Consider the following 52158-nt stretch of genomic DNA (forward strand, 5'->3'; position numbering starts at 1 on the left):
AGGGCCGCATTGTAGGCGGGCCAGTTCGTCGTGCGGTAGCGGGCAGAGGAAGGCTTCGGCATGGACCGAATCTAACGCTCAGGATTCACGACGTGAATCCGCATCACCGATAAGTGCAACAACGTCGAGTAGATCAGCTGCAAGCCGTCGCGGTAGCCTTCGCCCAATTCAAGATCAGCGTAACCACTGTTCCGGCGCAATCAAATTGTTTCACCGAATGCGCCCACTGTTGCCGCCATTCGTTGACCTCGCCCCGCGAGGCCGGTTCCTCAAACATCGCCACCGGGCCCTCTTTGAGCTCGACCGCGAAGCGCAGCGCCCATTTCCAGTAATCGTCTTGGGTGCGGGTGCTTTTCACCTTGAACTCGGCGGAAGTCAGATAGGCGTCCACCATTACGGGCACGAGGGGCCTTGTTGCGGCCACCACCCTCGACGGCATCGACGTGCCAAGGAGGTATCGCAACAATCCATATCGGGAGGCGGTCATGTCGGAGATTACCACGGTCGGACTGAATCTGGCGAAGAATGTGTTCCGGGTCCATGGTGCTGACGGCTCATCATGCCTGTGTTGTCATCCAGCCGATTGAGCGGGCCACCGGAGCGCCGATACGGGGTCTGGACAGCGCGCGTTTTCTGTCGGCGGCCCAAGGCGGTGCCATCAGATCCGTCCCGGTCCAGGCCGACCAGCTTCAGCAGGCTGGCCATCCTACCGGTCGTCTGCTTCGCGGCGGCCAGAACAAAACCTTGATCGTCAGGCAGAACCGGATTGCGGCATCCGGGAACACCGCAGGCAGACCGGGCGCGCCATCAGGCAGCGCGGGCCAGATCACCCCCTGTCCAGCCAGAGCGGCAGCGACCCACGCTCGCGAGGCGAGGCAGAGCAGCTGGACCGGTTCGTCGTGTGAGAACCGGGGGGATGGTTTACTTATGAAGACAGTATAACCTAATGTATTTTATAAGAAAAATATCCATTTTAGAGGGCTGCAAAAACGCCGTGCTTGCGTGATCGAATTCAAGGGCACCACATGCCGGCGGAACCCGGTGCCCATGAATCCAGCGGAAGCAAATGTCCCCGCGCCTTCATTGATCCGGCAATTGGCCCTGGGGCGCGACAGTCAATGCAAAGACCCAAGGGGATCGGGCGGAGAGCCGCACAGGCTCAGTCCCATCCGGGCAAGGCCGTCCCAGCCCTACGGCCTTGCGCGGGGCGGCGGCGGGCCGCTACACCTAAGGGACCATGAATCCGCCCTATGCCCATCCCGATCCGGACCGCGATTATGCCAACGGCGCGTTTATTCCGGGCGCCACCGATTATCCTGCGCGCTGGCAGGCGAAATCGGCGGCCTTCCGGGCAGGCCTTGGCCCGCGTGCACGGCTGGATCTGCCCTATGGTCCCGAAGCCCGGCAGAAGCTTGACCTGTTCCTGCCGGACACCCCGGCGCGCGGCACGGTGGTCTTTGTACATGGCGGCTATTGGCTGGCTTTCGGGCGGGAAGACTGGTCGCATCTGGCGGCGGGACCGCTGGCGCGGGGCTGGGCGGTGGCGCTGCCCTCCTACACGCTGGCCCCTGAGGCGCGGATCGGCGCCATGACGCGCGAGATTGCGGCGGCGCTGCGCTTCGTGGCTGCGGAAATTCCCGGCCCGCTGATCGTGACCGGCCATTCCGCGGGCGGGCATCTGGCCGCGCGCATGGGCTGTGCCGATCTGCATCTGCCGGTGGCGCGGGTGGTGCCGATCTCGCCCCTGGCCGAGCTGGAGCCTTTGCGGGCGACCGCGATGAACCGCGACCTGCGACTGGATGCCGAAGAGGTGGCGGCGGAAAGCCCGGCGCGGCTGGCCCTGCGGCGCGGCACCTCGGCCCATGTCTGGGTCGGCTCGCAGGAGCGCCCGGCCTTTCTGTGGCAGGCGCGCACCCTGTCCGAGGAATGGGGCTGTCCGTGGACACCCGCCCCCGGTCAGCACCATTTCAACGTGATCGACGGGCTGGAAGACCCGGCCTCGCCCCTGACGGAAACGCTGCTCTCGCTCTGATCAGTCGCGGGCGACATGCACCGCGGTGCCCGCCTCCTGACAGGAACGCATCAGGGCGGGCGCCAGTGCACGGTCGGTGAAGACCGCGTCCAGATCGGCCAGCGCGCACAGCCGCGCCGGGGCGGACCGCTGGAATTTGGAATGGTCTGTCACCAGAAAACTGGTCCGCGCCCGGCTGAGAATGGCCTTGGACACCCGCACCTCGGCCAGATCATAGTCCAGCACATCGCCATCGGTATCGACCGCGGAGCAGCCGATTACCGCGAAATCCACCTTGAACTGCGCGAAGAACTGCGTCGTCAGCTCTCCCACCAGACCGCCATCGGACCGACGAAGCGAACCGCCCGCCACCACAACCTCGCAGGAGGGGTTGGCCACAAGGATACTCGCCACATTCATATTGTTCGTCACCACCGTCAGGCTTTGGTGCTGCAAAAGCGCGCGAGCCACCGCTTCGGTCGTGGTGCCAAGGTTCAGGATCAGGCTGGAATTGTCCGGGATCGCCGCCGCGCAGGCCCGCGCGATTGCGGCCTTGGCCCCGTCATGCATCTTGCGGCGGCTGTCATAGGCGATGTTCGCTACGCCGGTGCGCGCCACCGCCCCGCCATGCACACGGTCCAGATGCCCCGCCTCGGCCAGTTCGGCCAGATCGCGGCGGATGGTCTGCAGCGTGACATCGAACCGTTGCGCCAGATCCTCGACCACGACGCGCCCCTCGGCCCGCGCGATGTCAAGGATTTCCGCCTGCCGGAAGCTCAGCGCCATCCATCCCCCCTGCCCTGGACCTTCGGCCCTGTGGCCCTGTGATTTTCCGTCATCATGCATGTTGCGCCCGCGCTGTCACGGGGTCGGCGCGGCGACAAATCCCGCGATTTTACGCGTATTTTCTCTGCTGGCGCGAAGACGCGCGCGATAATCCCATGATTTCGTTTGATCTACTATATTCTGCATGCGAAAATATTCGATTACATTAAAAACGAACAAAAACGAAAATTGATGATTGACGAATACAGGGGATTCGCCGCAGGTTCTGGCACATAGGAGCAACACTGCCGTGACCGTTCATCCCTCTCTCTCCGATACCTTGCCGCAGAACAGCGTGTCCGATCTCTTCGTGATCGGCGGCGGGATCAACGGCTGCGGCATCGCGCGGGATGCCGCCGGGCGCGGGCTTTCGGTCACGCTGGCCGAACAGGGCGATCTGGCGCAGGCCACCTCTTCCGCCTCGACCAAGCTGTTTCATGGCGGGTTGCGCTATCTGGAATATTTCGAATTCCGTCTGGTGCGCGAGGCATTGGAAGAGCGCGAGACGCTGCTGACCGCCATGCCGCATATCAGCTGGCCCATGCGGTTCGTGCTGCCCCTGTCACCCGAGATGCGGTTCGAGAATGACACGCCCACGGCGCGGCTTCTGGGCATGGTGATGCCTTGGCTGCGCGGACGGCGGCCCGATTGGCTGATCCGGCTGGGGCTGGCGATGTATGACCGGCTGGGCGGGCGCAAGATCCTGCCTGCGACGCGGACACTGGACCTGAGCGCCGATCCTGCGGGCAAACCGCTGCAGCCGCGGTTCCACAAGGCCTATGAATATTCCGATTGCTGGGTGCAGGATTCGCGTCTTGTCGTGCTGAATGCGCGTGATGCGCAGGCCCGCGGCGCCCGCATCCTGACCCGCACCCGTGTGGTCAGCGCGCTGCGCAGTGGCGATCTGTGGGAGGTGCGCACCGAAGGCCCGGACGGCCCGGTGATCCACCGCGCCCGCGCATTGGTGAATGCCGGCGGCCCCTGGGTCGAGGATGTGATCCGCAATGTCGCCCGCATCAATTCGACCGAAGGCGTGCGGCTGGTCCGCGGCAGCCATATCGTCACCCGGCGGCTGTTCGACCATGACCGCTGCTATTTCTTTCAGGGGTCGGACGGGCGGATCATCTTTGCCATCCCCTATGAGCAGGATTTCACCCTGATCGGCACCACCGACAAGGACCACAAGGGCGCCCCGGCCGACCCGCGCTGCACCGATGAGGAACGCGATTACCTCTGCGCCTTTGCCAGCCAGTATTTCCGCAAGCCGGTGACCGCGGCGGATGTGGTCTGGACCTATTCCGGCGTCCGTCCGCTGTATAACGACGGCGCGAAGTCGGCCACGGCGGCGACGCGGGATTATGTGCTCAGCCTTGATACCGCGGGGGCGCCCCTGCTGAACGTCTTCGGCGGCAAGATCACCACCTACCGCCGTCTGGCGGAATCGGCGCTGGCGAAGCTCGCCCCGCATTTCCCTCAGGCCCGCGGCGCATGGACCGCCCGCGTCACCCTGCCCGGCGGTGATTTCCCGGTGGACGGGGTGGCCGCACTGATCGCGGCGCTGCGGACGCAATATCCGTTCCTGACGGAATACTGGGCCACCCGCCTTGTCCGGTCCTACGGGACCGAGACGCGCGCCATTCTGGGCGACGCGAAGACCGCCGCCGATCTGGGCCGCGATTTCGGCGCCACGCTCAGCGAGGCGGAACTGCGCTGGCTGATGACACGCGAATATGCCCGCTCCGCCGAAGATGTGATCTGGCGGCGCAGCAAGCTGGGCCTGCGGCTCTCGGAGGAGGAGACCGCAGCCATCCGCGCCTACATGGCCGGTGCCCTGACCGGAACGGAGACGACACCCGCCTGACAGGGGCGGGACGAGGGAGGAAAGATGACGCTGGACCTGAAGGCTGTGGGCAAGTCCGTTTCGGGACGTGCCCATATCCACCCCACCGACCTGCGGCTGGAAAAGGGCACGATGAACGTGCTGCTTGGCCCCACTTTGTCCGGCAAGACCACGCTGATGCGGCTGATGGCCGGGCTGGACCAGCCCACCACCGGGCGCGTGTTCTGGAACGGCAAAGATGTCACGGGCATGCGCGTGCAGGACCGCGGCGTCGCCATGGTCTACCAGCAGTTCATCAATTACCCCGGGCTGACAGTCTATGAGAATATCGCCTCGCCCCTGCGGCTGCTGCGCCGCCCCGCGGCCGAGATCGACCGCGCCGTCCGCGCCACGGCCGAGATGCTGCGCCTGACGCCGATGCTGCCGCGCAAACCGCTGGAACTGTCGGGCGGCCAGCAGCAGCGCTGCGCTTTGGCCCGCGCGCTGGTCAAGGGTGCGGGGCTGGTCCTTCTGGACGAACCGCTGGCCAACCTTGACTACAAGCTGCGCGAGGAGCTGCGGATCGAAATCCCCCGCATCTTTGAGGAATCCGGCGCGATCTTCGTCTATGCCACGACAGAGCCGGAAGAGGCGCTGCTTCTGGGCGGCAATACCGCCACTCTGTGGGAGGGCCGCGTCACCCAGTTCGGCCCGACGCCGCGGGTCTATCGCCTGCCCGCCGATGCCACCACCGCCCGCGTCTTCAGCGATCCGCCGATGAATTTCGTCCCGATGTTCAAGGACGGGCACCGGGTGAATTTCGGCGGCACCGCCAATGCCCCCGCCGAAGGCCCGCTCTCCGCTTTGCCCGATGGCCGCTATACCGCGGGGTTCCGGGCAAACCATGTCGCGCTGAACCGCCATTCCGGTTCGGCGGTGGAATTCGCCTGCAGCGTGGCCGTGACCGAGATCACCGGGTCAGAGACCTTTGTCCATGTGCTGCATGGCACCGACCGCTGGATCGGGCTGGTGGGGGGCGTGCATGACCTGACGCCCGGCAGCGCGGTTTCGGTCTGGCTGGACCCGGCGCATGTCTATGTCTTCGGGCCGGAGGGGCAGCTGGTCGCCCCCGCCCCCTATGCGATGGCGGCCTGAACCATGGCCCAGATCACCCTTGAAAACCTTGCCCACAGCTACCTGCCCAACCCCACGCGCGACAGCGACTATGCGCTGAAGGAAATGACCCATGTCTGGCAGGACGGCGGTGCCTATGCCCTTCTCGGCGCCTCGGGCTGCGGCAAGACCACGCTTTTGAACATCATTTCCGGTCTGGTGCGCCCGAGCCATGGCCGCGTCCTCTTCGGCAACCGCGACGTGACCGGGGCCGAGACGGCCGAGCGCAACATCGCGCAGGTGTTCCAGTTTCCGGTCGTCTACGACACGATGACCGTGCGCGACAATCTGGCCTTCCCGCTGAAGAACCGCGGGATGGAGCCGGCCTATATTGCCGAGCGGGTGGACCGCATCGCCCGGATGATCGGGATGGAGGCCATGCTGTCGCGCCGTGCCCGCGGGCTGACCGCGGATGCCAAGCAGAAGATCAGCCTTGGCCGCGGCATGGTGCGCGAGGACGTGAACGCCATCCTGTTTGACGAGCCGCTGACCGTCATCGACCCGCATATGAAATGGGAACTGCGGACCCAGCTGAAACAGCTGCACCGCCAGTTCGGCCATACGATGATCTACGTAACCCATGACCAGACCGAGGCGCTGACCTTCGCCGACAAGGTGGTGGTGATGCACGAAGGCCGGGTGGTGCAGATGGGCACCCCGGAAGAGCTGTTCGAGGCGCCCGCCCATACTTTCGTGGGCTATTTCATCGGCTCACCCGGGATGAACCTGCTGCCCGCGCAGGTCTCGGGCCGCATGGCACGTGTGGGCGGCGCCACGGTCGATCTGGGCGCCGAATATCCGGTGATGAAAGGAGAGGCGAAGATCGGCATCCGCCCGGAATATCTGCAGATTTCCGACCAGGGCCTGCCGGTGCGGGTGGACCGGGTCGAAGATGTCGGTCGCCACCGCATCCTGCGCGGAAGGTTCGAGGGGCACCCCGTCAACGCCATCCTGCACGAAGGCGAAAGCCTGCCCGCCAGCCCGCGGCTGAGCTTCGCGCCGGGCCGGATCAATGTCTATGACGCCGACTGGCGCGTCGCACCCACGGGGGCCTGAGCCATGGAGAAGACACAGAACAACAAGGCGTGGTTCCTTGTCCTGCCCGTGCTGGTACTGGTGGCGATCTCGGCCATCATCCCCCTGATGACGGTGGTGAACTATTCGGTCAACGACACATTCGGCAACAACCAGTTCTTCTGGGCCGGGCTCGACTGGTTCGACGAGATGGTCCATTCCGACCGGCTGCATGCCGCCCTTGGCCGGCAGGTGGTGTTCTCGGCCATCATTCTGGCGATCGAGGTGCCTTTGGGCATCTATATCGCGCTGAACATGCCGAAAAAGGGCTTCTGGGCGTCGTTCTGCCTTGTGCTGATGGCGCTGCCGCTCTTGATCCCGTTCAACGTGGTCGGCACGATCTGGCAGATCTTCGGGCGGGTGGACATCGGCCTTCTGGGCCGGACTTTGGCCGCGCTTGGCATCGACTACAACTATACCAACGACGCGGTGGATGCCTGGATCACCGTCATCGTGATGGATGTCTGGCACTGGACCTCGCTCGTGGCGCTTCTGTGCTATGCCGGGCTGCAATCCATCCCGCAGGCCTATTATCAGGCCGCCAAGATCGATCAGGCCAGCCGCTGGGCCGTCTTCCGCTATATCGAGCTGCCGAAGATGAAGGGTGTGCTGCTGATCGCCATCCTGCTGCGGTTCATGGACAGTTTCATGATCTATACCGAGCCGTTCGTGGTCACCGGCGGCGGCCCGGGCAATGCCACCACCTTCCTGTCGATCGACCTTGTGAAGATGGCGGTGGGCCAGTTCGACCTTGGCCCGGCCGCCGCCTTCTCGATCATGTATTTCCTTGTGATCCTGCTGGTGTCCTGGGTGTTCTACACCGTGATGACCAACCTTGACCGGGCCGATCAGCCGCAAGAGGGGGGGCACTGAGATGCGCATCCGTTCCTCTGCCGTGGTGATGACGGTCTACCTCCTGTTCCTCCTGTTGCCGATCTACTGGCTGGTGAACATGAGCCTGAAGACCAATACCGAGATCACCTCGACCTTCACGCTCTTCCCCGCGAACCTGACCTTCCGCAACTACGCCGTGATCCTGACCGATCCCAGCTGGTATATGGGTTACGTGAACTCCATCATCTATGTCGTTATGAACACGGTGATTTCGATCACGGTGGCCTTGCCTGCGGCCTATGCTTTCTCGCGCTACAATTTCATGGGCGACAAGCATCTGTTCTTCTGGCTCTTGACCAACCGCATGTCGCCGCCCGCGGTCTTTGCGCTGCCGTTCTTCCAGCTGTATTCCAGCCTGGGCCTTTTCGACACGCACATCGCGGTGGCGCTGGCGCATTGCCTGTTCAACGTGCCTCTGGCGGTGTGGATCCTTGAAGGCTTCATGCGGGGCGTGCCGAAAGAGATCGACGAGACCGCCTATATCGACGGCTACAGCTTCCCGCGGTTCTTCGTGAAGATCTTCATGCCGCTGATCGCCAGCGGGATCGGGGTCGCTGCCTTCTTCTGCTTCATGTTCTCGTGGGTGGAGCTGCTGCTGTCGCGCACGCTGACATCGGTCAACGCCAAACCCATCGCCGCCACCATGACCCGCACCGTCAGCGCATCGGGCATGGATTGGGGCGTTCTGGCGGCGGCAGGGGTGCTGACCATCGTGCCCGGCGCCTTGGTCATCTGGTTCGTGCGCAACTACATCGCCAAGGGCTTTGCCCTGGGGAGGGTGTGATGGGCGCCTGCATCACACCGGATCGTGCGCGGAACAGGAAGGGCACTGCCTTTCTCCGCGCGGAAGGGCGTCGCTGCGGCAGAGATCGTTTCGACCCCGAGCAACACCGTCCGGCCCCCGCCCGGGCGGGGGTTAGCCCCCGCCATGGGGCGGGCGGGGGCTGGACGGAGGCTTTGGGCCTCCGTCCGGGACAAGGCCCGGCCGCTGCGCCGTGGCAGGGCCGATGGGGCCCGCCAGAAATGCTTCGCACAGGAGCCGCCGCATGACCGCTTCCCGCTGGACCACGATCTACGCCGCCTTCGCCCTGCTCATGCTCGGCATTCTTGCCGCGCTCTGGTGGGCGGTCCCGGCGAAGGATGGGGTGAAGGACATCTTCGCCCCGATGATCCCCGGCGGCTGGATGGCCTGGACCTTTCCGGTGGCCGTCTTCTTCTGGGTGATCGCCGCGCTTCTGATCACCATGACGCTGCTTGCGATCCGCTGGCCCGAGACGCCCCGCGTGGGCATCCTGCGGATCGAGACGACCCGAGGCGACCGGCTGTTCATCAGCCTGCTCGGCTCGGCCTTCATCTGCCTGATCTGGCTGTTCTTCGCCGGTCCGCCCGTGTGGTGGGCGCTGGCGCTCTGCCTGATCTGGGCGGCGGCGGTCTTCGCCCTCGCCTGATCCGGCCCCTGCCGGTCCCGCGGGGGGAAGAAGGACCCGCGGACCCGGCCAATACGCTGAAACGTCTCAACATTCTGGGAGGAAAGCATGAGACTGAGATACACCGGAACCGCCATGGCGCTTGCGCTCATGGCCCTTGGCGCGCCCGCATGGGCCGACATGGACGCGGCCAAGGCCTTTCTCGACAGCGAAATCGGCGATCTGTCGTCCCTGCCCCGGGCCGAACAGGAAGCCGAGATGCAATGGTTCATCGACGCGGCCAAGCCCTATGCGGGCATGGACATCAAAGTCGTGTCGGAAACCATCACGACCCATGAATACGAATCCAAGGTGCTGGCCCCGGCCTTCACCGCCATCACCGGCATCAAGATCACCCATGACCTGATCGGTGAAGGCGATGTGGTCGAAAAGCTGCAGACACAGATGCAGTCGGGCGAGAATATCTATGACGCCTACATCAACGACAGCGACCTGATCGGCACCCACTGGCGCTATAAACAGGCGCGCAGTCTGACCGACTGGATGGCGGGCGACGGGGCGGCGGTGACGAACCCGAACCTCGACCTTGAGGACTTCATCGGCATCAAGTTCACCACCGCGCCGGATGGGGAACTCTACCAGCTGCCCGACCAGCAGTTCGCCAACCTCTACTGGTTCCGCTACGACTGGTTCACGGACCCCAAGACGATGGAGGATTTCAAGGCCAAGTATGGCTATGACCTTGGCGTTCCGCTGAACTGGTCGGCCTATGAGGACATCGCCGAATTCTTCACCGGCCGCGACATGAGCTATGCGGGCGGCCCGTCCTCGGGCGTCTATGGCAACATGGACTACGGCAAGAAGGACCCCTCGCTCGGCTGGCGTTACACCGATGCGTGGATGTCGATGGCCGGCATGGGCGACAAGGGCGAACCGAACGGCCTTCCGGTCGACGAATGGGGCATCCGCGTCGATGAAAACTCGCGTCCTGTCGGCTCCTGCGTGGCGCGCGGTGGGGCGACGAACGATGCTGCCGCCGTCTATGCGGTGACCAAAGCCATCGAATGGCTGCAGAAGTTCACGCCCCCCGAAGCGCAGGGCATGACCTTCGGCGAGGCCGGTCCCGTCCCCGCCCAGGGCAATATCGCGCAGCAGATGTTCTGGTACACCGCCTTCACCGCCGACATGGTCAAGCCCGGCCTGCCGGTGATGAACGCCGACGGCACGCCGAAATGGCGCATGGCCCCCAGCCCCCATGGCGCCTATTGGACCGAAGGCACCAAGGTCGGCTATCAGGACGTGGGCTCGTGGACGCTGATGGAATCGACCCCGGTCGACCGCGCGCAGGCCGCATGGCTTTACGCGCAGTTCGTGGCGTCAAAGACGGTGGACGTGAAGAAATCCCATGTCGGCCTGACCTTCGTGCGCGAATCCACCATCCAGCACGACAGCTTTACCAAGCGCGCGCCGGAACTGGGCGGTCTGGTCGAGTTCTACCGCAGCCCCGCCCGCGTGGCATGGTCGCCCACCGGGACCAATATCCCGGACTATCCGAAGCTGGCGCAGCTGTGGTGGCAGAACATCGGCGACGCCATGTCCGGCGCCAAGACCCCGCAAGAGGCGCTGGATGCCCTGTGCGAGGAGCAGGAAAAGGTGCTGGAGCGGCTGGAGCGTGCAGGCGTTCAGGGCGACATCGGCCCCAAGATGAACGAGCCGCAGGACCCGCAGGTCTGGCTTGACGCCCCCGGCGCGCCGGTGGCCAAGCTGGAGAACGAAGACCCGGCCCCGGAAACCATCAGCTATGATGAACTGATCAAGTCCTGGCAATAAACCCTCCGGGCGGGCGGCCCCGCGCCGCCTGCCTCCTCCTGGCACCGGCCCCGTCACATGGGGCCGGTGCCCCCCTGACACAGCCCATGACCAAGGCACACGACCAAGGACCGGCCAATGACCCATATCCTTGCCATAGATCAGGGCACCACCTCCTCACGCGCGATCCTCTTCGATGCGGATCCGAACAGCGGGGCCTTGCGCCCCGTGGCCAGCGCGCAGGAGGAGTTTCCGCAGATCTACCCCGCCCCCGGCTGGGTGGAGCATGATCCGTCCGACCTGTGGTCCACCGTGGCCGCCACCGCCCGCGCCGCCATCGAAAAGGCCGGGACCGGCGCCGCGGATATTGCCGCCATCGGCATCACCAACCAGCGGGAAACCACGCTGCTGTGGGACCGCGCCACCGGCACGCCGCTGCACAATGCGATTGTCTGGCAGGACCGCCGCACCGCCGATCTGTGCACCCGGCTGCGCGATCAGGGGCATGAGCCGATGATCGCCGCCCGCACCGGCCTTCGGCTGGACCCCTATTTCTCGGGCACCAAACTGGCGTGGCTGCTGGACCATGTGCCCGACGCCCGCGCCCGCGCGGCGCGCGGAGAGCTGGCCTTCGGCACGGTGGACAGCTGGCTGATCTGGAACCTGACCGGCGGGCGCATCCATGCCACCGATGCCACCAATGCTGCGCGCACGCTTCTCTTCAACATCGCGGACCATTGCTGGGATGCCGAGATCTGCGCGCTTCTGAACATTCCCATGTCCCTCTTGCCCGAGGTGCGCGATTGCGCCGCGGATTTCGGCGAAACGCGGCCCGATCTTTTCGGCCGCGCGATCCCCATTCTGGGCGTGGCGGGCGACCAGCAGGCGGCGACCATCGGGCAGGGCTGCTTTCACCCCGGCATGATGAAATCGACCTACGGGACGGGGTGCTTTGCGCTGCTGAACACCGGGGCGGATAGGGTGCCCTCGAAAAACCGGCTGCTGACGACCATCGGCTACCGGCTGGACGGGCGCACCACCTATGCGCTGGAAGGGTCGATCTTCATTGCGGGCGCCGTGGTGCAATGGCTGCGCGACGGGCTGCGGATGATCCGCGCCGCGGGTGAGACGCAGCCTTTGGCCGAAACCGCCGATCCGGCGCAGGGCGTGGTGCTGGTGCCGGCCTTCACCGGCCTTGGTGCGCCCTATTGGCGACCTGACAGCCGGGGCGCGATCTTTGGCTTGACCCGCAACTCCGGCCCGGCCGAGATCGCGCGGGCGGCGCTGGAAAGCGTGGGTTACCAGACCCGCGACCTCTTGGAGGCGATGCGGGGCGACTGGGGCACCGCCGCCGACGGCACCCTGCGCGTGGACGGCGGGATGACGGCCAGCGACTGGACCATGCAATTCCTGTCCGACATTCTGGACATGCCGGTGGACCGCCCCGTGGTGACCGAGACGACCGCCCTTGGCGCGGCCTTCCTTGCCGCGCGGCAGGCCGGGCTGACGGATGAGGCGCGCTTTGCCGAAAGCTGGGCGCTGGACCGCCGCTTCACCCCCGCAATGGACGGTGTAGAGCGCGATGAGAAATACGCCCGCTGGACCCGCGCGGTGAACGCGACCATGGCGTTCTGATGCGGCCCTATGCCATCGAGGCGCCGCCTCGCATCCTCTTTGGCCGCGGGACGGCCGCGCAGGCGCCCGCGCTGATCCGCGCCTTCGGCCCGCGTGGGATCGTGGTGCATGGCCGCGATCCGGGCCGGGCGGCAGGACTGACCGCGGCGCTGTCCGGCTGCGATCTCCTGTCGGTGGCTGCCGTGCGGGAGCCGGTGCTGGACGACCTGACCGGCGCGCTTCGGGCCGCCCGCGCGCACCGCCCCGACTGGGTGGCGGCCCTTGGCGGCGGGGCCGCGCTGGATCTGGGCAAAGCCCTGGCCGCGCTGATCCCCGCGCCCGGGGACCCGCTGGACCATCTGGAAGGTGTGGGCCGCGGCCTGCCGTTGACCGCCCCGCCGCTGCCTTTCATCGCTCTGCCCACCACCGCGGGCACCGGGGCGGAGGTCACGAAGAACGCGGTGATCGGCCTGCCCGACCATGGCCGCAAGGTCAGCCTGCGCGATCCCGCCATGCTGGCACGGCTGGCCGTGGTGGACCCGGCCCTGACCGACGGTTGTCCTTGGCCGGTCACGCTCGCCTCCGGCCTTGATGCTTTAGTGCAGGTGGTGGAGCCTTACCTTTCCTGCCGCGCCACGTCCTATACCGACGCGCTGACCCTGCCCGCGCTGCCCCTTGCCCTGCCTGCGCTGATACGGCTGCGCCGGGGCGAAGACCGGCAGGCCCGCGACGCCATGGCCCATGTCAGCCTGACCGGCGGCCTTGCGCTGGCCAATGCGGGGCTTGGTGCGGTGCATGGTCTGGCGGGGGTGATCGGCGGGCGCAGCGGGGCCGCGCATGGCGCGATCTGCGGGGCGCTGCTGGGGCCAGTCCTGCGCGCGAACCATGCGGCGGTGCAGGGCACGGCTTTTGCCCCGCGAATGCGGCAGGTGCTGGAGGCACTGGCCCCGCCGCTCTCCTGCCCACCCGACGGCGTGCCGGAGGCGCTGGCGCATTGGGCCCGTCAGGCCGGACTGCCCGGTCTGGGCGCGGCCGGGCTGACCGCGGCAGACCTGCCCGGCATCGCCGCCGATTCCCTGCAGGCCAGTTCCATGAAGGCCAATCCGGTTCCCCTGCCGCCCGCAGCACTGATCGCGGTCCTTTCCGCGGCGCTTTGACCTGTGCACCGCCCGGCAAAGCCGCATTGTCACCCCCCTGTTACAAATCCGTAGGATCAGCGTCACGAAGCCCGCCTATTCCGGCGCCGTGACAGGCCGAGATGCGGCCAAGACCCGAAGGAGCGATCCATGAACACCCTGAAGCTTGCCGCCTCGGCCCTGGCGTTGGCCGCCGCCGCCACCGCCGCTGATGCCCGTGACCAGATCCAGATCACCGGCTCGTCCACCGTGCTGCCCTATGCCACCATCGTCGCCGAAGCCTTCGGCGAAAACTTCGACTTCCCGACCCCGGTCGTGGAAGGCGGCGGTTCGGGAGCGGGCCGCAAGAAGCTCTGCGAAGGCGTGGGCGAGAACACCGTGGACATCGCCAACTCCTCCTCGCGCATCTCGCAATCTGACATCGACCTCTGCGCCACCAACGGCGTGGCCGAGATCATGGAAATCCGCATCGGCTATGACGGGATCGTCTTCGCCTCGGACGTGAACGGCGCCGATTTCGCCTTTACCCCGGCCGACATCTACGGCGCGCTGGCCAAGGACGTGGCCAAGGACGGCGCCATCACCGCCAACACCGCCAAGGCATGGAACGAAGTCAACGCCGCCCTGCCCGCCCAGCCGATCCTGGCGATGATCCCGGGCACCAAGCACGGCACCCGCGAAGTCTTCGACACCAAGGTTCTGGTGGCGGGCTGCAAGGAAACCGGCGCCTATGACCTGTTCCTCGCCGCCGCGACCGGCGAAGAGGCCGACAAGAAGAAAGCCGCCGAAGCCTCCTGCATGGCGCTGCGCACCGACGGCCTGTCGATCGACATCGACGGCGACTATACCGAGACGCTGGCCCGTCTGGATGCCGACAAGAATGCCATCGGCGTGTTCGGCCTGTCGTTCTACCAGAACAACACCGACAAGCTGAAGGTCGCCACCATGGGCGGGGTTGTCCCGTCGGTGGAAAGCATCGCCGCCGGTGACTATCCGGTGTCGCGCCCGCTGTTCTTCTACGTGAAGAAGGCCCATATCGGCGTGATCCCCGGCCTGAAGGAATTCGTGGAGTTCTTCGTCTCGGACGAGATGGCCGGCCCCGATGGCCCGCTGGCCGCCTATGGTCTGGTGTCGGACCCGGAACTGGCCGCGACCCAGGCTGCCGTGGCCGCCGAAACCCCGATGGGCCCGCTGAACTGATCTGATCCGGTCCCACCCGGTTCCCTGAAGGGGCGCCCCGCTGCGGGCGCCCCTTTGCCATGGCGGGTGCGCCCGCGGAAGGCTTGCCCGCCCCGGCCGGAGCGTCTAATCAGGTTGAAAGCAAAGGTTTCGCATGCGCATTCTCATTACGAACGATGACGGCATAAACGCCCCCGGCCTGCAGGTGCTGGAGGAGATCGCCGCCGCCATCGCCGGCCCGGAGGGCGAGGTCTGGACCGTCGCCCCCGCCTTCGAACAATCCGGCGTCGGGCATTGCATCAGCTATACCCATCCGATGATGATCGCGAAGCTTGGCCCCCGGCGCTATGCCGCCGAGGGGAGCCCGGCCGATTGCGTGCTGGCCGCGATCTATGACGTGCTGCAGGGCGCCCGCCCCGATCTGGTGCTGTCCGGCGTGAACCGCGGCAACAATTCCGCCGAAAACGTCCTGTATTCCGGCACCATCGGCGGGGCGATGGAAGGCGCGCTTCAGGGCATTCCCTCTATCGCGCTGTCGCAGTTCATGGGACGCGAAACCGATGGGCTGGCCGATCCGTTCGAAAGTGCACGCAACCATGGCACCGCCGTGGTGCGGGCGCTGCTGGACCGCGGGATCTGGACGCAGGACGATTACCGGGTGTTCTACAATGTGAACTTCCCGCCGCTGCCGGCCGCGCGGACGCTGGCGCCGCGGGTGGCACCGCAGGGGTTCCGCCGCGACACCTCGTTCTCGGTCGATCCGCATATGTCGCCTTCGGGCCGGCGGTTCCTGTGGATCAAGGGCGGGCCGCAGCATACGCCCACCCTGCCCGGCACGGATGCTGCGGTGAACCTGCAGGGGCATATCTCCGTCACCCCGATGCGGGCCGACCTGACCGCGCATGATCTGCTGGCCGATCTGGCGGACCGGCTGGCATGACAGGACCTGCGGCCGAGGGAGAGGAAGACGATCCCGCGGCCGGATTGGCCGAACGGAAGATGCGCTTTCTCTTTGCCCTTCGCTCGCATGGCGTGACCGACGCCCGCGTCCTGACCGCGATGGAGCGGGTGGACCGCGGGCTGTTCGTGCGCGGCGTCTTTTCGGGCCGCGCCTATGAGGATATGCCGTTGCCCATCTCCTGCGGGCAGACGATCAGCCAGCCCTCGGTCGTGGGGCTGATGACGCAGGCCCTGCGCGTGGGGCACCGCGACACCGTGCTGGAGGTGGGCACCGGGTCCGGCTATCAGGCGGCGATCCTGTCGCAGCTGGCCCGCCGGGTCTATACCGTGGACCGCTGGCGCCGTCTGGTGCGCGAGGCGGGCGATATCTTCCGCAGCCTTGGTCTGGTGAATGTCACCGCCATGACCGCGGACGGCAGTTTCGGCCTGCCCGATCAGGCGCCCTTCGACCGCATCCTTGTGACCGCCGCCGCCGAAGACCCGCCCGGCCCCCTGATGGCGCAGCTGAAGCCCGGCGGCATCATGGTGCTTCCTGTGGGGCAATCGGACCATGTGCAGCAGCTGATCCGGGTCACCCGCACCGAAAACGGCTTTGATTACGAGGAACTTCGCCCGGTGCGCTTCGTGCCTCTGGTCGAGGGGCTCGGGAACGAGTAGGCTTTGCGGCAAAGGGCCGGGGGCAACCCGGACCGGCACGGCAAGAGGCGGTATCCGATGACGACAGTTCTTCCCTTCTCCTCCCGCACCCCATCGGCGCGGCTGCGGCTGGTCATGGCCGTGGCGGGCGTGGCGCTGGTTTCGGCCTGCACCGGCGGCACCGGCATGGGCAATATGGACTGGGATCTGCGCACCAACGGCGGCGGCACCGCGGATGAGGCGCGGCAGGCCACGGCCGCCCGTCCGGTGCCCGATGCGAATGGTGTTCTGTCCTATCCCGGATATCAGCTGGTTCAGGCCCGGCGCGGCGATACCGTCGCCTCGGTCGCGGGACGGCTGGGCGTGAACCCCTCGGAACTGGCCCGTGCCAATGCGCTGGAGGTGACCGATCCCCTGCGTGAGGGAGAGCTGCTGCTGCTGCCGTCCCGCGTGTCGGCCGCACCGCAGCCGGTGGCGGGTGCCACGGGCACCGGCCCGGTGGATATCACCGCGGTTGCGACCGGCGCACTGGACCGGGTCGAGGTTACCCCCCTGCCCGCGGCCCCCGGCGGCGGCAAGGAGCCCGCCCGCCATGTGGTCAAACGGGGCGAGACCGCCTTTACCATCGCGCGGGCCTACAATGTCTCGGCCAAGTCGCTGGCGGAATGGAACGGCCTCAGCGCCGATATGGCGATCCGCGAAGGCCAGACGCTGATCATCCCGGTGGCCACCGCCCCGGCGCCGAACCCCGAACCCGTGCCCGCCGCCCCGGGCAGCGGCAGCGCCACGCCCCCGCCGCCCTCGGCCGCCAAGCCGCTGCCGGATGAAAAGACCCAGCCTGCGGCGGAAAAGACCAAGGAAACCCCGCCCTCGCCCGATATGTCGAAAGAGCGGACCTCGGCCACCAAACTGGCGATGCCGGTCTCCGGCTCGATCATCCGCGGCTATGACAAGAAGAAAAATCAGGGCATCGACATCTCGGCCGCGGCCGGAACGGCGGTGAAGGCCGCAGATGCGGGCACCGTCGCCGCCATCACCAAGGACACCGATCAGGTGCAGATCGTGGTGATCCGCCATGCCAACAATCTGCTGACGGTCTATGCCGGGGTGGACGGGCTGAAGGTTAAAAAGGGCGACAGCGTCAGCCGCGGCCAGACCATCGGCGCGGTGCGCGGCGGGGCCAATCCCTTCCTGCATTTCGAAGTGCGCAAGGGCGTGGACAGCCTCGACCCGATGCCCTTCCTGCAATAGCCCGCCGGGCGCGCGACAGCGCCCCGGCCGTTTTGGCGGAGAGAAAGGCCCGGTTCCGGATCGGGATGCGCTTTTTGCCGCTGACAGGCCATCGGGCGGCGGATGCGCCGCCCTGGCCTTGTCCGCTCAGTCACCGCTTATCGCTCGGCAGACTGCGCGTGGCCTTTCCACTGCCGCATGCTCTCAGGAGCAGCGGGCAACGCTGCCGCCCTGGCCGTTCAGCTGCGCCAGAACCGACCGCGCGGCCCGCAGGCCCGGCGGTTCCCCGCCGCGGCCAAGCCTGTCCATCGTCAGGGCCATGGCCGCGGCCTGCCCGCCATCACGGCCACTCAGCAGGCCGGTCAAGGCAGGCACGAGGTTCGACGCCCGGCAATCCGGCCCGATGAATTCGGGCACCGTGCGGGTGTCAGAGACCAGATTGACCAGCGTCACCGTGTCGATCCGGATCATCCGCCGCATCAGCCACAGCGTCAGCGGCGCCATGTCATAGGCGATGACCATCGGGCAGTTCTGCGCCGCCAGCTCCAGGCTGACGGTGCCCGAGGCCGCCAGCGCGGCATCTGCCGCGGCAAAGGCGGCGCTGCGGGTCGCCACATCAGGCGCGACCAGCAGAACCGGCGGCACCGGCCAGCCCGCGGTCGCCGCCCTGACCGTTTCGGCCAGATGGGCGGGCGTGGGCAGCACGGTGCGCAGACCGGGCACCGCCGCGGTCAGCGCGGCGACCGTCTCGCCAAAGGGCGGCAGCAGGCGGCTGACCTCGCCCCGGCGCGAACCGGGCAGCACCGCCAGCAGGGGCGCATCCGGCGCGATGCCATGGGCCGCGCGGAAGGCCGCGGCCTCCTGCGGGGTGGCCACCGGCTCGGCCACCACCGGATGGCCGACGAAATCGCAGCTCATCCCGGCCTCGGTCATATAGGGCGGCTCAAACGGCAGAAGCGCCAGCACATGGTCGATGACCCGCGCCATCTTCGCCGCCCGCCCCGGCCGCCACGCCCAGACCGAGGGCGCAACATAGTGGATCGTCCGGAACCCGGGCCGCGCGGCCTTGACGATCTTCGCCACCCGCAGACAGAAATCCGGGCTGTCAATCGTCACCATCGCCTGCGCGCCGGAGGCGAGCGCGGCCTCGGCGGCCTCGCGGATGCGGCGTTTCAGGTGGAAATACTTGGGCAGCACCTCGGCCAGCCCAATGACCGACAGTTCCTCCATCGGGAACAGGCTGGCCATGCCTTCCGCCTGCATCAAGGGCCCGCCAATGCCTTCAAAGCGCACTTCGGGTGCCAGTTCCCGCAGGCCCGCCATCAGCGCGGCGCCCAGCCGGTCGCCCGAAGGCTCTCCGGCGATCAGGAACAGCTTCACGAAGCCCTCGCCCAGAGGAACAGCCCCGCCTCGACCGCGGCAGCCTGCATGCCCGGCAGATCAAGGCACAGAACTGCCCCCGCCTGCCAGACCACACCGCCCAAACCCGCCTTTGCGGCATTGTGCACCGTGGCCGGGCCAAGGGCGGGCAGGTCGATCCGGCGGTCCTGCAACGGCTTTGGCGCCTTGTAGAGCAGCCCGCGGCCCCGCGCGGCATCCGGGCGCAGGGTCATGGGCAGGGCCGAAGTATAGGCCAGCATCGCATCGGTCCCGGCCAAAGTCTCAGCGGCCAGACACAGGCCCTGCTGCACCACGCAGCCCTGCCCCACATCCACCCGGCCAAGCGCCTCGGTGATCAGGGCGGCGCGGGCGGCATCCTGCTGGTCGCGGTCGGTGATCTGCCCGGCCCAGATCCCCTCGGGCGGGACCAGTGCGGGCGCAATCTGATGCGCGCCGACAACCTCCAGCCCCTCTTCCTCAAACAGCGCGATCACTTCCCGCAGCGTGGCATCATCGCCCTGCGCCAGCGACGCCATCAGCCGCGGCACGATCCCGGCGGTCAGCGGATCGAACAGCGAGGGGTCCAGCCGCGGCCGCCGCACGGCGCCGGCAAAGCAGACCTGCGTCACGCCCTGATCCTGCAGCGCACGAAAGAACGGGAAAAGCCGTTCAATGCGGAAGGTCAGGTCCGGGGCCAGCCCCTCAGGCGTGAACCCGTCCAGCGCCGCCACGAAAGGCCGCTGCGGCAAAGCCGCCGCCAAGGCCGCGGGCAAGGCCCCGGCCCCGGCGATCAGCGCCACGCTCATTTCGCGCCCTTCGGCGTCAGATAACTGCGGTCGGTCTCACCCCGGATGAAATCGGCAATCTCGCGCACATGGGGGCTGTCGAAATCATCGGCCAGCCGCCCTGCACGCTCCTGAAACGACCCCTCGCCCTGCGCCAGCATCTGATAGGCGGCGCGCAGCTGGGTGATCTCATCCCGCGGCACGCCACGCCGCTTTAGCCCCACAAGGTTCAGCCCGTCCAGCTCGCCCCGCGGCGCCTGCACAAGGCCATAGGGGATCACATCCTGCGCCACCATGGTCACCGCGCCGATGATGGCGCCCTGCCCGATGCGCACCCATTGGTGCACGCCCGACAGCCCGCCGACGATCACGTCATCGCCGATGTGGCAATGGCCGGCGATCGCCACATTGTTCACAAGGATCACCCGGTTGCCGATGATCGAATCGTGGCCGACATGGGCGCCGGTCATGATCAGGCAATCGTCGCCCACCTGCGTCAGCCCGCCGCCGCCCTCGGTCCCCGTATTCAGCGTGGCGCCTTCGCGGATGCGGCAACGCGCGCCGACGACCAGCCGCGTCCGCTCGCCCTTGTATTTCAGATCCTGCGGCACCTCGCCCACGGTGGCGAAGGGCCAGATCACCGTCTCTTCACCGATCTCGGTCCAGCCGGTCACCACGGCATGCGACTTGATCGTCACACCGCGCTTCAGCGTGACCTCGTTGCCGATCACCGCATAGGGCCCGATATGGCAATCCGGGCCGATCTCGGCCCCGTCGTCGATGGCAGCGGTCGGATGGATGACGGCGGTGCCGTGAATGGCCATCGGATCAGGCCTTCGGCAGGTCGAACATGGCGGTGAAGGTGGCCTCACAGGCCAATTCACCCTCGACATAGGCCTTGCCCTCGAACTTCCAGACCCGGCCGCCGCCGCGCAGCGCCTTGACATGCAGTTCCAGCACGTCGCCCGGCACCACCTTGCGGCGGAACTTCACGCCGTCCACGCCCATGAAGAAAACCTTGGCGTTCTTGTCCACCAGATCCATCGACAGGCCGACCAGCACGCCCGAGGTCTGGGCCATCGCCTCGATGATCATGACACCCGGGAAAATCGGCATGCCGGGGAAATGGCCGGTGAACTGCGGCTCGTTATAGGTGATGCATTTCACCCCCACGCAGGACACATCGGGGATGATGTCGCGGACCTTGTCGATCAGCAGGAACGGGTAACGGTGCGGGATGATCCGCTGGATCAGGTCAAGATCGGCGGTGCTGGTCGCGGGTACGTCCACGGGGCGCGTCCTCCTTGGGAAGCGGGATCAAGAAAACAGGGCTGGCCCGTGCTATCAACAAGCCGCGCGCGGGGCAAGTTCCCGGGGCCTCGGCCCACAGCCTCAGGGTGTGGCGGGCGCCGGTTCAGGCGTCTCACCCGTCTGGTTGCCGCTTTCGGGCGCAGGCGGGGTCAGCCGGGCATCGACCATCTGTATGGCGCGGTCGGTCACATCCACACTGGAACGTGACAGAATGACCGACCCGTCCGACAGGATGGCCACGGCACCCAGTTCCTGCATCAGATCAGCCAGCACGGGAAGGGCGGCATCGAAGAACAGCCCGCGGTCTGTGTCGACCTGCCGCGCCAGTTCGCGGGCCTTCTCGTCCTGCTCGGTGCGGATACGTTCCACCCGGGCGTCGAAATCATCGGCCAGCTTCGAAAATTCGGCCGGTGCCATGGTCGCGCGCCGCGTGGTCAGTTCCTGTTCCTCGGTTTCAAGCCGGGCCTCGATCTCGCGGTTCTCATCCGTCAGGGCCTGCTTTGCGACCTCGATCCGCGCCATGGTGGCCTTGCCCCAGGCGGATTCCAGAAAAAGCCGTTCCTGGCTCAACGTCACCACCGGAGAGGCGGGAGGGCGTTCGGCCGGGGCCGCCAGTGGCGGACCGGGCGGCGGCACCTCCTGCGCACCTGCCCCGCTGCCCAAGACAAGGGCCAGCGCGCAGGGGACAAGGCCGAACCGCGCCGGCATGTCAGAACTTCGTCTGGATCGTCAGGTCGAAGGACTGTTCCTTGTCATAGTCCTCTTTCTTCAGCGCCTTCGAGAAGTCGAACCGCAAGGGTCCGATGGGCGTATCCCACAGGACCGAAAGCCCGATGGCCACCCGCGGATTGAAGCCGTCGTCCACAATGGCGCCGCCGGTGCCCGTGGTGTCTTCCAGCGACCAGACCGAACCCACATCAAGGAAGGCGCCGCCCAGAATGCCGTATTCTTCCGGCAGGCCCAGCGGGAATTCCGCCTCGAACCGGGCAACGGCAAAGGCATTGCCGCCAAGCGCATCCTGGTTGGTCGCCGCCAGATCGCGCGGGCCAAAGCCGTTGGGTTCGAAGCCCCGCATCTTGCCACGCCCGAAGAAGCGGTTGGTCACCCGGGTGCCCTCATCGCCAAGCGCGGTGATATAGCCGCCCTCACCGATGACCCGCAGCGTCACGTCGCCCTGGAACACCCGCCGCTCGTGCATGGCAAAGAGCGTGGTCGTCAGATACTGCGTGTCGCCGCCCAGACCGCCGATTTCCTGACCAAACCGCAGCAGCGTGCCGCTGTCGGGGTTGAGGCCCGTGATCCGGTTGTCGAATTCATAATCCAGCGTGATGGCGCTGGTGATCAGCGCGCCATTCTTGCCGCGCGCACCTTCGCGCTGGATGATCGCGGAGCTGTCGCTGCTGATGTCATAAAGCTTGTCCTGCGACAGCTTGTACCCAAGGCTGACACTGGACTGTTCGCCCACCGGGAAGCCCAGACCGAAGCTGAGCCCGATGTTGCGGGTGTCGTAATTGGTATAGTCGGATTCCGAGGTGCGGTAATAGGCACCGACCGAGAAGGACAGATCGCGCCCCAGAAGCGAAGGCTCGCGGAAGCTGATCGAGGTGTTCTGATTGTCGGATGTGGTCGAGATCGAAACCGACAAAGCCTGACCGCGGCCGAGGAAATTCGATTCGGAAAAGCTGATGTTGGCGCCGATGCCGCTGGTCACACTGTAGCTGAGGCCGAAGCCCAGCGAGCCGGTCGGCTGTTCTTCCACATCGACATTGACCACCACCTGATCGGGCGAGGAGCCGGGCTCTGCCGTCACCTGCGCATCCGAGAAGAAGCCAAGCGCGCGGATGCGTTCGGCCGACTGGCGGATTTCGCGGGCGTTGAAGGGGTCGCCTTCGACGGTGCGGAACTGGCGGCGCACCACCTGATCCAGCGTGGTGGCATTGCCCTCGATGTCGATGCGTTCGACAAAGACCTTCTCGCCGCGGGTGATGGCGAATTCGATATTCACGCGCTGATTGCGGTCATCGCGGGTGATCCGCGGCTCGACCCGGACGAAATTCGCGCCCTTCTTCAGGGCCAGATTTTCCATCCGCGCGATGTTGTTGTCGATCAGTGTCGGGCTCCAGGTCTGGCCCGCCTTGATCTTCTGCACGGTGGCGAATTCCTCGGCCGACAGGCCGTCCACCTCGGATACGGTGGTTACGTCACCGATGGTATAGGGCAGCCCCTCGCGCAGGGTGAAGGTCACGAAAGTGGCATCGCGCTCGCGGCTGAATTCGGCCGAGGCGTCCAGCACCTCGAAGTCGATATACCCGCGCGAGCGGTAGAAGTCGGTCAGCACCTGCTTGTCCAGCTCCAGCCGCTCCGGCACGAACGTGTCGCGCTGGATCAGGTTGCGCAGGAAACCGGCCTGCTTGGTCTCAAGGATCTGGCGCAGGCGGCGGTCGCTGAAGGCGCGGTTGCCCACGAAGGACAGCCGCTCGATCTCGACCACCTTGCCTTCGGTGATCTCGAACACAAGGTCCACCCGGTTGCCGTCGCGGCGGATGATCTTCGGCTCCACCGTGGCGGCCATCCGGCCGCGCACCCGGTACATCTCGGCAATCGCGGCGGCATCCGCCTCAGCCGTCGAAGGGGAATAGACCCGGCGCGACTTGGACTGGATGATCTTGGCCAGTTCCTCATCCTTGATGCGGGCATTGCCTTCGAAGTTGATCACGTTGACGAAGGGATATTCGACAACCTTGATCACAAGGGTCGATCCCTGCGGCACGATCTCCACCGCCTCGAACAGGCCGGAGGCGACGATGCGCTGATAGGCGTCGTTCAGCCCGCCCGCCGTCACCTCTGCCCCGCGCTTGATTCCGGCATAGGACAGGATGGTGGCGGCATCGACCCGCTCATTCCCCTGCACCTGAACGTTCGAAAAGGAAAAGACCTGCGCGATGGCGGGCGTGAGGAACGGCGCCGAAACGGTTGCCGCGCCAAGGAAAAGGGCAATGGCAAGGGTGCTGGTCGAGCGAAGGCTGCGCTTCATCCTGCGCCCGGACTTCGTGTCAAAGGTGCCTTGCATGCCCTGTCCCGCCGTTCAATTGTCTTTGGGATTGACTACCGGGAAAGCCAAGCCTTGTCAAAAGGCTGCGGTCACTGTGGATAACTTTGGCAGATATGGTATTCCGCCGCGCCAAGGGCTTGCCCACGGATCGGGCGGATACAGCCAAGCGGAAATCCGCCGTGCCCGGGGCGCGGCGGCGGATCCGTGGCAAAAGCCGGGGGTCTGCGTCAGTAGGGCTGCACCAGCGCGCTGCCAAGGAAGGCGCCGGCCAGAAGGCCCAGAACCACGGTGCCCACGGTGAAGATGCGGTCGGCATTCACCTTCCACAGAAGCGACAGGCCGTCGAGCCGGCGAAGGACAAGCTGCATGGGACACCTCTTCAGATGGGTCCGGTCTGTCAGCAGATTGCGGCAGGACTTGGGCGCAAAAATGGCCGGGATGCAAAGAGGGCGTCAGACGCAGGTCACGTCCTGCAGAAGCGCAAAGGCCATCAGCGACAACAGAAGCGTCAGTCCGACGGACATCAGCACCTGCAGCGCCCGGTCCGAGGGCGGCTTGCCCGTCGCCGCCTCATAGGCGTGGAACACCAGATGGCCGCCGTCCAGCACCGGGATCGGGAACAGGTTCAGCAGGCCGATGCCCAGGGACAACACCGCCAGCATCGAGACGAATGAAATCCAGCCATCCTTGGCCGCGTCGCCCATGGTCTCGGCAATGCCGATGACGCCCGACATCGAACAGGTGGACACATCGCCCCGCACCATGTGGTAGAGGCCCGAGAAGGTCATGGTCACCATATCCCACATCTGCGTGGCGGGCAGTGTAAGCGCCTCGGTCAGGGTGGCGGGGCGGGTGGCCATCTCGAAGGTCAGGCCAGAACCCACGCCGATCATCCACTTGTTTTCAAAGCCGTTGCCATCCACCACCGGCACGTCGCGCGGCCGCGGGGTCAGCGTCAGATCGAAGGTCTGCCCGTTTCGCCAGACGACCAGCGGCACCGGCGCCCCGTCCGAATTGAAGACCACATCCTGCAGATCGGCAAAAGTCACCACATCGCGGCCGCCCGCGTTCAGGATCACATCCCCCGCGCGCAGGCCCGCATCCACCGCAGCAGATTTGGGCTGCACCGAGGATATCAGCGCAGGTTGCGGATGCGGCGCCTCGACAGTGGTCTCCTGCCCGTCGCGCAGCACGGTGAAGGCCACCATGGGACTGCGCGGCAGCGCCACCAGCGCCTTGCCAAAGCTTTCACTGTCGGGCGTGGCTGTCCCGTTCAGAGCCAGGATCACGTCGCCCTCACGCAGGGTCTGCGTCTCGGGCAGCGGCGCCAGATGGCTGACGGTGGGTCGGTCGGTCACCACGCCGGTGACCAGCAGAAGCCCCAGCAGAACCGCGAAAGTCAGGATGAAATTCGCCACCGGCCCGGCCAGAACCGTGGCCGCCCGCGCCCAGAGCGGCGCCCCCGCCATGGTGTGGCGCTTTTCCGCGGCCGTCAGCCCGGCGGGCATCTCGGCCGCGCGCACCGATGAGGCATCGGCATCGCCCAGAAACTTCACATAACCGCCGAAGGGAATGGCCGCCACCTGCCAGCGGGTGCCGCGGCGATCGGTGCGGGCAAAAAGCACCGGGCCGAAACCCAGCGAGAAGACCTCGGCATGGATGCCCGACCAGCGGCCGACGATGTAATGGCCGTATTCATGGATCGCCACGATGACCGACAGGGCCAGAACGAAGAACACGACATACCAGACGCCGTTGGTCAGAAACCCAAGGAAATCCATCAGCCCGCTCTCTTCCTGCCCAATGTTTTTGCCGCCTCATCCGCGCGGATCCTTGCCAGATGGTCGGTGGCCAGAACCTCGTCAAGCGAGGTTGCGTCGTTTTGAAGGCCCGGCTCGGCCAAAAGCCGGTCCAGCGTGCGGTCCACCACCGCGGCCATGTCGGTAAACCCGATGCGGCGGTCCAGAAAATGATCAAGCGCCACTTCCTTGGCGGCATTGAAGACGGCACCCACCTTGCCGCCCGCCCGCATCGTCGCCTGCGCCAGCCGCAGCGCAGGGTATCGCATCAGATCCGGCGCCTGAAACGTCAGCTGGCCAAGCGCCACAAGGTCCAGCGGCGCCACCGGCAGGCGTTGCCGGTCGGGCCAGTTCAGCGCGTAACCGATGGCATGGCGCATGTCAGGGCTGCCCATATGGGCCATCACCGCACCGTCGCAGAAGGCCACCATGGAATGCACGATGGATTCGCGGTGGATAACCACCTCGATCTTTTCGGGCGATATTCCGAAGAACTCGCGCGTTTCAATGACTTCCATCGCCTTGTTGAACATGCTGGCCGAATCGACCGTGATCCGCTGCCCCATGGCCCAGTTCGGATGGCGGCAGGCATCGGCCACCGTCGCCTCGGCCAGACGCTCCAGCGGCCAGTCGCGCAGGGCACCTCCGCTGGCGGTCAGGATCATGCGGTCCACCGCCGCGATGGGATCGGGGCCAAGCGCCTGAAAGATCGCCGAATGTTCGCTGTCCACCGGCAGGATGCGCGCGCCATGCGCCGCGGCGGTCGCCAGCAGGAGCCGCCCTGCGGTCACGAGGGATTCCTTGTTGGCCAAGGCCAAAGTGCCGCCATGGCGCAGCGCGGCCAGGCCGGGGGCCAGACCGGCGGCGCCGACGATCGCACTCATCACCCAATCGGCGGGGCGGTCGGCGGCCTCGGTAATGGCCTCTGCCCCGGCCGCGGCCTCGGTCCCGCTGCCCGCCAGCAGGGCGCGCAACTCGTCCAGGCGGGCAGGATCGGCGGTCACCGCCACCTCGGCCCGCAGGTCACGGGCGATCTGTGCCAGACGCACCACATTCTGCCCGCCGGTCACCGCCACCGTGCGATAGGCCGCAGCGCCCCCTGCCCTGAGCACCAGATCGACCGTCTGTTCACCGACCGAGCCGGTGGCGCCGAAAATGGACAGGCTGCGCATAGGACCTAGCCCCTCACGAAGGGCAGGAAAGGAAAGAACGGCTGGATCAGCGTGGCGGCGATCACCGCAAAGGCCAAAGCGTCAAAGCGGTCCATCAGCCCGCCATGTCCTGGGATCAGGTTCGACGCATCCTTGACCCCGGCGCGGCGCTTGATGGCGCTTTCGGCGATGTCGCCCATCTGGCCGGCAAAGGCGATCAGCGGCAGGGCCAGCATCAGACCCGGCGCCCCGTGACCCGCGGCCCAGAACCCCGCCCCCACCAAGGCGGCAGCCAGCCAGCCCGCAACGGTGCCGCTCCATGTCTTTTTCGGGCTGACCTTCGGCCAGAATTTCGGACCGCCCAGAGAACGCCCGGCGAAATAGCCCGCCACATCCGAAGCAACCACCGTCAGCACGATGCACAGCACCGCCTCCAGCCCGACAGACTGGCGCAGGATCACCGTGCAAAGGCCTGTCAGCACGATAACCATCGCATAGGCGGCAAAGATCGCGGAATCGCGGCGCGCCGCCATGACGCCGATCAGCGACGGCAGGAGGAGCAGCGCCAGAGGCCAGGCCGCAGGCACCCAGAGGTTCAGCGCCAGCACACAGGCCGCCAGAACACCCAACAGGATCGAGGCATCATAGCCCTCGCCCGCCGTCATGCGTGACAGTTCCCAAGTCATCAGCCCGGTGACGGCGACGGCCAGCCCGGCCAGCGCCCAGCCCCCGAACCAGACCGCCGCCCCGCCCACGGCCACCATCACAACGGCCGAGGCGATGCGCGGGCCCAGATCGGCCCAGCGGTTCCCGGCGGGCTGCGGCGCCCCGGTCATGCCTTCACCCCGCCGAACCGGCGTTCGCGGTTGGAAAAGCGGCGCAGGATCCCCTCCAGCTCTGCCGGGCTGAAATCGGGCCACAGGGTTTCGGTGAATTCATATTCGGCATAGGCGGCCTGCCACGGCAGGAAGTTCGAGGTCCGCGTCTCGCCGCTGGTGCGGATCACCAGATCCGGATCGGGAATATCCTGAGTGTCCAGCCGCTGCGACAAGGCGGCCTCGGTCAGCGCAGCGGGATCGAACCGGCCCTCGGCCACCTCTATCGCCAAAGCGCGGGCCGCGCGCAGAATCTCGTCCCGACCGCCGTAGTTGATGGCGACGGTCAGGTTCAGCCGGGTCAGATGGGCGGTCTTCGCCTCGATCCCCGACATCAGCCGCTGCAGCCGCGGTGCAAGGCGCGAGCGGTCGCCGATAAAGCGCATCCGCACGCCCTGTGCCGCCATGCTATCGGCCTCGCGCTGGATGTAGCGGGCGAAAATCGACATCAGACCAAGGACTTCCTCGGTCGAACGTTTCCAGTTCTCGGTCGAGAAGGCGTAAAGCGTCATCCAGCGGATGCCCATGTCGGGCGCAAGATGGACGATTTCCTTCACCCGCTCGGCCCCTTTGCGGTGCCCCACCAGCCGCGGCCAGCCGCGTTTGGTCGCCCATCTGCCGTTGCCATCCATGATGATGGCAACGTGGCTTGCCGTGCGGGGTGCTGCCGAGGTTTCGGTCGCCATTCCGGCCGTCCCCCGCCTAGACCTGCATGATCTCGTGCTGTTTCGCTTCCAGAGTCTGATCGACGAGCTTGATGAACTTGTCGGTCAGTTCCTGCACCTCGTCCTCCCAGAACTTGGCATCGTCTTCGGACAGGTTCTTGGCCTTGGCCTTCTTGATCTGGTCCATGCCGTCGCGGCGCAGGTTGCGGATCGCCACCTTGCCATGTTCGGCATATTGCGCGGCGACCTTGGTCAGCTCCTTGCGGCGCTGTTCGTTCAGTTCGGGGATCGGCAGCATGATGATCGTGCCGTTGGTCTGCGGGTTGATGCCAAGGCCCGACTCGCGGATCGCCTTTTCCACCTTGCTGACCATGCCCTTGTCCCAGACGTTGATGGTGACCATCCGCGGTTCCGGCACGTTCACCGTGCCCAGCTGGTTGATCGGCGTGTTCTGGCCATAGGCTTCGACATGGATCGGCTCCAGCATCGCGCCCGAGGCACGGCCGGTGCGCAGCGAGGCGAATTCCGTGCGCAGCGCGGCAATGGCGCCTTCCATCCGGCGCGTCAGGTCATCGGTGTCGAGCATGAACTCTTCGGTCGACATCAGGTCATTCCCCGGGTTCGGCCCGCCGGGTCAGGCGGGGATTTCGGCCCGTATAAGCGCAAACGGGCAAAAGGTATAGTAGGGCGGGGGTTTCCCGCCCTCTGGTTCGCGCGCCAAAGGCGCGCAACGGCCTCAGGCGTGGACGGTAGTATAGGTGCCCTGCCCCGCCAGAATCGTGCGGAAACCGCCCGGTTCGTCCAGGCTGAAGACGATGATCGGCAGCTTGTTGTCGCGCGCCAGCGCGATCGCGGTGGCGTCCATCACGCCCAGATGCTTTTCCAGAGCTTCGTCATAGGAGACCCGCTCATACCGCTTGGCATCGGCATGCTTCTTCGGGTCCTTGTCATAGACGCCATCGACCTTGGTGCCCTTGAACACCGCCTCGCAGCCCATTTCGCTGGCCCGCAGGGTGGCCGCGGTGTCAGTGGTGAAATAGGGGTTGCCGGTGCCCGCGGCGAAGATGACCACACGCTTCTTCTCAAGGTGGCGGACGGCGCGGCGGCGGATATAGGGCTCACAGACCTGATCCATCGGGATGGCGCTGATCACCCTTGTGAAGACGCCCACCTGTTCCAGCGCCGATTGCATGGCAAGGGCGTTCATCACGGTGGCGAGCATGCCCATGTAATCGGCCGTGGTCCGCTCCATCCCCTGGGCGCTGCCGGCCAGGCCGCGGAAGATATTGCCGCCGCCGATGACCATGCAGACCTCGACGCCGGCCTCCTGCACCGCCTTCACCTCGGCGGCGATGCGGGCGACGGTGGGCGGATGCAGGCCATAGCCCTGATCGCCCATCAGCGCCTCGCCCGAGATTTTCAGCATGACCCGGGCGTATTTCATGGCCGGGTCGAGCCCGGGCTTCAAGCTGGTGCTGGACATGGGATTCCCCGTATTTCGACTGTCTCTTGGATCGGCGCGCAAAATGCGGGAAAACGGCGGCGGGTTCAACCGCAGAAGCGGGGGCGCTGCCCCCGTCCGCCCAGGGGGCGGACTCCCCCGGGATATTTGCGCCAGTATGAAAGGGCAAAGGTGCGGCCTCTGGACAGCATATCGCGCGAGGCGCCGGTTCTGATCGCAGGCCCCACGGCCAGCGGAAAATCGGCGCTGGCGATGGATCTGGCCGCGCGCGACGGGCGGCTGATCGTCAATGCCGATGCCTTGCAGGTCTATGCGAACTGGCGTGTCCTGACCGCGCGGCCCACGGCCGCAGAAGAGGCGGCGCTGCCCCATGCGCTTTATGGTCATGTGGCGCGGGATCAGGACTGGTCGGTCGGCCACTGGCTGCGGGCGGTGGCGGGGCTTCTGGACCGGCCTGTGGTGATCGTGGGCGGGACGGGCCTTTACTTCATGGCGCTGACCGAGGGGCTGGCCGAAATCCCCCCCGTGCCGCCGGAGGTGCGGGCCGAGGGCGATGCTTTGCGCGCGGCGGATTTCCCGGCAATGCTGGCGGCTTTGGATGCGGCCACTTTGGCCCGGATCGACCGGCAGAACCCGGCGCGGGTACAGCGCGCGTGGGAGGTGTTGCGCGCCACCGGGCGCGGGCTGGCGCAATGGCAGGCCGACACGCCCGCGCCGCTTTTGCCGCGCGCGGGGGCCGAGGCGCTGGTGCTGCGGCCTGAGGTGGGCTGGCTGGACGACAGGATTGCCCGGCGGTTTGCCCAGATGCTGGCGCAAGGCGCGCTGAAGGAGGCGCGGGCGGAACTGCCGCATTGGGACCCCGCGCGGCCCTCCTCCCGCGCGATCGGCGCGCCGGAGCTGATCGCCCATCTGCGGGGCCAGGTGACGCTGGAAGAGGCGGCCACGGCGGCCACCTTGGCCTCGCGCCAATATGCCAAGCGGCAGCGGACGTGGTTCCGCGCCCGGATGGGCAACTGGCGGGCGCTGGATCTGCCTTGAAATTGCCGCTGAATTTCGCCCGACCGTTGCCGTCCCGCCACGGCGGCGGGTGATCCACAGAGATATTCACAGCTTTCCGCCAAAGCTGTGGACAACTTTACCGCATTGCCATCATTTTGCTTTGGTTTTCGTGGCATGGCCGCATAACCTCAGGTTGAGACCGAACGGATCCCGCCCCCCCTATGCCCGCCCCCATATCCTCCCCCGGCCCAGACCTCTCGTCGCTGTCCCAGCTGCGCCTTGTCGCCATTCCGCGGCTTGCCGCCGGTGGCCGCTGGCGGGTGGAGGCGATGCGCTCTCTGTCGGAACCCTGCTTCCTGTGGTTCACCAAGGGACAGGGGCGGATCACCCTGCAGGGCACGACCCGGGGCTATACCGCGCATAACGGGATTTTCATTCCGGCCGGCGTGATGCACGGATTCGAGGCCGGACCGAATGTGTTCGGCACTGCGGTGTTCTTCGGGCGCGACTGCAATGTGACGCTGCCGGCCACGCCGTTGCATCTTCGCATACGCGAGGTGCATGCCCAGCAGGAGCTGAACGTTCTTCTGGACAGCATCCAGCGCGAGATGAATTCGGACATTCCCGCGCATGACCGCGCGACCCGGCATTATCTGGGCCTTCTGGGGGTCTGGCTGGAACGGCAGGGCCGCAAGGCGGAGCCCGAGACGCCGAAGCCCGACGCCACCCGGCGGCTGGTCGCGCGCTATACCGCGCTTCTGGAGCGGGATTTCAAATCGGGCATGGGGGTTGCGGATTTTGCCGCCGCCCTTGGCGTGACCCCCACCCACCTGACGCGCTGCTGCAAGGCGACCTGCGGGCGCCCGGCCAGTGCGCTGCTGCAGGACCGCCGCATCTTTGAGGCGCGGCGCCTGTTGTCGGAAACCAAGATTCCGGTGAACCACATCGCCACCAGCCTTGGCTTCAATTCCGCAGCCTATTTCACCCGTGCCTTCCAGCATCTGACCGGAAAATCACCGACGGCCTTCCGCCGTCAGGCCTGACAGCCGCGGAACGCGGTGTCGGAAACGGGCGCGGCTTTGCCGCCCCTCGCAGGGTTGACCCTGCGTCCTTGGCATGACAAACGTCTGTTTGCGACACAATGTGTCGTAAAATACTCATTTCGATGCGTGTGCCTTGAGCGGCCATGTCGCAAATGCGTCATGATCTGTCTGCCATGAACATTGACGCCCGGGATGAAAAGGTGCGGAATATCCCTACTATGGGAAACAAGCCGTCCGGACGAGATCCGGCGCCCTTGGGGGTGAACCGGCGGCCCGCATTCGCGTTGTGGCGGCCCATCCCGGGCCGTGAACCGAACCTCACAGGGAGACTGACGGATGACCAGCAAGACCGAGGCCAGCCACCTGCACCCGGCGGCCCAGATGTATGCTGAAGAATGCCGCGCGGGCGTGCTCAGCCGGCGCGAGTTTCTGGCGCGCAGCACCGCGCTTGGCGTGGCGGTGCCGCTGGCCTACGGGCTGATCGGAATGGATGCCCCGGCCCTGGCGCAGGAGACCCCCACCCCGGGCGGTACCCTGCGCATGTCGATGGAACTGAAGGCGCTGAAGGATCCGCGCACCGCCGACTGGAGCCAGATCGCCAACTTCACCCGCGGCTGGCTGGAATATCTGGTCGAATACAATAATGACGGCACGATCCGCGGCATGCTGCTGGAAAGCTGGGAGACCAATGACGACGCGACCGAATACACCATGAAGGTGCGTCCGGGCGTGAAATGGTCGAACGGCGACGACTTCACCGCCGAGGATGTGGCCCATAACTTCACCCGCTGGGCCGATGGCAATGTCGAGGGCAACTCGATGTCCGCCCGGATGAGCGGCATTCAGGATGCCGCCACCAAATCCGTGCGCCCCGATGCGATGGAAGTGGTCGATCCGCTGACGCTGAAGCTGAAGCTCAGCCAGCCCGATATCGCGCTGATCGCCTCCTGCGCTGACTATCCGGCTGCCGTCGTTCACAAAAGCTATGACAACGGCGACCCGCTTGCCTCGCCCGGGACCGGCCCGTTCAAGCCGGAAAGCTTTGAGACGGGCGTGAAGGCGGTTCTGGTTAAGGCCGATCAGCCCTGGTGGGGCACCGAGGTCTACGGCGGCCCCTATCTGGACCGCGTGGAGTATTACGACCTCGGCACCGATACCTCGGCCTGGGTTGCGGCGGCCGGTTCGGGCGAAATCGACGCGACCTATCAGACCGTGGGCGAATTCATCGACGTGCTGGACGGGATGGGCTGGACCAAGTCCGAGGCGACCACCGCGGCCACGCTCGCCGTGCGCTTCAACCAGCTGGCCGAGGAATACAAGGATGTGAACGTCCGCAAGGCGTTGCAGATGGCCGTGGACAATTCGGTCGTGCTGGAGCTGGGCTATTCCGGTCTGGGCAAGGTGGCGGAAAACCACCACGTCTGCCCGATCCACCCGGAATATGCCGAACTGCCGCCGCTGGTCGTCGACCCGGCCGCGGCCAAGCAGATGATCGCCGATGCCGGCCGCGCCGATTTCGAGTTCGAGCTGATCTCGCTGGACGATGACTGGCAAGCCGCCACCTGCGACGCCATCGCCGCCCAGATCCGTGATGCGGGCATCAAGATCAAGCGCACGGTTCTGCCGGGGTCGACCTTCTGGAACGACTGGACGAAATATCCGTTCAGCGCGACGGAGTGGAACATGCGTCCGCTTGGGGTGCAGGTTCTGGCCACCGCCTACAAATCAGGCGAGGCCTGGAACGAAAGCGCCTTCTCGAACGAGGAGTTCGACGCCAAGCTGGCCGAGGCGCTGGCCATCGCCGATGCGGACAAGCGGCGCGTGGTGATGAAGCGGCTGGAAGAGATCATGCAGGAACAGGGCGTCCTGATCCAGTCCTACTGGCGCTCGCTCTACCGCCACACCGACCCCAAGGTCCGCGGCTGCGAAATGCATGCGACCTTTGAGCATCACCAGTACAAATGGTGGATCGCCGCCTGATCCGGCCTGACGGGAGGGGGCACGTGCCCCCTCTCTTTCCTCCTCATTCCCGTCCGGCCCGTCCAGCCCGCCGGGACCCCAGCCAATCCGCCGCCTTCCCTGACCCGGAAGAGGAGAAGCCATGCTTGCCTTCGTGCTGCGTCGCCTTGGGGTGATGGTCCTGACCGCGCTTGCGCTGACCTTCATCGTGTTCTGGCTGACCAACCTGCCGCCCAATCTGGAAAAGCTGGCCAAATCCGAAGGCTCGGTCCGGATGGCCGACGATGCCGTGACCAGCTGGCTGGAACGCAACGGCCACACCGGCCCGATGATCTATCGCTACGGCCAGTGGCTGGGCGTGGTTCCGGGCTGGACCTTCACGGACGCCGCGAAGGGCACGGTCACCGGCCGCTGTTTCGCCGCCGGAGAGGACCCGGCCACCGCCGCCCGCTTCTGCGGCATCCTGCAGGGCAACTGGGGCTGGTCCACCGTCTTCAAACAGACCGTCGCCGATGTGCTGGGCCGCAGCCTGAGCCTGACCGGATGGCTGATGCTCTGGGTCATGATCGTGATGGTGCCGACCGCGCTGATCATCGGCGTGCTTGCGGGCATGAACGAGGGGTCGCGCACCGACCGGGTGCTGTCCACCTTTGCCATCGCCACCACCGCCACGCCGGAATATGTCTCGGGCGTGATCTTCATCGCGCTGTTCGCCAGCGCCACGGCGGGCATTTCGCCCTGGCTGGCCGAAATGGGCTGGATTTCCGGCAAGACACTGTTCCAGGGCACCGCCACCAGCGCGATGGACAAGATCACCTTCTGGAACTTTGCCCTGCCCGTCCTGACCATCGCGCTTTACGGCATCGGCTATATCGCCCGGATGACCCGCGCCTCGATGACCGAGGTGATGACCCAGCAATATATCCGCACCGCCCGGCTGAAGGGGGTGCGCTTCCGCGACGTGGTGTTCCGCCATGCCTTGCGCAATGCGCTGATCGCGCCCTTCACCGTGATCATGCTGCAGTTCCCCTGGCTGCTGAACGGCGTGGTCATCGTGGAGACGCTGTTCAACTACAAGGGCTTTGGCTGGACCCTGGTGCAGGCCGCGGGGAACAATGACATTCCCCTTCTCCTCGGCTGCTCGGTCGTGGCCGTCTTCGTCGTTCTCGTGACGCAGCTGATCTCGGACATCGGCTACGTCTTCCTCAACCCCCGCATCCGCCTGGCCTGAGGAGAGACGCGATGGAAGATCTGTCCTGGCCCGCCATCATCGGCCGCGTGATCTGGCAATTCTGGCCGGTCTGGGCGGCGCTGGCGGTCACCTTCATGCTGTCGATGCGCTACAAGCGGCGGCTGGGACTTTACGGCAAGCTGTTTGATTCCTCGGTGGGGATGATCGGCTTCGCCCTGGTGATGTTCTGGGCCTTCACCGCGCTTTTCGCCCATCTGATCATCACCCATGACCCGCTGACGCAGCTGTCGGGGCTGAAGAATGCGCTCCCTGGCGCCGCCCTGCCCGCCCCGGGCGAGAACAGCTATCCGTGGTATCTGTTCGGCGGCGACAGCCGGGCCCGCGACGTGTTCAGCCGCATGGTGATGGGCGCGCGCGACGTGCTGAAGATCGCGCCTGCCGCCACGCTCTTCGCCTTCATGGTGGGGATCACCCTTGGCCTGCCCGCGGGCTATTTCGCCGGACGCTTCGACACGCTGCTGTCCTTCCTGGCCAACCTCGTCCTCGCCTTCCCCGTCATCCTGCTGTTCTACCTGCTGGTGACGCCGGAAATCGTGGCGACCGGCATCCCGGTCTATTTCGCCGCCGTGCTGTTCCTGTTCCCGGTGGTGTTCCTTGCCGTGCTGTTCCAGTCGCGGTTCCGCACCGACCCGGCCAAGCGCAACCTCTATGTCGGGCTGGTGCTCGTCTTCGGGCTCTGGGCCTATTCCGGGCTGGCCTTCAACGCCGACCCGACCGGCCTCTGGGCGATGGACCCGAACCTTCTGAATGTCTTCGTCTCGGTGGTCTTCGTGAACTCGCCCGGCGTCTTCCGCATCGTCCGCGGCCTTGTCATGGACATCAAGGCGCGCGACTATGTAGCCGCCGGCCAGACCCGCGGCGAAAGCCCGTGGTATATCATGCTGTGGGAAATCCTGCCCAATGCCCGCGGCCCGCTGATCGTCGATTTCTGCCTGCGGATCGGCTACACCACCATCCTCCTCGGCACGCTCGGCTTCTTCGGCCTCGGCGTGTCGCCCGAAAGCCCCGACTGGGGATCGACCATCAACGACGGGCGCAAGCTTCTGGGCATCTATCCCCATGCCGCCGTCGTCCCCGCGCTTGCCCTCATGAGCCTCGTCCTCGGCCTGAACCTCCTCGCCGATGGCTTGCGCGAAGAAAGCCTGAAGGACTGATGAAGCTGCACCCTGCCGCATTCATCTGTTCATAAATATCCCGGGGTCCGGGGCAGCGCCCCGGTCCGCCCTCAGCCAAAGGAGACACCCATGGCCGATGCGACCACATCCTGGGACCCCAGCCAGCCGATCCTTGAAATCGAGAATCTCTCGATTTCCTTCTTCACCCGGCTGCGTGAAATCCCTGCGGTGATGGATTTCTCCTGCATCGTCCGCGCGGGCGAGGCGATGGGGCTGGTGGGCGAAAGCGGCTGCGGCAAATCCACCGTGGCGCTGGCCGTCATGCGCGACCTTGGCCGCAACGGGCGCATCACCGGCGGCTCGATCAAGTTCAAGGGCCGCGACCTGACCCATATGACCGCCGATCAGCTGCGCACGATCCGCGGGTCCGAGATCGCGATGATCTATCAGGAGCCGATGGCCAGCCTGAACCCGGCGATGAAGATCGGTGCACAACTGGCCGAAGTGCCGATGATCCATCAGGGCATGGCCAGGGCCGAAGCGTGGAACCTCGCCCGCCAGATCGTCGCCGATGTGCGCCTGCCCGATCCTGACCGGATGCTGAACTCCTATCCGCATCAGCTTTCGGGCGGCCAGCAGCAGCGCATCGTCATCGCCATGGCGCTGATGGCGCGGCCCGCGCTGCTGATCCTCGATGAACCCACCACCGCGCTGGATGTGACGGTAGAGGCCGGGATCGTCGATCTGGTCAAGGATCTCGGCCAGAAATACGGCACCTCGATGCTGTTCATCAGCCACAACCTCGGCCTCGTCCTGGAAGTCTGTGACCGCATCACCGTGATGTATTCGGGCGAGGCGGTAGAGACCGGCAATGTCGCCGAAGTCTTCACCGAAATGCGCCACCCCTATACGCAGGCCCTGTTCCGCGCAATCCCGCTGCCGGGTGCCGACAAGAACGCGCGCCCGCTGATCGCCATTCCCGGCAATTTCCCCCTGCCGCATGAACGCCCCCGGGGCTGCAATTTCGGCCCGCGCTGCGATTATTTTCAGGCCGGGCGCTGCGACGCGGCCGAGGTGCCGATGGAACCCGTGCCAGGCCTGACGCGGCATGAAACCCGCTGCCTCCGCTGGGATGAGATCGACTGGGCAGCCCCGCCCACCCATGCCAATACCCGCGAAAAGCGCCCCCCGGGCGAGGTCGTCCTGCGGATGGAAGACCTGCGCAAATACTATGAGATTTCCACCGGCGCCTTCGGGGGCGGCCTGACCAAGGTCGTCAAGGCCAATGAAACGCTCAGCTTTGAGGCCCGCGCGGGCGAGACGCTGGCCATCGTCGGCGAATCCGGCTGCGGCAAATCCACCTTCGCCAAGGTGCTGATGGGGCTGGAGACCGCCACCTCGGGCCATATCATGCTGTTCGACGAGAATGTGCAGTCGACGCCGATCCAGAAACGCGGCGCCGATACCATCTCCAAGGTGCAAATGGTGTTCCAGAACCCGTTCGACACCCTGAACCCCTCGATGACCGTCGGCCGCCAGATCATCCGCGCGCTGGAGGTGTTCGGCTGGGGCAAATCCGATGCCGAACGGTCGCAGCGCATGCTGGAGCTTCTCGACCTCGTGAAACTGCCGCGCGCCTTTGCCGAACGGATGCCGCGGCAGCTGTCGGGCGGTCAGAAGCAGCGCGTCGGCATCGCCCGCGCCTTTGCCGGCGGCGCCAAGGTGGTGGTGGCGGATGAGCCGGTCTCGGCCCTCGATGTCTCGGTACAGGCCGCCGTCACCGATCTCCTGATGGACATCCAGCGCGACAACGGCACCACGCTTCTCTTCATCAGCCACGACCTGTCGATCGTGCGCTACCTCTCGGACCGGGTCATGGTCATGTATCTGGGCCATGTGGTCGAGATGGGGACGACCGATCAGGTCTTCGCGCCACCCTACCACCCCTATACCGAGGCGTTGCTGTCCGCGGTGCCGATCGCCGACCCCAATGTCGAGAAAAAGCACATCGTGCTGGAGGGAGAGATCCCCTCCGCCATGAACCCGCCCCCTGGCTGCCCGTTCCAGACCCGCTGCCGGTGGAAATCACAGGTGCCCGGCGGATTGTGCGAACGCGAGGTGCCGCCGGTACAGGTGCTGGCAGGCGGACACAGCATCAAATGCCATCTCGCGCCGGAGATCCTTGCCGGCATGGAGCCCGTGATCACCATCGCGGCGGAATAAAGAAAGTCCCGGCATGCCGGGACTTGCCTCCGGCGGGGATATTTTTGCCAGTATGAAACCGCAAAGGTCTTTCATACTGGGCCAAATATCCCGGGGGGAGTCCGCAGGACGGGGGGCAGCGCCCCCCTGCGCGGCTGCGGCAGAGGCGCGTTCAGCCCAGAATAGCCTTCACATAGCCCTCGGTCTCGGCATAGGGCGGCACGCCATCGTATTTCTCGACCGCGCCCGGGCCTGCGTTATAGGCGGCCAGCGCCAGTTTCCATGTGCCGAATTTGTCATACATCATCTTGAGGTAGCGCGCGCCGCCTTCCAGATTCTGATGCGGATCGTCGATATCCACGCCCAGCTTCTTGGCGGTCGCAGGCATCAGCTGCGCAAGGCCGGTGGCACCTTTCGGGCTGACCGCGCCGGGATTCCAGCCGGATTCCTGCTGGACCAGCCGCAGGAACAGGTCTTCGGGAATACCGTGCTTGCGCGCCAGATCCTTGGCGACCTGCAGATATTCGCCCTTGTAGCTGCCCTTGTAGCGCGGCACGTCGGCCGAAGCCTCGGCCGTGTCGCCCTTCTTGTATTTCGGCGTCAGCTTGGTCGAGCCGCTGTATTGCTTTGACAGTTTGCCATCCAGAAGATCGCTCTGGGATTCGAAGATCGCCAGCCGCGATTTGGACGAACCGGACAGCTTCAGCCCCTCGGCCAGCGCGGGGGACGCCGTGGCGGCGGCCAATGTCATCACAAGCGAAAGCCCTGCGCGCCTCATGCGGAAATCCCGGCTGTTGCACAATCCGGGGGATCATACGGAACGGCGCCGCTTTTTCCAGCGCGGATTTTCCCCACCCGCGGGGCCCTCTGCCCGGAAAACCGGCGGAACGCCGCCGATGCCACCCCGGTTGCAGCCGCGCGGACCGCCGCGTATATCCCGGTCAGCGGCGGCCGCTGGAGGCCGCAAAAGACAGTGTTAACCTTGTCTGAGGCAAGGTCGGCACGGGAATCAGGAGGCGTGGCATGGCAGGTTCGGTCAACAAGGTGATTCTCATCGGGAACCTCGGCCGCGACCCGGAGGTGCGCAGCTTCCAGAACGGCGGCAAAGTGGTGAACCTGCGCATCGCCACCTCGGAAACCTGGCGCGACCGTGCAAGCGGCGAACGCAAGGAGCGGACCGAATGGCATTCGGTCGCGATCTTCAACGAACCGCTGGCCAAGATTGCTGAGCAATATCTGCGCAAAGGCAGCACGGTCTATATCGAAGGCCAGCTGGAAACCCGCAAATGGCAGGACCAGTCCGGGCAGGAGCGTTACACGACCGAGGTGGTGCTGCGCCCCTACTCCGGCAACCTGACCCTGCTGGGCGGCCGCGGCGAAGGCGGCGGCGGCGCTGCCTCGGGCGGTTACGATGACCGCGGCGGCTATGACGACCGCGGCAGTGCCGGGGGCTATGGCGGCGGTGGCGGTGGCGGCTCGTCCTCCTCTTCTTCGGGCAGCCGGGGCGGCCAAAGCAGCCCCCGCAACGATCTGGATGATGACATTCCGTTCTGAGCCGGGCTGAGGCCGCTGCGACAGGGAGATAATCTTGCCCCCGGAGCGCAGCGCCCCCGGACGTAACCTTGCGGTCGATCTGGTCAAGCTTGCCCTGGCGATGATGGTGGTCGGCATCCATGCCGATCCCTTCGATGGTCTGGGCCGCATGGTGCATCTCCTGACCGCCGAGGGCCTGTTCCGGCTGGGCGTGCCGGTCTTTCTGATCTTCAGCGGCTATTACCTGCATGATGCCGTTCTGGCCGGGCGCGGGCGCAGCTGGCTGTGGCGGGTGCTGCGGCTTTATGCCGTGTGGATGGCGCTGTATCTGCCCGTCTACTGGCCCTTATTGCCCGGCTTCACCCCGGGCGAGGCAATGCGCTTTTTCGTCTTCGGCTACTGGCACCTGTGGTATCTCGCGGGGCTTTTCATGGCCGGCGCCGTTCTGGTGCCGCTGACGGGGCAAAGCACGCGGCGGCTTCTGGTGCTGGCCGGGGCGAGTTTCGGGCTGGGGCTGCTCCTCTCCTGGGGGCTGATGCTGGGCCTTTTCACCGCACCCGGCGCCTTTCAGGACCCGTTACACCTGAACCGCAATCCGCTGGTCCTGTCGCTCCCCTGCCTGATCGCAGGTTTCGTGATCCGCCGCGAAGGGCTGGCCGAACGGTTGTCGCCGAAGACCGTCCGCATTGCTGCGGTGGCGGGGGTGCTGCTTTTGTGCGGGGAGACGCTGGCGCTTGGCCTTCTGCCGCGCGGCCTGCCGCATGATCTGATGGCCAGCCTTGCACTGGCCGCGCCCGCGCTGGCGCTGGCCGCGCTGCAATCCCCCCGGCGCCACGCCAGCCGTGCCCTGTCGGACCAGTCCGGCGGCATCTATTTCCTGCATGTGGCCTTTGTCGCACTGGCCTTCCGCTATACCGACCTGCCCTCGCCCGTGGTCTGGCTCTGGGCGGTGTGCGGCTCCGCCGCGCTGGCCTTCGTGCTCAGCCGCACGGGGCTTGCGCGCTATCTGTTCTGAGCCGTGGCGTGGGCCACTGGACCTTGGCCCCGGGTTTCCCTATATATTCGGTCAACAACCCTCCCCAGCCGCAGGACCCTTGCGATGGAAGCCACCTCTTCGACCACTGTCGAGGGCGCGCCGCTGATCCGCCCCTCCTCGACCGACCATCCGCTCTATGACAGCGTGGTGGATGCCTGCCGCACCGTGTTCGACCCGGAAATCCCGGTGAACATCTACGATCTGGGTCTGGTCTACACGATTGAGATCAACGCAGAAAACGCGGTCGACATCACCATGACCCTGACCGCCCCCGGCTGCCCCGTCGCGGGTGAGATGCCGGGCTGGGTCGCCGATGCGGTGGAGCCTTTGGCGGGCGTCAAGCAGGTCGATGTGCATATGACCTTCGACCCGCCCTGGGGCATGAACATGATGTCGGACGAGGCGCGGCTGGAACTGGGCTTCATGTAAGACGCTTCTGCGCGGCGCTTGATCCCGGCGCGCAGGATGCCTACCTTGGCGGGACGAAAGGAATTTCTCATGTTCGGCATTCCCGGCAAGGCCGCCGTCTCGATCTCTCCTGCCGCCGCACGGCAGATTTCCCGGCTCATGACCCGTGACGGCAGTCAGGGCCTGCGCATCGGCGTGAAAAAGGGCGGTTGCGCGGGCATGGAATACACCATGGATTATGTCCGCGAGGTGAACCCGCTGGACGAGATCGTCGAACAGGACGGCGCCCGCGTGCTGATCGCGCCCATGGCGCAGATGTTCCTGATCGGGACCGAAATCGACTATGAGACCAGCCTGCTGGAATCGAAATTCGTGTTCCGCAATCCGAACGTGGCCGAAGCCTGCGGCTGCGGCGAGTCGATCAAGTTCAAGGACCAGCCCGCCGGCTGACGCCACCGCGCTTCGGGCAAGTTCAAGGACCGGCCTGCTCCGGACGACCCCGGGGCACATCCGACAGCGCCCCGTCCCGCGACGGTTTCAGAACCCGCCCCTTTAAGACCACCCCTTCCGCTGGCATTTCTGTAGTACGACGACACGGGACAGGCGCCCCCCCCCTGTGCGTCACCCCGGCCATTGCGCGGCCGCCCGGAATTTGCCATCCCTGACTGGCCCCACCCGCCGGGGATCAGACAGGGAGAGACGCATGCGCAAACTGGCCGCCGGAAACTGGAAGATGAACGGCAGCGCCGCCGCGCTGGCCGAGGTCAAGGCCTTGGCCGAAGCCCATCCTGCCCCCGGATGCGAGGTGCTGCTCTGCCCGCCCGCCACGCTGATCGCGCAGATGGTCTGGCATGCCAAGGACACGCCGGTCATGGTGGGCGGTCAGGACTGCCACCCCAAGGCTTCGGGCGCGCATACCGGTGACGTCTCGGCCCTGATGCTGGTCGATGCGGGCGCGGGCCATGTCATCCTTGGCCATTCCGAGCGCCGCGCCGACCATGGCGAGACCGATGCGCTGGTGGCCGCCAAGGTGCAGGCCGCCTGGGCCGCCGGTCTGATCGCCGTGATTTGCGTGGGCGAGACGGAGGGAGAGCGGGACGCCGGGCGCGCGCTGGATGTGGTGGCGGCCCAGCTGGCCGGATCGGTGCCCGATGGCGCCACGGCGGCAAATACCGTGATCGCCTATGAACCCGTCTGGGCCATCGGCACCGGCCGCACCCCCACCCTGCCCGAGATTGCCGAGGTCCACGGCTTCCTGCGCCGCGCCCTGACCGCCCGTTTCGGGGCCGAGGCCGCGGGCATGCGCCTGCTTTACGGCGGATCGGTCAAGCCCTCGAACGCGGCCGAGATCTTCGCGGTCACCGATGTGGATGGCGCACTGGTCGGCGGGGCCAGCCTGAAGGCGGCCGATTTCGGCGCCATCGTCGCGGCACTTTCCGCCGCGGCCTGACCGGCAAAGGTCGCGGGCAGGCCAGCACAGGCACGGCGCATCGGGCATTCTGTCGCCATGACCGCGCACACCACCGACCTGCCGCCCGCGGCGCCCCGTCAGGGCGTCGCCACCGCCAATCTCCTGTGCATGATCTCCATGCTGATCTGGGCCGCGGGGCTTCCGGCGGCCGAGTTGATCATTCCGCTTCTCCGCTCCGAACAGCTGGCGGCGCTGCGGATGATCCTGGCCGCCGCCGCGCTTCTGCCGATGTGGCTGGCGCTGGACGGACCCGCCGCGCTGGCGCGGGCGCCCTGGGGCAAGGGCATCGCGGTCGGCAGCCTCTTGGGCTTCGGCGCATGGTTTCTGGTGATGGGACAGGCCCGCGGCGGCGCGGTGACGGCGGCGGTTATCTCGGCCACCATGCCGGTTGTCGGCATGGCGCTGGAGGTGGTACTGGACGGCCGCCGGGTGACGGCTGCGCTGATCCTTGGCCTTGTCCTTGCGCTGGCGGGCGGGGTGCTGGGGCTGGATTTCTCCGCTGGCGGGCTCAGCATGGGGTTCGGTGCACTGCTCTGCTTTGGCTCGGTTCTGACCTTCACCGTGGGCTCTCGCCTGACCGTCACCGCCTTCCCCGCTTTGTCCCCCATCGGGCGCACGGCGCTGACGATCTCGGGCGCAGCCATCGCGCTGACGCTGCTGTCGGCGCTGCCGGTCATCGGCGGACAGACGGCGCTGCCGGATTTCTCGGGCTGGGGATGGCGGGAGGTCGCGGCCCTGCTGGCTTTCTCGGTCGGCGCGCTGGCGGTCAGCCAGTATCTGTGGATCATCTCGGTGGAGCGTCTGGGCATCGGCGCCTCCTCGCTGCACATCAATCTGGCGCCGTTCTATGTGATGGTGATCTTCTTCCTGATGGGCGGCGCGTGGAACTGGCTGCCGGTGGCCGCCGCGGCGCTGGTGGGACTGGGCGTCCTGATCGCGCAGGGCTTGATCCCGCTGCCCTTCACCCGCAAAACCGTGCCATGAAAACCCTGCACCAGCCCCCGACCGACCCCGCCTTCGTCCAGAACCCCTATGCGTTTTATGAAACCGCCCGGCATGCGGGGCCGTTCTTTCTCTGGGCCGATTATGCACTGACCTGTACCGGCAATGCCGCGGCAGTGAATGCGATCCTGCGCGACCGCCGCTTCGGGCGCGAGGTGCCGCCGGAACTGGCGCCCGAGATCCCCGCCCATCAGGCACCGTTCTACGCGGTCGAGGCGCATTCCATGCTGGAACTGGAACCGCCCCGCCACACCCGCCTGCGCAATCTGGTGCTGCGCGCCTTCACCTCGCGCCGGATCGCGGCGCTTGGGCCGGAAATCGCCGCGCTCTGCGACGAATTGATCGCCGCCTTCCCGCCGGGCGACTTCGACCTGCTGACCCATTACGGCCAGCCGCTGCCCGTGCGCATCATCGCGCGCCTGCTGGGCGTGCCCGAAGAGATGGCGCCCGAGCTTCTGCGCTGGTCCAATGCCATGGTCGGCATGTATCAGGCCCGGCGCACCCGCGCGATGGAAGACGCCGCCAGCAGTGCCGCCGCCGAGTTCAGCGCCTTCCTGCGCGGCTATGTCGAAGAACGCCGTGCGCGCCCGGCCGATGACCTGATCACCCAGCTGATCGCCGCTGAGGCCGAGGGCGAGAAGCTGTCCACCGAAGAGCTGATCACCACCTGCATCCTCTTGCTGAACGCAGGCCATGAGGCAACCGTCCACACCATCGGCAACGGGGTGAAGACGCTGCTGGAAACCGGAACTCCCGCCGCCGCGCTGGCGCCGGATTTCGTGGCCGCGACGGTCGAAGAAATCCTGCGCTTCGATCCGGCGCTGCATCTCTTCACCCGCTGGGCCTATGAAGACATCGAGATCATGGGCCAGAGCTTCCGCCGCGGCGAACAGGTGGGCCTTCTCCTCGCCATGGCGAACCGCGACCCGCAGGTCTGGGACGAACCCGCCCGCTTTCACCCTGCCCGCCCGGTGAAACCCGCCGTCACCTTCGGCGCGGGCCTGCATTTCTGCGTGGGCGCCCCGCTCGCCCGGCTGGAACTGCAGATCGCTTTGCCAAAGCTTTTCGCGGCCCTGCCCGGCCTGCGGCTGACCGAACAGCCCGCCTATGCGGATGTGTTCCATTTCCACGGCTTGCAACGGCTGATGGTGGCGCCTGTTTGACAGCGCGGCGGGGGGCCAGCCCCCCGCACCCCCCGGGATATTTTTGAACAGATGAATAGAAGGCACGCCTCTCCACATTCGTCTGTTCAAAAATATCCCGGGGGTGAGGCCGCAGGCCGAGGGGGCAGCGCCCCCTGCTGCCGGTGCCGCAACTCACACCGGCAGGATGGTGGTCGACTTGATCTCTTCCATGCTCAGAAGGGCCGTCACGTTGTAAATCTTCACCTCGGAGATCAGCGCCTGATAGAATGTGTCATAGGCGCGGGCGTTGCGGACGCGGACCTTCAGGATATAGTCGATATCGCCCGCCAGACGGTGCGCCTCCAGCACTTCGGGCCGCTCTTTCAGCGCCTTCAGGAATTTGCGCTGCCAGTCGGCCTCATGCTCCGAAGTGCGGATCAGCACGAAGAAACAGGCCTCCAGCCCCAGGGCCTCGGGATCGAGGATGGCGGTCTGCCGGGTGATGACGCCCTGTTCCTTCATCCGGCGGATGCGGTTCCAGACCGGGGTCTTGGAACTGCCCACCTTGCGCGCGATCTCGTCCAGCGACTGCGCGGCATCCTTTTGCAGTTCGGACAGGATTTTCCTGTCCAGATCGTCCAGCGGGGCGGTCATTCCTGAAATCCCTGAGGTGGCGGAACCGGGTTCCTCTCAGCCGCAGTATCGGAACATATGTCCTTATCTGCAAGGGCGTATGGCGAGGATACGGGAAAAAGTTCTATATCAAGGGCAGTCCAAAGGGTCCTGCCATGTTCGATTCCAGCCTGATCCCCGCCGTGCCGCAGCCGGTCGTCTTTGTCGGCGCCGGCCCCGGCGCGGCCGAGCATCTGACGCTTGGCGCGCTGCGGGCGCTGCAGGCGGCGGAGGTGGTGATCCATGACCGGCTGGTGGGCGCGGAAGTGCTGGCGCTGATCCCGGAAAACACCCGCCGCATCGACATGGGCAAAGAGGGCTTTGGCCCCTCGGCCGCACAGACCGACATCAATGCCGTTCTGGTGGCGCAGGCGCTGACCGGGGCGCGCGTCGTGCGGCTGAAGGGCGGCGATTGCGGCATCTTCGGCCGTCTGGACGAAGAGGTGGAGGCGCTGGAGGCCGCGGGCCTGCCGTTCCGCATCCAGCCCGGCCTGACCTCGGCCAGCGTGGCCGCGGCGCAGATCGGCCAGAGCCTGACGAAGCGCGGCCGCAATGCCGCGCTGCGGATCGTGACCGGCCATGACATGCAGGGCTTTGCCGAGCAGGACTGGCGCGGTCTGGCCCGTGCGGGCGAGGTGGCGGCGATCTACATGGGCAAGAAATCCGCCCGGTTCATTCAGGGCCGGCTGATGATGCACGGCGCCGACGGGGCCACGCCCGTCACCGTGGTGGAAAACGTCAGCCGCGCCGATCAGCGCGTGATCGGCTGTCAGCTGTCCACCCTGCCCTCTGCCATTGCCGCCGTAGATGGCCCCGCCGTGATCCTTTATGGCCTTGCCCCGCGCGCGGCCGCCGTTGCAATTCCCGTTCTGGAGGCCCGCGCATGAGCCGCCGCTTCACGCCAAAAGTCGTCACCGCCAATCTGCTGCGGGAAGGCGATGTCGTCTATCTGACCGCGGATGACCGCTGGTCGCTGAACCACCATGAGGCCGAGCTGATCGAGGACGAGGCCCATGCCCAGCTGCGGCTGCTGCATGCCGCGTCGCAGAAACTTCTTGTGGTCGGCCCCTATCTGGCCGATGCCAAGCCCGGCCCCGACGGCCCCGAACCCACCCATTTCCGCGAGGAGTTCCGCACCCGCGGCCCCTCGAACTACTTCCACGGAAAACAGGCAGAGCGCAGCCATGTATGATTACAGCGAATTCGACGAATCCTTCGTGCGCGAGCGGGTGGCCCAGTTCTCGCAGCAGGTGGAGCGGCGTCTGGATGGCAGCCTGAGCGAGGATGAATTCCGTCCGCTGCGGCTGATGAACGGCCTGTATCTGCAGCTGCACGCCTATATGCTGCGGGTGGCCATTCCCTATGGCACGCTGTCGCCTGCCAAGATGCGGCAGCTGGCCTATATCGCCGAGACCTGGGACAAGGGCTACGGCCATTTCACCACCCGGCAGAACATCCAGTACAACTGGCCCAAGCTGACCGATGTGCCCGCGATGCTGGGCGCGCTGGCCGATGTGGGGATGCATGCCATCCAGACCTCGGGCAATTGTGTGCGCAACGTGACGGCGGATCATTTTGCGGGTGCCGCCGCGGATGAGATCGCCGATCCGCGCCCCTGGGCGGAACTGCTGCGCCAGTGGTCCACCGATCACCCGGAATTCCAGTTCCTGCCGCGCAAGTTCAAGATCGCCATCACCGGGGCCGAACAGGACCGCGCGGTCATCGCCGCGCATGACATCGGGTTGCAGGTGGTGAAGAATGCCGCGGGCGAGACAGGGTTCCGCGTCCTTGTCGGCGGCGGTCTGGGGCGCACGCCGCTTCTGGGGCTGACCGTGCGGGAGTTCCTGCCCGAACCGGACCTGCTGCCCTATGTCGAGGCGGTGCTGAGCGTCTACAACACGCTGGGCCGCCGCGATAACAAGTACAAGGCGCGGGTGAAGATCACCATCCGCGAGGTCGGCGAAGACGCCCTTCGCGGCATGATCGAGGCCCGGTTTGCCGAGCTGCGCCCGCTGTTCGGCGGCGCGGATCAGGCGTTGCTGGCAGAGATCAAAGAGGCTTTCGCCCCGCCCGCCTTCCGCAATGCGCCGGTGGATGGCTATGACGCCTTCTACAAGGCCGATCCCAGCTTCCGGGCCTGGGCCGACACCAACCTGACCGCGCACAAGAACGCGCAATATGCCATCGTGACCATCAGCCTGAAGGCCCATGGCGAAACCCCGGGCGATGCAACGGGCGCGCAGATGCGCGTCATGGCCGATCTGGCCGAGCGTTACGGCCATGGCGACCTGCGCGTCAGCCATGAGCAGAACATCATCCTGCCGCATGTCCACAAATCCGACCTGCCCGCGGTGCATGCCGCGCTGGTGCAGGCGGGCCTTGGCACCGCCAATGTCGGGCTGCTGTCCGACATCATCGCCTGCCCCGGCATGGATTACTGCGCTTTGGCGACCGCCCGGTCGATCCCGGTGGCGCAGGAACTGGCCATCCGGTTCAAGGAACTGGATCTGGAGCATGAGATCGGCCCGCTGAAGATCAAGATTTCCGGCTGCATCAACGCCTGCGGTCACCACCATGTCGGCCATATCGGCATTCTGGGCCTCGACCGTGCGGGGGTGGAGAACTACCAGCTGACGCTTGGCGGATCGGGCGCGGAGGATGCCGCCATCGGTGACAAGACCGGCCCCGGTTTCGCCTATGATCAGGTGGTGCCCGCGGTGGAGCGGATCCTGCGCGCCTATCTGGAACTGCGTGATGGCCCGGGCGAGACCTTCCTTGCCGCCTTCCGCCGCGTGGGGATGGAGCCGTTCAAGGCCGCGCTCTACGATGGAGAAGGCGCGAAGGATGCCGCGTGACCTGAACCGCAACCCGGTGGCAGAACGGGTGGCCGCGCTGAACGCGCGCTACCGGCACCATTCGGCCACCGCCGTGCTGGAACATGCGCTGAAGGACGACGATCTGGGTCAGGTGGCCCTTGTCTCCTCCTTCGGGGCGGAATCGGTCGTGCTTCTGCACCTCGTCTCGGTCATTGCGCCCGAGACGCCGGTGCTGTTCGTCGACACCCGCATGCTGTTTCAGGAAACGCTGGATTATCAGCGCGAGCTGGCCGAAAAGCTGGCGCTCTGCGACATCCGCACCATCCGGGCGCATCCGAAGAAGGTCGAATTCGAGGATCCCGACGGCACGCTGCACCAGTTCAGCACCGACAGCTGCTGCAACATCCGCAAGGTGGAACCGCTGGAGCGCGCGCTTGCGGGCTTTGACGGCTGGATCACCGGGCGGAAACGGTTCCAGAACGCCGACCGCGGTACGATCGACTTCTTCGAAAACGAAGGCGATTTCCGCATCAAGGTGAACCCGCTGGCCCATTGGGGCCGCGAGGATCTGGAAGAATACATCGTCAACAACCGCCTGCCCCGTCACCCTTTGGTGGCCAAGGGCTACCCGTCCATCGGCTGCGCCCCCTGCACCAGCCCGGTCAAGCCCGGCGAAGACCCGCGCGCGGGCCGCTGGCGCGGCAGCCAGAAGACGGAATGCGGCATCCACTTCGTGAACGGCAAACCCGTCCGCGGCAATCAGGAGAACGCGGCGTGAGCGTGAGGCGCGCAGTTCCCACTGACGGCCGTTACGACGTAGTGGAAATGAAGGACACGGCAGTCCTTTACCCTAAAGTCGTATCCGTGAAACTGGCACAGCGCTTCAAGCGTAGCCTGTTCTCCGAGACCTTTGCGAAGGCAATTGGCCGCAAAGCCGTGTTCAAAAAGCTCGAACTGTTCATGATCTCGAATCATGCAGCGCTCCTCTCAGGACTGCCGCCTGCCCAAATGGCTCAGGTTCGGGGCGTCTCAAGTGCGCAGGATGAGGCTGAACAGTTGGCGCGAACGATTGAGGAGGTTTCAGCAGCATGAGCGTGATCGTCACCGACAGCGGGTTTCAGCCCGCCAATGACCGGACCCTGCCCGGTCTGACAGAGATCGAAGGCGCGACCGAGGTCGACCTCGCCAACACCGACGACCCGGAAGCGCTGCGCCCGTATCTCGACCGGCTCACGCTGATCCGGGTGGCATTCCCGGCGTTTTCGGACGGGAGGGCCTTCACTGTGGCGCGGCGGCTGCGGATGGCCGGTTACACCGGACGCCTGCTTGCGCTTGGCCCCGTGATCGCCGATCAATATGCCATGATCCGCCGGGTCGGGTTTGACGGGGCGGAAATCCCCGATGATCTGGCCCAACGCCAGCCGGAAGAGCAATGGAAGTTCCGCGCCGCCTGGACGGCGCATGACTACCAAAGCCGCCTGCGCGCCTGATATATTCACCGATCGGCATAAGATGCCGCAGCGCGGCGGGCTTTTCACCGGCCCTGCCCTGCCCTAGAACAAGGCCTGCCCGATGACGACAGAGATTGCGCCGATGACCACCGAAAAGCCCGCCAAGCCCCACCTGCCCGATGCGCAGACCGTGACCAGCGTGCAGCATTGGACCGACCGGCTGTTCTCGTTCCGGGTGACGCGACCGGCGTCGCTGCGGTTCCGGTCCGGGGAATTCGTGATGATCGGCCTTCTGGGCGACAACGGAAAACCGCTCCTGCGCGCTTATTCCATCGCCTCGCCCGCCTGGGATGAAGAGCTGGAGTTCTACTCGATCAAGGTGCCGGACGGCCCGCTGACCTCGAAGCTCCAGCACATCAAGGTGGGGGATGAGATCATCCTGCGGCCCAAGCCCGTGGGCACGCTGGTGCATGACGCGCTGCTGCCGGGCAAAAGGCTGTGGCTTCTGTCCACCGGCACCGGCTTTGCCCCCTTCGCCAGCCTGCTGCGCGAACCCGAGACCTGGGAGAAATACGATCAGGTCATCATGATGCACACCTGCCGCGAGGTGGCCGAGCTGGCCTATGGCCGCGCGCTGGTGGAACATCTGGCCGAAGACCCGCTGATCGGCGAGATGATCGGCGACAAGCTCCTCTACTACCCCACCACGACACGCGAGGAATTCACCCGCATGGGCCGCGTGACCGACAACCTGTCCTCGGGGAAGGTGTTCGCGGATCTGGGCCTGCCGCAGATGAACCCGGAAGAAGACCGCGCCATGGTCTGTGGCTCGCTGGCCTTCAACGTCGATGTCAAAGCCATCCTCGAGGGCTTTGGCCTGCATGAAGGCGCGAACAGCGACCCCAAGCAGTTCGTCGTTGAAAAGGCCTTCGTCGGCGACGGCATCTGACCCGCCTTGCGGCGGCCCCGCGGCGGGCCGCCCCTTTCAGCCCCGGGGCGGGATCCCGGCCGCCCCGCCTGCATCACTACCTCTGCGTGGAGCCATGCCCGCTCTCGCCCGCCGCGTGAAAGCACGCGCCACAGGCTGCGGCATTACGAATGCCACGCATTGCACATATCCCATGTTGCTCGGCGCCTCGTGCCACACCTCACGCCACCGCAGCCTGCCGAATTGCGCATCGTAGAGCCGACCCGCGCGGCCCGGCTTTGTTGCGCTACTCCGATTAAGGCCGCATGTGCCCCTTTCCCGGCTATCTTCAGCGCATGCGGACAGTCTCGGGCGCCCCGAGTGAGGTGAAGCGGTTCATGAGTGCGATGCGGATTTGAACCTCTGCATCCTGCCTGTCGAAGTCTCTGGCTATGATGCGCTCGCCGAGGAGTTTGACGCATCTCATCTTGGCCTCCACGCGACTTCGTCGGTGATATCCGGACCATTTCTTCCAGTTGGCCCGTCCGAACCGCTTGCAGGCACGTAGCGCTTCGTTGCGGGCCTGCAGGCCGGGATCGTGGCCCTTCCAGGCCCTGGCATTTCGTCGTGGTGGTATGAGGGCATCGGCACCTCGGGCCGCAATGGCGGTGTGACATCCTTTGGTGTCATAGATGCCGTCGGCGGTGACACTACCGATCGCCTCTTCAGCCGGGATCTGCGCCAGCAGGTCGGGCAGAACTGGGGCATCCCCGAGGCTCTGTTGCACAAATTGCCTGAGGGATTCATCTTGAGAATCCAGCATGGTAGCTGGGCGGCATGAGCAGACCTACGCCTCCTGCCTACAAGACCCGGAACTGGCCCGCCTATAACGAGGCGCTCA

Annotated in this window: 51 protein-coding genes and 2 pseudogenes; 34 read left to right on the forward strand and 19 right to left on the reverse strand. The window is 66.0% G+C overall.

Going from position 1 to position 52158, the window contains the following annotated elements:
• Nucleotides 1-133: 133 nt before the first annotated feature.
• Nucleotides 134-394: a hypothetical protein gene (locus tag ACO2Q5_RS21830; RefSeq protein ID WP_423294998.1), complete on the reverse strand. Its 261-nt coding sequence runs from the start codon at nt 392-394 to the stop codon at nt 134-136.
• Between the two features lie 164 nt (nt 395-558).
• Nucleotides 559-916 (reverse strand): annotated as a pseudogene (locus ACO2Q5_RS21835) (transposase); the annotation flags it as partial.
• A gap of 321 nt (nt 917-1237) precedes the next feature.
• On the opposite strand from ACO2Q5_RS21835, the gene ACO2Q5_RS21840 reads away from it, so the two are divergent.
• The gene (locus tag ACO2Q5_RS21840) at nt 1238-2032 is read left to right on the forward strand and encodes an alpha/beta hydrolase (RefSeq protein ID WP_423295000.1); all 795 of its coding nucleotides are present in this window, start codon (nt 1238-1240) and stop codon (nt 2030-2032) included.
• Here the strand turns inward: ACO2Q5_RS21840 and ACO2Q5_RS21845 are convergent, their stop codons facing one another.
• Nucleotides 2033-2797 carry a DeoR/GlpR family DNA-binding transcription regulator gene (locus tag ACO2Q5_RS21845; protein WP_423295002.1) on the reverse strand — a complete coding sequence of 255 codons (765 nt, stop codon included), beginning with the start codon at nt 2795-2797 and terminating at the stop codon, nt 2033-2035. It abuts the gene before it with no gap.
• Between the two features lie 289 nt (nt 2798-3086).
• Between ACO2Q5_RS21845 and glpD the strand changes: the two genes are divergently transcribed.
• From glpD to ACO2Q5_RS21910, 13 genes are all read left to right on the forward strand, one after another.
• Nucleotides 3087-4697: a glycerol-3-phosphate dehydrogenase gene (gene glpD / locus ACO2Q5_RS21850; RefSeq protein WP_423295004.1), complete on the forward strand. Its 1611-nt coding sequence runs from the start codon at nt 3087-3089 to the stop codon at nt 4695-4697.
• Between the two features lie 24 nt (nt 4698-4721).
• Complete coding sequence (locus ACO2Q5_RS21855) at nt 4722-5810, forward strand: ABC transporter ATP-binding protein (protein WP_423295006.1); 1089 nt, start codon at nt 4722-4724, stop codon at nt 5808-5810.
• A 3-nt stretch (nt 5811-5813) separates the two neighbouring features.
• Nucleotides 5814-6884, forward strand: coding sequence for an ABC transporter ATP-binding protein (locus ACO2Q5_RS21860; RefSeq protein ID WP_423295008.1), 1071 nt, complete (start codon nt 5814-5816; stop codon nt 6882-6884).
• 3 nt (nt 6885-6887) lie between these two features.
• A complete protein-coding gene (locus ACO2Q5_RS21865; protein ID WP_423295010.1) occupies nt 6888-7775 on the forward strand; it encodes a carbohydrate ABC transporter permease in 888 nt (295 codons plus the stop codon).
• A gap of 1 nt (nt 7776) precedes the next feature.
• Nucleotides 7777-8580, forward strand: a complete 804-nt coding sequence (locus ACO2Q5_RS21870; RefSeq protein WP_423295013.1) for a carbohydrate ABC transporter permease — start codon at nt 7777-7779, stop codon at nt 8578-8580.
• A 262-nt stretch (nt 8581-8842) separates the two neighbouring features.
• Nucleotides 8843-9244 carry a DUF2160 domain-containing protein gene (locus tag ACO2Q5_RS21875; protein WP_423295015.1) on the forward strand — a complete coding sequence of 134 codons (402 nt, stop codon included), beginning with the start codon at nt 8843-8845 and terminating at the stop codon, nt 9242-9244.
• 87 nt (nt 9245-9331) lie between these two features.
• Complete coding sequence (locus tag ACO2Q5_RS21880) at nt 9332-11053, forward strand: ABC transporter substrate-binding protein (RefSeq protein ID WP_423295017.1); 1722 nt, start codon at nt 9332-9334, stop codon at nt 11051-11053.
• Between the two features lie 117 nt (nt 11054-11170).
• Complete coding sequence (gene glpK / locus ACO2Q5_RS21885; RefSeq protein ID WP_423295019.1) at nt 11171-12667, forward strand: glycerol kinase GlpK; 1497 nt, start codon at nt 11171-11173, stop codon at nt 12665-12667.
• Nucleotides 12667-13803: an iron-containing alcohol dehydrogenase gene (locus ACO2Q5_RS21890; protein ID WP_423295021.1), complete on the forward strand. Its 1137-nt coding sequence runs from the start codon at nt 12667-12669 to the stop codon at nt 13801-13803. The genes glpK and ACO2Q5_RS21890 overlap by 1 nt, the downstream gene beginning before the upstream one ends.
• A gap of 129 nt (nt 13804-13932) precedes the next feature.
• A complete protein-coding gene (locus ACO2Q5_RS21895; RefSeq protein ID WP_423295023.1) occupies nt 13933-14982 on the forward strand; it encodes a PstS family phosphate ABC transporter substrate-binding protein in 1050 nt (349 codons plus the stop codon).
• Between the two features lie 133 nt (nt 14983-15115).
• Complete coding sequence (gene surE, locus ACO2Q5_RS21900) at nt 15116-15901, forward strand: 5'/3'-nucleotidase SurE (protein ID WP_423295025.1); 786 nt, start codon at nt 15116-15118, stop codon at nt 15899-15901.
• On the forward strand, nt 15898-16578 hold the full coding sequence (locus tag ACO2Q5_RS21905) for a protein-L-isoaspartate(D-aspartate) O-methyltransferase (RefSeq protein WP_423295027.1): 681 nt from the start codon (nt 15898-15900) through the stop codon (nt 16576-16578). Before surE ends, ACO2Q5_RS21905 begins: the two co-directional genes overlap by 4 nt.
• A gap of 57 nt (nt 16579-16635) precedes the next feature.
• Nucleotides 16636-17808 (forward strand): LysM peptidoglycan-binding domain-containing protein, encoded by a 1173-nt coding sequence (locus tag ACO2Q5_RS21910; protein WP_423295029.1) that lies wholly within the window; start codon nt 16636-16638, stop codon nt 17806-17808.
• A 183-nt stretch (nt 17809-17991) separates the two neighbouring features.
• Here ACO2Q5_RS21910 and lpxB read toward each other — a convergent pair whose 3' ends face one another.
• The 13 genes from lpxB to pyrH form a co-directional block, all read right to left on the reverse strand.
• Nucleotides 17992-19167, reverse strand: coding sequence for a lipid-A-disaccharide synthase (gene lpxB / locus ACO2Q5_RS21915; RefSeq protein ID WP_423295031.1), 1176 nt, complete (start codon nt 19165-19167; stop codon nt 17992-17994).
• Nucleotides 19164-19973 (reverse strand): LpxI family protein, encoded by an 810-nt coding sequence (locus ACO2Q5_RS21920; protein WP_423295033.1) that lies wholly within the window; start codon nt 19971-19973, stop codon nt 19164-19166. Before ACO2Q5_RS21920 ends, lpxB begins: the two co-directional genes overlap by 4 nt.
• Entirely contained in the window at nt 19970-20776 is an 807-nt protein-coding gene (gene lpxA / locus ACO2Q5_RS21925; RefSeq protein WP_423295035.1) for an acyl-ACP--UDP-N-acetylglucosamine O-acyltransferase, read from the reverse strand. Before lpxA ends, ACO2Q5_RS21920 begins: the two co-directional genes overlap by 4 nt.
• A 4-nt stretch (nt 20777-20780) precedes the next feature.
• Complete coding sequence (gene fabZ, locus ACO2Q5_RS21930) at nt 20781-21242, reverse strand: 3-hydroxyacyl-ACP dehydratase FabZ (RefSeq protein ID WP_423295037.1); 462 nt, start codon at nt 21240-21242, stop codon at nt 20781-20783.
• A gap of 102 nt (nt 21243-21344) precedes the next feature.
• Nucleotides 21345-21971: an OmpH family outer membrane protein gene (locus ACO2Q5_RS21935; RefSeq protein ID WP_423295039.1), complete on the reverse strand. Its 627-nt coding sequence runs from the start codon at nt 21969-21971 to the stop codon at nt 21345-21347.
• Between the two features lies 1 nt (nt 21972).
• Nucleotides 21973-24297: an outer membrane protein assembly factor BamA gene (bamA, locus tag ACO2Q5_RS21940; RefSeq protein WP_423295041.1), complete on the reverse strand. Its 2325-nt coding sequence runs from the start codon at nt 24295-24297 to the stop codon at nt 21973-21975.
• A 245-nt stretch (nt 24298-24542) separates the two neighbouring features.
• Nucleotides 24543-24683 carry a hypothetical protein gene (locus ACO2Q5_RS21945; protein WP_423295044.1) on the reverse strand — a complete coding sequence of 47 codons (141 nt, stop codon included), beginning with the start codon at nt 24681-24683 and terminating at the stop codon, nt 24543-24545.
• Between the two features lie 84 nt (nt 24684-24767).
• Entirely contained in the window at nt 24768-26096 is a 1329-nt protein-coding gene (rseP, locus tag ACO2Q5_RS21950; RefSeq protein ID WP_423295046.1) for an RIP metalloprotease RseP, read from the reverse strand.
• Nucleotides 26096-27286, reverse strand: coding sequence for a 1-deoxy-D-xylulose-5-phosphate reductoisomerase (dxr, locus tag ACO2Q5_RS21955; RefSeq protein ID WP_423295048.1), 1191 nt, complete (start codon nt 27284-27286; stop codon nt 26096-26098). The genes rseP and dxr overlap by 1 nt, the downstream gene beginning before the upstream one ends.
• A 5-nt stretch (nt 27287-27291) precedes the next feature.
• The gene (locus ACO2Q5_RS21960) at nt 27292-28101 is read right to left on the reverse strand and encodes a phosphatidate cytidylyltransferase (RefSeq protein ID WP_423295050.1); all 810 of its coding nucleotides are present in this window, start codon (nt 28099-28101) and stop codon (nt 27292-27294) included.
• Nucleotides 28098-28826: a polyprenyl diphosphate synthase gene (gene uppS, locus ACO2Q5_RS21965; protein ID WP_423295052.1), complete on the reverse strand. Its 729-nt coding sequence runs from the start codon at nt 28824-28826 to the stop codon at nt 28098-28100. Before uppS ends, ACO2Q5_RS21960 begins: the two co-directional genes overlap by 4 nt.
• A 16-nt stretch (nt 28827-28842) precedes the next feature.
• Nucleotides 28843-29409 (reverse strand): ribosome recycling factor, encoded by a 567-nt coding sequence (gene frr / locus ACO2Q5_RS21970; RefSeq protein ID WP_423295054.1) that lies wholly within the window; start codon nt 29407-29409, stop codon nt 28843-28845.
• Between the two features lie 132 nt (nt 29410-29541).
• Complete coding sequence (gene pyrH / locus ACO2Q5_RS21975) at nt 29542-30288, reverse strand: UMP kinase (RefSeq protein WP_423295056.1); 747 nt, start codon at nt 30286-30288, stop codon at nt 29542-29544.
• Between the two features lie 150 nt (nt 30289-30438).
• On the opposite strand from pyrH, the gene miaA reads away from it, so the two are divergent.
• The 6 genes from miaA to ACO2Q5_RS22005 all read left to right on the forward strand — a co-directional run bounded on the left by miaA (nt 30439) and on the right by ACO2Q5_RS22005 (nt 38858).
• Nucleotides 30439-31305, forward strand: a complete 867-nt coding sequence (gene miaA / locus ACO2Q5_RS21980; RefSeq protein WP_423295058.1) for a tRNA (adenosine(37)-N6)-dimethylallyltransferase MiaA — start codon at nt 30439-30441, stop codon at nt 31303-31305.
• A 182-nt stretch (nt 31306-31487) separates the two neighbouring features.
• Entirely contained in the window at nt 31488-32309 is an 822-nt protein-coding gene (locus ACO2Q5_RS21985; protein ID WP_423295060.1) for a helix-turn-helix domain-containing protein, read from the forward strand.
• Nucleotides 32310-32645: 336 nt separating this feature from the next.
• On the forward strand, nt 32646-34289 hold the full coding sequence (locus tag ACO2Q5_RS21990; RefSeq protein WP_423295062.1) for an ABC transporter substrate-binding protein: 1644 nt from the start codon (nt 32646-32648) through the stop codon (nt 34287-34289).
• 121 nt (nt 34290-34410) lie between these two features.
• Nucleotides 34411-35499 (forward strand): ABC transporter permease, encoded by a 1089-nt coding sequence (locus ACO2Q5_RS21995; protein ID WP_423295064.1) that lies wholly within the window; start codon nt 34411-34413, stop codon nt 35497-35499.
• A gap of 11 nt (nt 35500-35510) precedes the next feature.
• Nucleotides 35511-36674, forward strand: a complete 1164-nt coding sequence (locus tag ACO2Q5_RS22000; RefSeq protein WP_423295066.1) for an ABC transporter permease — start codon at nt 35511-35513, stop codon at nt 36672-36674.
• A gap of 90 nt (nt 36675-36764) precedes the next feature.
• A complete protein-coding gene (locus tag ACO2Q5_RS22005) occupies nt 36765-38858 on the forward strand; it encodes a dipeptide ABC transporter ATP-binding protein (RefSeq protein ID WP_423295068.1) in 2094 nt (697 codons plus the stop codon).
• A 151-nt stretch (nt 38859-39009) separates the two neighbouring features.
• On the opposite strand, the gene ACO2Q5_RS22010 is transcribed toward ACO2Q5_RS22005, so the two are convergent.
• Nucleotides 39010-39615: a lytic transglycosylase domain-containing protein gene (locus ACO2Q5_RS22010; protein WP_423295070.1), complete on the reverse strand. Its 606-nt coding sequence runs from the start codon at nt 39613-39615 to the stop codon at nt 39010-39012.
• 245 nt (nt 39616-39860) lie between these two features.
• On the opposite strand from ACO2Q5_RS22010, the gene ssb reads away from it, so the two are divergent.
• The 7 genes from ssb (at nt 39861) to ACO2Q5_RS22045 (ending at nt 45450) form a co-directional block, all read left to right on the forward strand.
• On the forward strand, nt 39861-40391 hold the full coding sequence (gene ssb / locus ACO2Q5_RS22015; RefSeq protein WP_423295072.1) for a single-stranded DNA-binding protein: 531 nt from the start codon (nt 39861-39863) through the stop codon (nt 40389-40391).
• A gap of 34 nt (nt 40392-40425) precedes the next feature.
• A complete protein-coding gene (locus tag ACO2Q5_RS22020; RefSeq protein ID WP_423295074.1) occupies nt 40426-41385 on the forward strand; it encodes an acyltransferase family protein in 960 nt (319 codons plus the stop codon).
• An 84-nt stretch (nt 41386-41469) separates the two neighbouring features.
• Nucleotides 41470-41835 carry an SUF system Fe-S cluster assembly protein gene (locus ACO2Q5_RS22025; protein WP_423295076.1) on the forward strand — a complete coding sequence of 122 codons (366 nt, stop codon included), beginning with the start codon at nt 41470-41472 and terminating at the stop codon, nt 41833-41835.
• A gap of 69 nt (nt 41836-41904) precedes the next feature.
• A complete protein-coding gene (locus ACO2Q5_RS22030; protein WP_423295078.1) occupies nt 41905-42264 on the forward strand; it encodes a HesB/IscA family protein in 360 nt (119 codons plus the stop codon).
• A gap of 253 nt (nt 42265-42517) precedes the next feature.
• Complete coding sequence (gene tpiA, locus ACO2Q5_RS22035) at nt 42518-43264, forward strand: triose-phosphate isomerase (RefSeq protein ID WP_423295080.1); 747 nt, start codon at nt 42518-42520, stop codon at nt 43262-43264.
• A 57-nt stretch (nt 43265-43321) separates the two neighbouring features.
• On the forward strand, nt 43322-44269 hold the full coding sequence (locus ACO2Q5_RS22040; RefSeq protein WP_423295082.1) for a DMT family transporter: 948 nt from the start codon (nt 43322-43324) through the stop codon (nt 44267-44269).
• The gene (locus tag ACO2Q5_RS22045; protein WP_423295084.1) at nt 44266-45450 is read left to right on the forward strand and encodes a cytochrome P450; all 1185 of its coding nucleotides are present in this window, start codon (nt 44266-44268) and stop codon (nt 45448-45450) included. The genes ACO2Q5_RS22040 and ACO2Q5_RS22045 overlap by 4 nt, the downstream gene beginning before the upstream one ends.
• 153 nt (nt 45451-45603) lie before the next feature.
• Here the strand turns inward: ACO2Q5_RS22045 and ACO2Q5_RS22050 are convergent, their stop codons facing one another.
• Nucleotides 45604-46065: an Lrp/AsnC family transcriptional regulator gene (locus tag ACO2Q5_RS22050; RefSeq protein ID WP_423295086.1), complete on the reverse strand. Its 462-nt coding sequence runs from the start codon at nt 46063-46065 to the stop codon at nt 45604-45606.
• Nucleotides 46066-46199: 134 nt separating this feature from the next.
• Between ACO2Q5_RS22050 and cobA the strand changes: the two genes are divergently transcribed.
• The 7 genes from cobA (at nt 46200) to ACO2Q5_RS22085 (ending at nt 51299) form a co-directional block, all read left to right on the forward strand.
• Nucleotides 46200-46970: a uroporphyrinogen-III C-methyltransferase gene (gene cobA, locus ACO2Q5_RS22055; protein WP_423295089.1), complete on the forward strand. Its 771-nt coding sequence runs from the start codon at nt 46200-46202 to the stop codon at nt 46968-46970.
• Nucleotides 46967-47275 carry a DUF2849 domain-containing protein gene (locus ACO2Q5_RS22060; protein WP_423295091.1) on the forward strand — a complete coding sequence of 103 codons (309 nt, stop codon included), beginning with the start codon at nt 46967-46969 and terminating at the stop codon, nt 47273-47275. The genes cobA and ACO2Q5_RS22060 overlap by 4 nt, the downstream gene beginning before the upstream one ends.
• Nucleotides 47268-48938 carry a nitrite/sulfite reductase gene (locus ACO2Q5_RS22065; protein ID WP_423295093.1) on the forward strand — a complete coding sequence of 557 codons (1671 nt, stop codon included), beginning with the start codon at nt 47268-47270 and terminating at the stop codon, nt 48936-48938. Before ACO2Q5_RS22060 ends, ACO2Q5_RS22065 begins: the two co-directional genes overlap by 8 nt.
• Complete coding sequence (locus tag ACO2Q5_RS22070) at nt 48928-49677, forward strand: phosphoadenylyl-sulfate reductase (protein ID WP_423295095.1); 750 nt, start codon at nt 48928-48930, stop codon at nt 49675-49677. Before ACO2Q5_RS22065 ends, ACO2Q5_RS22070 begins: the two co-directional genes overlap by 11 nt.
• Nucleotides 49674-49991: a hypothetical protein gene (locus ACO2Q5_RS22075; protein WP_423295097.1), complete on the forward strand. Its 318-nt coding sequence runs from the start codon at nt 49674-49676 to the stop codon at nt 49989-49991. Before ACO2Q5_RS22070 ends, ACO2Q5_RS22075 begins: the two co-directional genes overlap by 4 nt.
• On the forward strand, nt 49988-50389 hold the full coding sequence (locus tag ACO2Q5_RS22080; RefSeq protein WP_423295099.1) for a DUF934 domain-containing protein: 402 nt from the start codon (nt 49988-49990) through the stop codon (nt 50387-50389). Before ACO2Q5_RS22075 ends, ACO2Q5_RS22080 begins: the two co-directional genes overlap by 4 nt.
• Nucleotides 50390-50471: 82 nt before the next feature.
• The gene (locus ACO2Q5_RS22085; protein ID WP_423295102.1) at nt 50472-51299 is read left to right on the forward strand and encodes a ferredoxin--NADP reductase; all 828 of its coding nucleotides are present in this window, start codon (nt 50472-50474) and stop codon (nt 51297-51299) included.
• Nucleotides 51300-51606: 307 nt separating this feature from the next.
• Here ACO2Q5_RS22085 and ACO2Q5_RS22090 read toward each other — a convergent pair.
• A pseudogene (locus ACO2Q5_RS22090) lies at nt 51607-52035 on the reverse strand (IS5 family transposase); the annotation flags it as partial.
• Nucleotides 52036-52158: the final 123 nt, after the last annotated feature.

This window comes from Neotabrizicola sp. VNH66 (genome assembly GCF_049445895.1).
Taxonomy (GTDB): Bacteria; Pseudomonadota; Alphaproteobacteria; order Rhodobacterales; family Rhodobacteraceae; genus Pseudogemmobacter.

What these genes read in the sequence shown, in the direction of transcription:
- ACO2Q5_RS22000 (WP_423295066.1), top strand. Translation starts at nt 35,511, where the DNA reads ATGGAAGATCTGTCCTGGCCCGCCATCATCGGCCGCGTGATCTGGCAA.
- ACO2Q5_RS22010 (WP_423295070.1), bottom strand. Translation starts at nt 39,615, where the DNA reads ATGAGGCGCGCAGGGCTTTCGCTTGTGATGACATTGGCCGCCGCCACG.
- uppS (WP_423295052.1), bottom strand. Translation starts at nt 28,826, where the DNA reads ATGGCGACCGAAACCTCGGCAGCACCCCGCACGGCAAGCCACGTTGCC.
- rseP (WP_423295046.1), bottom strand. Translation starts at nt 26,096, where the DNA reads ATGGATTTCCTTGGGTTTCTGACCAACGGCGTCTGGTATGTCGTGTTC.
- ACO2Q5_RS21895 (WP_423295023.1), top strand. Translation starts at nt 13,933, where the DNA reads ATGAACACCCTGAAGCTTGCCGCCTCGGCCCTGGCGTTGGCCGCCGCC.
- ACO2Q5_RS21890 (WP_423295021.1), top strand. Translation starts at nt 12,667, where the DNA reads ATGCGGCCCTATGCCATCGAGGCGCCGCCTCGCATCCTCTTTGGCCGC.
- tpiA (WP_423295080.1), top strand. Translation starts at nt 42,518, where the DNA reads ATGCGCAAACTGGCCGCCGGAAACTGGAAGATGAACGGCAGCGCCGCC.
- ACO2Q5_RS21875 (WP_423295015.1), top strand. Translation starts at nt 8,843, where the DNA reads ATGACCGCTTCCCGCTGGACCACGATCTACGCCGCCTTCGCCCTGCTC.
- ACO2Q5_RS22030 (WP_423295078.1), top strand. Translation starts at nt 41,905, where the DNA reads ATGTTCGGCATTCCCGGCAAGGCCGCCGTCTCGATCTCTCCTGCCGCC.
- ACO2Q5_RS21845 (WP_423295002.1), bottom strand. Translation starts at nt 2,797, where the DNA reads ATGGCGCTGAGCTTCCGGCAGGCGGAAATCCTTGACATCGCGCGGGCC.
- ACO2Q5_RS21995 (WP_423295064.1), top strand. Translation starts at nt 34,411, where the DNA reads ATGCTTGCCTTCGTGCTGCGTCGCCTTGGGGTGATGGTCCTGACCGCG.
- ACO2Q5_RS22065 (WP_423295093.1), top strand. Translation starts at nt 47,268, where the DNA reads ATGTATGATTACAGCGAATTCGACGAATCCTTCGTGCGCGAGCGGGTG.
- surE (WP_423295025.1), top strand. Translation starts at nt 15,116, where the DNA reads ATGCGCATTCTCATTACGAACGATGACGGCATAAACGCCCCCGGCCTG.
- ssb (WP_423295072.1), top strand. Translation starts at nt 39,861, where the DNA reads ATGGCAGGTTCGGTCAACAAGGTGATTCTCATCGGGAACCTCGGCCGC.
- ACO2Q5_RS21880 (WP_423295017.1), top strand. Translation starts at nt 9,332, where the DNA reads ATGAGACTGAGATACACCGGAACCGCCATGGCGCTTGCGCTCATGGCC.
- ACO2Q5_RS21870 (WP_423295013.1), top strand. Translation starts at nt 7,777, where the DNA reads ATGCGCATCCGTTCCTCTGCCGTGGTGATGACGGTCTACCTCCTGTTC.
- ACO2Q5_RS21855 (WP_423295006.1), top strand. Translation starts at nt 4,722, where the DNA reads ATGACGCTGGACCTGAAGGCTGTGGGCAAGTCCGTTTCGGGACGTGCC.
- ACO2Q5_RS21905 (WP_423295027.1), top strand. Translation starts at nt 15,898, where the DNA reads ATGACAGGACCTGCGGCCGAGGGAGAGGAAGACGATCCCGCGGCCGGA.
- ACO2Q5_RS21910 (WP_423295029.1), top strand. Translation starts at nt 16,636, where the DNA reads ATGACGACAGTTCTTCCCTTCTCCTCCCGCACCCCATCGGCGCGGCTG.
- pyrH (WP_423295056.1), bottom strand. Translation starts at nt 30,288, where the DNA reads ATGTCCAGCACCAGCTTGAAGCCCGGGCTCGACCCGGCCATGAAATAC.
- ACO2Q5_RS21840 (WP_423295000.1), top strand. Translation starts at nt 1,238, where the DNA reads ATGAATCCGCCCTATGCCCATCCCGATCCGGACCGCGATTATGCCAAC.
- glpK (WP_423295019.1), top strand. Translation starts at nt 11,171, where the DNA reads ATGACCCATATCCTTGCCATAGATCAGGGCACCACCTCCTCACGCGCG.
- ACO2Q5_RS21865 (WP_423295010.1), top strand. Translation starts at nt 6,888, where the DNA reads ATGGAGAAGACACAGAACAACAAGGCGTGGTTCCTTGTCCTGCCCGTG.
- ACO2Q5_RS22085 (WP_423295102.1), top strand. Translation starts at nt 50,472, where the DNA reads ATGACGACAGAGATTGCGCCGATGACCACCGAAAAGCCCGCCAAGCCC.
- ACO2Q5_RS22080 (WP_423295099.1), top strand. Translation starts at nt 49,988, where the DNA reads ATGAGCGTGATCGTCACCGACAGCGGGTTTCAGCCCGCCAATGACCGG.
- lpxA (WP_423295035.1), bottom strand. Translation starts at nt 20,776, where the DNA reads ATGGCCATTCACGGCACCGCCGTCATCCATCCGACCGCTGCCATCGAC.
- ACO2Q5_RS21960 (WP_423295050.1), bottom strand. Translation starts at nt 28,101, where the DNA reads ATGACCGGGGCGCCGCAGCCCGCCGGGAACCGCTGGGCCGATCTGGGC.
- ACO2Q5_RS21920 (WP_423295033.1), bottom strand. Translation starts at nt 19,973, where the DNA reads ATGAGCGTGGCGCTGATCGCCGGGGCCGGGGCCTTGCCCGCGGCCTTG.
- dxr (WP_423295048.1), bottom strand. Translation starts at nt 27,286, where the DNA reads ATGCGCAGCCTGTCCATTTTCGGCGCCACCGGCTCGGTCGGTGAACAG.
- ACO2Q5_RS22070 (WP_423295095.1), top strand. Translation starts at nt 48,928, where the DNA reads ATGCCGCGTGACCTGAACCGCAACCCGGTGGCAGAACGGGTGGCCGCG.
- ACO2Q5_RS21985 (WP_423295060.1), top strand. Translation starts at nt 31,488, where the DNA reads ATGCCCGCCCCCATATCCTCCCCCGGCCCAGACCTCTCGTCGCTGTCC.
- frr (WP_423295054.1), bottom strand. Translation starts at nt 29,409, where the DNA reads ATGTCGACCGAAGAGTTCATGCTCGACACCGATGACCTGACGCGCCGG.
- ACO2Q5_RS21990 (WP_423295062.1), top strand. Translation starts at nt 32,646, where the DNA reads ATGACCAGCAAGACCGAGGCCAGCCACCTGCACCCGGCGGCCCAGATG.
- ACO2Q5_RS22025 (WP_423295076.1), top strand. Translation starts at nt 41,470, where the DNA reads ATGGAAGCCACCTCTTCGACCACTGTCGAGGGCGCGCCGCTGATCCGC.
- ACO2Q5_RS22005 (WP_423295068.1), top strand. Translation starts at nt 36,765, where the DNA reads ATGGCCGATGCGACCACATCCTGGGACCCCAGCCAGCCGATCCTTGAA.
- ACO2Q5_RS21830 (WP_423294998.1), bottom strand. Translation starts at nt 394, where the DNA reads ATGGTGGACGCCTATCTGACTTCCGCCGAGTTCAAGGTGAAAAGCACC.
- ACO2Q5_RS22060 (WP_423295091.1), top strand. Translation starts at nt 46,967, where the DNA reads ATGAGCCGCCGCTTCACGCCAAAAGTCGTCACCGCCAATCTGCTGCGG.
- ACO2Q5_RS22045 (WP_423295084.1), top strand. Translation starts at nt 44,266, where the DNA reads ATGAAAACCCTGCACCAGCCCCCGACCGACCCCGCCTTCGTCCAGAAC.
- cobA (WP_423295089.1), top strand. Translation starts at nt 46,200, where the DNA reads ATGTTCGATTCCAGCCTGATCCCCGCCGTGCCGCAGCCGGTCGTCTTT.
- ACO2Q5_RS21945 (WP_423295044.1), bottom strand. Translation starts at nt 24,683, where the DNA reads ATGCAGCTTGTCCTTCGCCGGCTCGACGGCCTGTCGCTTCTGTGGAAG.
- ACO2Q5_RS22050 (WP_423295086.1), bottom strand. Translation starts at nt 46,065, where the DNA reads ATGACCGCCCCGCTGGACGATCTGGACAGGAAAATCCTGTCCGAACTG.
- ACO2Q5_RS22040 (WP_423295082.1), top strand. Translation starts at nt 43,322, where the DNA reads ATGACCGCGCACACCACCGACCTGCCGCCCGCGGCGCCCCGTCAGGGC.
- bamA (WP_423295041.1), bottom strand. Translation starts at nt 24,297, where the DNA reads ATGAAGCGCAGCCTTCGCTCGACCAGCACCCTTGCCATTGCCCTTTTC.
- ACO2Q5_RS21860 (WP_423295008.1), top strand. Translation starts at nt 5,814, where the DNA reads ATGGCCCAGATCACCCTTGAAAACCTTGCCCACAGCTACCTGCCCAAC.
- ACO2Q5_RS21935 (WP_423295039.1), bottom strand. Translation starts at nt 21,971, where the DNA reads ATGCCGGCGCGGTTCGGCCTTGTCCCCTGCGCGCTGGCCCTTGTCTTG.